The organism is Sporosarcina saromensis (genome assembly GCF_054901285.1).
In genome coordinates, this window is the sequence record NZ_CM142738.1 from 1 (window position 1) to 57,671 (window position 57,671).

Annotated in this window: 54 protein-coding genes; 11 read left to right on the forward strand and 43 right to left on the reverse strand. The window is 39.9% G+C overall.

What is annotated here, in order from left to right; translation table 11 throughout:
- Window positions 1–66: 66 nt before the first annotated feature.
- From tnpC to ACVHUV_RS00035, 7 genes are all read right to left on the reverse strand, one after another.
- On the reverse strand, window positions 67–1,251 hold the full coding sequence (gene tnpC / locus ACVHUV_RS00005; RefSeq protein WP_462086953.1) for an IS66 family transposase: 1,185 nt from the start codon (window positions 1,249–1,251) through the stop codon (window positions 67–69).
- On the reverse strand, window positions 1,241–1,639 hold the full coding sequence (locus tag ACVHUV_RS00010; protein WP_462085665.1) for an IS66 family transposase: 399 nt from the start codon (window positions 1,637–1,639) through the stop codon (window positions 1,241–1,243). Before ACVHUV_RS00010 ends, tnpC begins: the two co-directional genes overlap by 11 nt.
- A 39-nt stretch (window positions 1,640–1,678) precedes the next feature.
- Window positions 1,679–2,038: an IS66 family insertion sequence element accessory protein TnpB gene (tnpB, locus tag ACVHUV_RS00015; protein WP_317946914.1), complete on the reverse strand. Its 360-nt coding sequence runs from the start codon at window positions 2,036–2,038 to the stop codon at window positions 1,679–1,681.
- Window positions 2,028–2,363, reverse strand: coding sequence for an IS66 family insertion sequence element accessory protein TnpA (gene tnpA / locus ACVHUV_RS00020; protein WP_317946915.1), 336 nt, complete (start codon window positions 2,361–2,363; stop codon window positions 2,028–2,030). Before tnpA ends, tnpB begins: the two co-directional genes overlap by 11 nt.
- Window positions 2,364–2,523: 160 nt before the next feature.
- A complete protein-coding gene (locus ACVHUV_RS00025; RefSeq protein WP_462085666.1) occupies window positions 2,524–3,627 on the reverse strand; it encodes an NAD/NADP octopine/nopaline dehydrogenase family protein in 1,104 nt (367 codons plus the stop codon).
- A gap of 81 nt (window positions 3,628–3,708) precedes the next feature.
- Window positions 3,709–5,109 (reverse strand): YfcC family protein, encoded by a 1,401-nt coding sequence (locus ACVHUV_RS00030; RefSeq protein WP_462085667.1) that lies wholly within the window; start codon window positions 5,107–5,109, stop codon window positions 3,709–3,711.
- Window positions 5,110–5,241: 132 nt separating this feature from the next.
- Window positions 5,242–5,964, reverse strand: a complete 723-nt coding sequence (locus ACVHUV_RS00035; protein ID WP_317943237.1) for a GntR family transcriptional regulator — start codon at window positions 5,962–5,964, stop codon at window positions 5,242–5,244.
- Between the two features lie 298 nt (window positions 5,965–6,262).
- Between ACVHUV_RS00035 and ACVHUV_RS00040 the strand changes: the two genes are divergently transcribed.
- On the forward strand, window positions 6,263–7,024 hold the full coding sequence (locus tag ACVHUV_RS00040) for a DNA-binding protein (RefSeq protein ID WP_462085668.1): 762 nt from the start codon (window positions 6,263–6,265) through the stop codon (window positions 7,022–7,024).
- Window positions 7,025–7,294: 270 nt separating this feature from the next.
- On the opposite strand, the gene ACVHUV_RS00045 is transcribed toward ACVHUV_RS00040, so the two are convergent.
- The 12 genes from ACVHUV_RS00045 to ACVHUV_RS00100 all read right to left on the reverse strand — a co-directional run bounded on the left by ACVHUV_RS00045 (window position 7,295) and on the right by ACVHUV_RS00100 (window position 21,654).
- Window positions 7,295–8,728 carry an aspartate ammonia-lyase gene (locus ACVHUV_RS00045; protein WP_462085669.1) on the reverse strand — a complete coding sequence of 478 codons (1,434 nt, stop codon included), beginning with the start codon at window positions 8,726–8,728 and terminating at the stop codon, window positions 7,295–7,297.
- A complete protein-coding gene (locus ACVHUV_RS00050) occupies window positions 8,725–9,723 on the reverse strand; it encodes a M20/M25/M40 family metallo-hydrolase (RefSeq protein ID WP_462085670.1) in 999 nt (332 codons plus the stop codon). Before ACVHUV_RS00050 ends, ACVHUV_RS00045 begins: the two co-directional genes overlap by 4 nt.
- Window positions 9,684–10,106, reverse strand: a complete 423-nt coding sequence (locus ACVHUV_RS00055; protein WP_462085671.1) for a M20/M25/M40 family metallo-hydrolase — start codon at window positions 10,104–10,106, stop codon at window positions 9,684–9,686. Before ACVHUV_RS00055 ends, ACVHUV_RS00050 begins: the two co-directional genes overlap by 40 nt.
- Complete coding sequence (locus ACVHUV_RS00060; protein ID WP_462085672.1) at window positions 10,093–11,364, reverse strand: M20/M25/M40 family metallo-hydrolase; 1,272 nt, start codon at window positions 11,362–11,364, stop codon at window positions 10,093–10,095. Before ACVHUV_RS00060 ends, ACVHUV_RS00055 begins: the two co-directional genes overlap by 14 nt.
- On the reverse strand, window positions 11,361–13,175 hold the full coding sequence (locus ACVHUV_RS00065; protein ID WP_462085673.1) for a S9 family peptidase: 1,815 nt from the start codon (window positions 13,173–13,175) through the stop codon (window positions 11,361–11,363). The genes ACVHUV_RS00060 and ACVHUV_RS00065 overlap by 4 nt, the downstream gene beginning before the upstream one ends.
- A gap of 39 nt (window positions 13,176–13,214) precedes the next feature.
- Window positions 13,215–14,204, reverse strand: coding sequence for an ABC transporter ATP-binding protein (locus ACVHUV_RS00070; RefSeq protein WP_462085674.1), 990 nt, complete (start codon window positions 14,202–14,204; stop codon window positions 13,215–13,217).
- Window positions 14,191–15,210 carry an ABC transporter ATP-binding protein gene (locus tag ACVHUV_RS00075; RefSeq protein ID WP_462085675.1) on the reverse strand — a complete coding sequence of 340 codons (1,020 nt, stop codon included), beginning with the start codon at window positions 15,208–15,210 and terminating at the stop codon, window positions 14,191–14,193. The genes ACVHUV_RS00070 and ACVHUV_RS00075 overlap by 14 nt, the downstream gene beginning before the upstream one ends.
- 36 nt (window positions 15,211–15,246) lie before the next feature.
- Entirely contained in the window at window positions 15,247–16,152 is a 906-nt protein-coding gene (locus ACVHUV_RS00080; protein WP_462085676.1) for an ABC transporter permease, read from the reverse strand.
- 11 nt (window positions 16,153–16,163) lie between these two features.
- Window positions 16,164–17,114, reverse strand: a complete 951-nt coding sequence (locus ACVHUV_RS00085) for an ABC transporter permease (protein WP_462085677.1) — start codon at window positions 17,112–17,114, stop codon at window positions 16,164–16,166.
- Window positions 17,115–17,204: 90 nt separating this feature from the next.
- Window positions 17,205–18,767, reverse strand: a complete 1,563-nt coding sequence (locus ACVHUV_RS00090; protein ID WP_462085678.1) for an ABC transporter substrate-binding protein — start codon at window positions 18,765–18,767, stop codon at window positions 17,205–17,207.
- A 32-nt stretch (window positions 18,768–18,799) separates the two neighbouring features.
- Window positions 18,800–20,116, reverse strand: a complete 1,317-nt coding sequence (locus ACVHUV_RS00095; RefSeq protein ID WP_462085679.1) for a CapA family protein — start codon at window positions 20,114–20,116, stop codon at window positions 18,800–18,802.
- Window positions 20,117–20,352: 236 nt separating this feature from the next.
- Window positions 20,353–21,654 carry a hypothetical protein gene (locus ACVHUV_RS00100; protein ID WP_462085680.1) on the reverse strand — a complete coding sequence of 434 codons (1,302 nt, stop codon included), beginning with the start codon at window positions 21,652–21,654 and terminating at the stop codon, window positions 20,353–20,355.
- A gap of 506 nt (window positions 21,655–22,160) precedes the next feature.
- Here ACVHUV_RS00100 and ACVHUV_RS00105 point away from each other — a divergent pair.
- Entirely contained in the window at window positions 22,161–22,703 is a 543-nt protein-coding gene (locus tag ACVHUV_RS00105) for a hypothetical protein (RefSeq protein WP_462085681.1), read from the forward strand.
- A gap of 310 nt (window positions 22,704–23,013) precedes the next feature.
- Here ACVHUV_RS00105 and ACVHUV_RS00110 read toward each other — a convergent pair whose 3' ends face one another.
- Together ACVHUV_RS00110 and ACVHUV_RS00115 are read right to left on the reverse strand one after the other, a co-directional pair.
- The gene (locus tag ACVHUV_RS00110) at window positions 23,014–23,646 is read right to left on the reverse strand and encodes a hypothetical protein (RefSeq protein WP_462085682.1); all 633 of its coding nucleotides are present in this window, start codon (window positions 23,644–23,646) and stop codon (window positions 23,014–23,016) included.
- A gap of 513 nt (window positions 23,647–24,159) precedes the next feature.
- On the reverse strand, window positions 24,160–25,308 hold the full coding sequence (locus tag ACVHUV_RS00115; RefSeq protein ID WP_462085683.1) for a hypothetical protein: 1,149 nt from the start codon (window positions 25,306–25,308) through the stop codon (window positions 24,160–24,162).
- Window positions 25,309–25,907: 599 nt separating this feature from the next.
- Between ACVHUV_RS00115 and ACVHUV_RS00120 the strand changes: the two genes are divergently transcribed.
- The gene (locus tag ACVHUV_RS00120) at window positions 25,908–26,684 is read left to right on the forward strand and encodes a hypothetical protein (RefSeq protein WP_462085684.1); all 777 of its coding nucleotides are present in this window, start codon (window positions 25,908–25,910) and stop codon (window positions 26,682–26,684) included.
- Between the two features lie 587 nt (window positions 26,685–27,271).
- On the opposite strand, the gene ACVHUV_RS00125 is transcribed toward ACVHUV_RS00120, so the two are convergent.
- The 10 genes from ACVHUV_RS00125 to ACVHUV_RS00170 all read right to left on the reverse strand — a co-directional run bounded on the left by ACVHUV_RS00125 (window position 27,272) and on the right by ACVHUV_RS00170 (window position 36,236).
- Window positions 27,272–28,042, reverse strand: a complete 771-nt coding sequence (locus ACVHUV_RS00125; RefSeq protein WP_462085685.1) for a helix-turn-helix domain-containing protein — start codon at window positions 28,040–28,042, stop codon at window positions 27,272–27,274.
- Window positions 28,043–28,064: 22 nt separating this feature from the next.
- Window positions 28,065–28,880: a VOC family protein gene (locus ACVHUV_RS00130; protein WP_462085686.1), complete on the reverse strand. Its 816-nt coding sequence runs from the start codon at window positions 28,878–28,880 to the stop codon at window positions 28,065–28,067.
- Window positions 28,881–29,100: 220 nt separating this feature from the next.
- The gene (locus tag ACVHUV_RS00135) at window positions 29,101–29,520 is read right to left on the reverse strand and encodes a VOC family protein (RefSeq protein ID WP_371391468.1); all 420 of its coding nucleotides are present in this window, start codon (window positions 29,518–29,520) and stop codon (window positions 29,101–29,103) included.
- Window positions 29,521–29,557: 37 nt separating this feature from the next.
- Window positions 29,558–29,920: a VOC family protein gene (locus ACVHUV_RS00140; protein WP_462085687.1), complete on the reverse strand. Its 363-nt coding sequence runs from the start codon at window positions 29,918–29,920 to the stop codon at window positions 29,558–29,560.
- Window positions 29,921–29,976: 56 nt separating this feature from the next.
- A complete protein-coding gene (locus tag ACVHUV_RS00145) occupies window positions 29,977–30,627 on the reverse strand; it encodes an RNA polymerase sigma factor (RefSeq protein ID WP_462085688.1) in 651 nt (216 codons plus the stop codon).
- A gap of 371 nt (window positions 30,628–30,998) precedes the next feature.
- Entirely contained in the window at window positions 30,999–31,493 is a 495-nt protein-coding gene (locus ACVHUV_RS00150; RefSeq protein WP_462085689.1) for a sigma-70 family RNA polymerase sigma factor, read from the reverse strand.
- Window positions 31,494–31,891: 398 nt separating this feature from the next.
- Window positions 31,892–32,464, reverse strand: a complete 573-nt coding sequence (locus ACVHUV_RS00155; RefSeq protein ID WP_462085690.1) for a competence protein ComK — start codon at window positions 32,462–32,464, stop codon at window positions 31,892–31,894.
- 164 nt (window positions 32,465–32,628) lie between these two features.
- Window positions 32,629–33,669: a DNA sulfur modification protein DndB gene (locus ACVHUV_RS00160; protein WP_462085691.1), complete on the reverse strand. Its 1,041-nt coding sequence runs from the start codon at window positions 33,667–33,669 to the stop codon at window positions 32,629–32,631.
- Window positions 33,670–34,761: a DNA sulfur modification protein DndB gene (locus ACVHUV_RS00165; protein ID WP_462085692.1), complete on the reverse strand. Its 1,092-nt coding sequence runs from the start codon at window positions 34,759–34,761 to the stop codon at window positions 33,670–33,672. It abuts the gene before it with no gap.
- 440 nt (window positions 34,762–35,201) lie between these two features.
- Complete coding sequence (locus tag ACVHUV_RS00170) at window positions 35,202–36,236, reverse strand: S-layer homology domain-containing protein (protein ID WP_371391475.1); 1,035 nt, start codon at window positions 36,234–36,236, stop codon at window positions 35,202–35,204.
- Window positions 36,237–36,420: 184 nt separating this feature from the next.
- Between ACVHUV_RS00170 and ACVHUV_RS00175 the strand changes: the two genes are divergently transcribed.
- Window positions 36,421–37,230 (forward strand): hypothetical protein, encoded by an 810-nt coding sequence (locus ACVHUV_RS00175; protein ID WP_462085693.1) that lies wholly within the window; start codon window positions 36,421–36,423, stop codon window positions 37,228–37,230.
- 67 nt (window positions 37,231–37,297) lie between these two features.
- On the forward strand, window positions 37,298–37,849 hold the full coding sequence (locus tag ACVHUV_RS00180; RefSeq protein WP_462085694.1) for a DUF7686 domain-containing protein: 552 nt from the start codon (window positions 37,298–37,300) through the stop codon (window positions 37,847–37,849).
- Between the two features lie 377 nt (window positions 37,850–38,226).
- Here the strand turns inward: ACVHUV_RS00180 and ACVHUV_RS00185 are convergent, their stop codons facing one another.
- Both ACVHUV_RS00185 and ACVHUV_RS00190 read right to left on the reverse strand, forming a co-directional pair.
- Window positions 38,227–39,201: an Rpn family recombination-promoting nuclease/putative transposase gene (locus ACVHUV_RS00185; protein WP_462085695.1), complete on the reverse strand. Its 975-nt coding sequence runs from the start codon at window positions 39,199–39,201 to the stop codon at window positions 38,227–38,229.
- 179 nt (window positions 39,202–39,380) lie between these two features.
- Entirely contained in the window at window positions 39,381–39,668 is a 288-nt protein-coding gene (locus tag ACVHUV_RS00190) for a hypothetical protein (RefSeq protein WP_462085696.1), read from the reverse strand.
- Window positions 39,669–39,967: 299 nt separating this feature from the next.
- Between ACVHUV_RS00190 and ACVHUV_RS00195 the strand changes: the two genes are divergently transcribed.
- The 3 genes from ACVHUV_RS00195 (at window position 39,968) to ACVHUV_RS00205 (ending at window position 42,669) form a co-directional block, all read left to right on the forward strand.
- Window positions 39,968–40,750 carry a plasmid pRiA4b ORF-3 family protein gene (locus tag ACVHUV_RS00195; RefSeq protein ID WP_462085697.1) on the forward strand — a complete coding sequence of 261 codons (783 nt, stop codon included), beginning with the start codon at window positions 39,968–39,970 and terminating at the stop codon, window positions 40,748–40,750.
- A 352-nt stretch (window positions 40,751–41,102) separates the two neighbouring features.
- Entirely contained in the window at window positions 41,103–42,230 is a 1,128-nt protein-coding gene (locus tag ACVHUV_RS00200) for a hypothetical protein (RefSeq protein WP_462085698.1), read from the forward strand.
- 19 nt (window positions 42,231–42,249) lie between these two features.
- On the forward strand, window positions 42,250–42,669 hold the full coding sequence (locus ACVHUV_RS00205; RefSeq protein WP_462085699.1) for a hypothetical protein: 420 nt from the start codon (window positions 42,250–42,252) through the stop codon (window positions 42,667–42,669).
- Window positions 42,670–42,869: 200 nt separating this feature from the next.
- On the opposite strand, the gene ACVHUV_RS00210 is transcribed toward ACVHUV_RS00205, so the two are convergent.
- The 4 genes from ACVHUV_RS00210 to ACVHUV_RS00225 form a co-directional block, all read right to left on the reverse strand.
- On the reverse strand, window positions 42,870–43,991 hold the full coding sequence (locus tag ACVHUV_RS00210) for a Ger(x)C family spore germination protein (protein ID WP_462085700.1): 1,122 nt from the start codon (window positions 43,989–43,991) through the stop codon (window positions 42,870–42,872).
- A complete protein-coding gene (locus ACVHUV_RS00215) occupies window positions 43,988–45,100 on the reverse strand; it encodes a GerAB/ArcD/ProY family transporter (RefSeq protein WP_462085701.1) in 1,113 nt (370 codons plus the stop codon). The genes ACVHUV_RS00210 and ACVHUV_RS00215 overlap by 4 nt, the downstream gene beginning before the upstream one ends.
- Window positions 45,101–46,636 (reverse strand): spore germination protein, encoded by a 1,536-nt coding sequence (locus ACVHUV_RS00220; RefSeq protein ID WP_462085702.1) that lies wholly within the window; start codon window positions 46,634–46,636, stop codon window positions 45,101–45,103.
- Window positions 46,637–47,099: 463 nt separating this feature from the next.
- Window positions 47,100–47,630: a hypothetical protein gene (locus ACVHUV_RS00225; RefSeq protein WP_462085703.1), complete on the reverse strand. Its 531-nt coding sequence runs from the start codon at window positions 47,628–47,630 to the stop codon at window positions 47,100–47,102.
- Window positions 47,631–48,052: 422 nt separating this feature from the next.
- On the opposite strand from ACVHUV_RS00225, the gene ACVHUV_RS00230 reads away from it, so the two are divergent.
- Together ACVHUV_RS00230 and ACVHUV_RS00235 are read left to right on the forward strand one after the other, a co-directional pair.
- Window positions 48,053–48,412: a hypothetical protein gene (locus ACVHUV_RS00230; protein ID WP_462085704.1), complete on the forward strand. Its 360-nt coding sequence runs from the start codon at window positions 48,053–48,055 to the stop codon at window positions 48,410–48,412.
- Window positions 48,413–48,466: 54 nt separating this feature from the next.
- On the forward strand, window positions 48,467–48,847 hold the full coding sequence (locus tag ACVHUV_RS00235) for a winged helix DNA-binding protein (RefSeq protein ID WP_462085705.1): 381 nt from the start codon (window positions 48,467–48,469) through the stop codon (window positions 48,845–48,847).
- 223 nt (window positions 48,848–49,070) lie between these two features.
- Here ACVHUV_RS00235 and ACVHUV_RS00240 read toward each other — a convergent pair whose 3' ends face one another.
- Genes ACVHUV_RS00240 through ACVHUV_RS00265 form a run of 6 tightly spaced genes read right to left on the reverse strand, consistent with a single transcriptional unit; the run spans window position 49,071 to window position 56,003 of the window.
- Complete coding sequence (locus tag ACVHUV_RS00240) at window positions 49,071–50,471, reverse strand: M14 family zinc carboxypeptidase (RefSeq protein WP_462085706.1); 1,401 nt, start codon at window positions 50,469–50,471, stop codon at window positions 49,071–49,073.
- 32 nt (window positions 50,472–50,503) lie between these two features.
- Window positions 50,504–52,072, reverse strand: coding sequence for an ABC transporter substrate-binding protein (locus ACVHUV_RS00245; protein ID WP_462085707.1), 1,569 nt, complete (start codon window positions 52,070–52,072; stop codon window positions 50,504–50,506).
- Window positions 52,073–52,122: 50 nt separating this feature from the next.
- Complete coding sequence (locus ACVHUV_RS00250) at window positions 52,123–53,115, reverse strand: oligopeptide/dipeptide ABC transporter ATP-binding protein (RefSeq protein WP_462085708.1); 993 nt, start codon at window positions 53,113–53,115, stop codon at window positions 52,123–52,125.
- Window positions 53,116–54,132 (reverse strand): ABC transporter ATP-binding protein, encoded by a 1,017-nt coding sequence (locus tag ACVHUV_RS00255; protein ID WP_462085709.1) that lies wholly within the window; start codon window positions 54,130–54,132, stop codon window positions 53,116–53,118.
- Between the two features lies 1 nt (window position 54,133).
- Entirely contained in the window at window positions 54,134–55,024 is an 891-nt protein-coding gene (locus ACVHUV_RS00260; RefSeq protein WP_462085710.1) for an ABC transporter permease, read from the reverse strand.
- A 13-nt stretch (window positions 55,025–55,037) separates the two neighbouring features.
- Window positions 55,038–56,003, reverse strand: a complete 966-nt coding sequence (locus tag ACVHUV_RS00265; protein WP_462085711.1) for an ABC transporter permease — start codon at window positions 56,001–56,003, stop codon at window positions 55,038–55,040.
- Window positions 56,004–56,153: 150 nt separating this feature from the next.
- Between ACVHUV_RS00265 and ACVHUV_RS00270 the strand changes: the two genes are divergently transcribed.
- The gene (locus ACVHUV_RS00270; protein WP_462085712.1) at window positions 56,154–56,744 is read left to right on the forward strand and encodes a TetR/AcrR family transcriptional regulator; all 591 of its coding nucleotides are present in this window, start codon (window positions 56,154–56,156) and stop codon (window positions 56,742–56,744) included.
- The last annotated feature ends 927 nt before the right edge of the window (window positions 56,745–57,671 follow it).

Consider the following 57,671-nt stretch of genomic DNA (forward strand, 5'->3'; position numbering starts at 1 on the left):
TTTAAGCGTAAAGGGACTTGCACCTGTTTTTCCGGGTGCAGATCCTTTATTTTAGTAATGAATCCTTTAATTTGTAGATAGGTAACATTGCTCCGGCAGCTTTTTCGACCAAGGGAACAATTTTGCAAGCTCATTCACATTGTTCTTAACAATGTTAGGAAGCGTTTCATAGAGGTGAACTAGATAGGCTAAGACATTTAACTTATTCTCTTTCGCCGACTCCACGATACTATAAAGGATGGCAGTAGATTGAGCCCCTTTTGGAGTAATCGAGAATAGTGAGTTTTTCCGTCCTAATACAAATGGTCTGATTGATCTCTCTGCTCTATTGTTATCAATGTCGAGTATTCCATCTAAAAAAGGACGCAGTAACTTCTCTTTTTGATTGATTCCATATTTAATTGCTTTACCTAGTTGGCTTTTCGGTGTGACTATTGGTTGAATGGATTGAAGCCATGCGAAAAAAGCCTCTGCGAGTGGTAAACTTTCCTTGCGGCGCACCTTACGGCGCTTTGCGAAAGATTGAGAGGTGATTTTTCTTTCAATTTTATAAATCTCTCCAATTTTCATAAGTGCTAATTCTGAAAGAGTGGGCGCTTCTTTCTTGTTCTTTGGGGCAGCTTTTACAGCTTTATCAAAATAACGCCTTAAGTGTGCCCAACACCCTGAGAGACTAACGTTTTCCAACCCCTCATAGCCTGAATAGCCATCTGTATGAAGCGTTCCCTTAAAATTTTCCAAAAAGAGTTTTGGATTAGTAGCGCTTCGAGTTGATGAATATACATATATGGCACATGGAGGCCCAATCCTCCCAGTCCTGTATAACCAAATATATGACTTCGAAGAAGGCTGCTTACCCTCTTCGTACAAAACTTGTTGTGTTGACTCGTCTGCATGAAGTACTGGAAGCGATAAAATAAATTGATGCATCGCAGAGTAGAGCGGACGAAGTAGTTCCTCTGTAGAAAGGACTAACCAATTGGACATCGTCTGCCTAGATAGATGAACACCCAATTGGCGAAACTGTGCCTCCAACCTATGTAGTGGCGTGGCATACATATACCTTTGCGTCACCACATAAGCAATCGCTGAAGGTGATGCCATGCTTTTAGGAATGACAGCTTCTGGCATTGAAGCTCTTACAATTGGTGTATGAGTATTCTCTTTCTCGCATGTTCGACAAGAGAAAACGTCACGTTCGTGTTGGACAATCTCTGCGCGAGCAGGGATGATCTTGATTTCACGGCGGATTCTTTTTCATCACATGCATAGAATGACCGCAATCTGAACAGGCCTGCTCCTTTAAGGGCAGGCTGTGGTGAACGACTGTTACAGGTAGCTCATTGTTTAGGCTTTCCCGAACTTTTCGTTTCTTTTTTTTTTGATTGTAAGCTTTTGAAGTTCCTTGCACTGTCGTATTTTCCAGGGTAGAAGAATGTGATGTTTCCTCACCAAAAAGTGTCAATTGACCACTCGGAAACTTCTCACTTGAAGCTCCGAATTGGCGTTGCTTTTGTAATCGAAACATCTCTTCGTACCTAGCTATGATTGCTTTTAGACAGAGTAGTTCCTCTTCAAGAGCCGCAATCTTTGTATCCTGTTCAGTTAATTGGGGTGAGTGATCATTTAGGTTTCTCATATTATAAATATCGACATATTTACCATAATCTTTATGCGGTTAGACAACTTTTTTTACATTCATTTTCGGAAATACTCTTCCGTCTTCCAATGTTAACCCTTCAAGTAACCAAATTAATTGCCTAGGTGTAATTTGCATGGTCTCATCTTCTGGACCTTGCGGCCAGTTAAATGTACCGTTTTCGAGTCTTCGATAGTAGAGCCAAAAGCCATTATGATCCCAGTGAAGGATTTTTATTCGGTCCTGTTGGCGATTACAGAAAATAAAAAGGTTCGAAGAAAAAGGATCTAATTCAAAAGTTTCTTGTACACGAGCTGCTAGACCGTCCATTGAAAGACGCATGTCAGTTGAGCCGTGTGCGAGGAAAACACCTTTCACCCCCTCGAGATTAATTCGCATCTTTTAACACCTCCACAATCTCCAATAGAAGTGTTCGATCGAATCCCGGAGGGACCTCTATATATAAACCATTTACATGAACATTCATAGAAGAGGACGGCAACTCCATTGTAATAGCTGACCAAGTATTGGGTTTTCCAGTTCCATAAACTTCTTCTGGATAAAGTCTTCTTCTAGCGTTCACTAGTTGATAATAGGTGACTTCATCTTGCCCCCTGATCCATTCTGACATGGTCATACCGCTATCCTTCCACTGTTCAATAATCTCAATCCAGCGAGCATCTTTTTCATCATGTATCGCGGATGGATTCGCTAATTCTGACAATCTCAAACACCTCTCTGTTTCTAAAAGTTACTACCAGTATTGCATGGACAAACAAATAGAATAAGGTGTATTTCGATTAACGCTTACGCATAACTTCTAAAATCGCCGCATATTCCCGGCAAACGCAGCATAATCCAGGCGTTCGCCGCATAACCGACAACTAAATCCCCTTAGCCTTCCTCCCCGTCCGCACAAACTCCACAAACGCATCCTTCCCCATCCCTTCAAGCCCCAATGACGCCAACGTTCTCGCCTCCGCCATCAAGTCTTTTCCAAGCAACAACTGGCCCATTGCGACGACACTCTCCATATGCGTCGTTGGCAAGCCGAGCATTTTTCCAAGTTCAATAAACGGCACAAGCCCCATTGGAATATCTTCCGTCAAATAACGGGAGTCTAACGTCTTTTGTCCTTTAATGTCCTGGTACACTGGGTTTTTACTGACTGCATTTGCAAGTGTGTCTTCAAAAACATTGTATTCCACTTCCATTTGTTCACGGCACGACAACAAATTGAGTCCGAACATCCGCCCGATCGCCATGCGCTCTTCATCCATCTGTTCGACATATCGCCCAACGCTTGGCGTGAACCCATCGACGTAAAAGCGCCATTCATCCGCAGATTCGATTTTACCAGCATTGAAGATCGTCGTTGCCGGATGCAAAATAGGGTTCGTGTTATCAAAACTTGTAACGAGAACACTTTCGCATGGCTCAAATTGTGGGAAAGCCGTTTGTAACACTCCAACGACTCGTTCCGTTTCCGTCGCAGGCAGAATCGCAGTCAAAATCCGGTTCTTTAATCCAAACACTTGGGTCCTACCCGGTTCAATGATGCGACAGCCATACAATAACGTGTTCGTTTCCCCAAGCACGACATTCGCCGTACAGCCTTCATCTTCTAACGTCTTCAAAAACGCAAGCGAGCCGAATGTCGCGGCAGGATTCAAGATGACGATTTGTCCGTCCTTTAAATATGGCGCACATGCTTTTGCGACATTCACATGTGCAGTCGCAGGCACTGTGACAAAAATCACGTCAGCACCCGTCACCGCTTTTTCCATATCTGTTGTTGCACAAGTCACTTTTCCGAAACCGTTCAACGCATCCTCCAGATGAATGCCACCTTGCGCATTAATGCGATCTACCGTCTGTTCAAATATATCGTACAGCGTCACGTCAAATCCCATCATGCCCAGATGCCCTGCTGTTGTTTGACCGCCGTTTCCTCCACCAATAATCGTCCACTTTAACGTATTTTCCATAGCTGCTCACTCCTAGTTCGTCTATCCAATTAATTGTTTATAATATTATAATGTTTCATTCCATCAATAAACGCTTGCCTCTCAGTAAGGCCCCCAGTCAATCATGACTCCTACCGCTAAAATAATCATTGTCCAAATTGTCCATTTAAGCACAAGTGGACCAGCAAAGCGAAGCCACTTCCCAAACGGAACAGCTGCAATGCCAAGAGCCGCCATCAATACCGGGTGCGTCGGCGTAATCATATTCCAATAGCCATCCCCCGATTGGAAAGCTTGCACAGCAATTTGCCTGTTAATGCCGATAACGTCACTGATTGAAGACATAATCGGCATAACGACGGCCGCCTGACCTGTCGAAGAAGGGATAATGAAATTGATCAACCCTTGGGAAAGATACATGCCCCACGCCGCAAATACACTATGAAGACTACCGAGTGGAACCGACACAGCATAGACGAGCGTATCAATAATATGCCCCTCTTCCATGACGACAAGAATTGCTCGGGACAAACCGATGATCAGCGCAGCAGCCGTCATATCCGCAGCACCTTTCATGAATTCATCCGTGAACTGATTGAAACTCCCTTTAAATGCGATCATTCCGACAATTATCCCCATGAGTAACATGAGCGCAGAAATTTCTCCAAGATACCAGCCGTACTTCAACACACCAAACACAAGCGCAACAAGCGACAAACCGAGCACTGCCATAATCCACTTATGTTGCGACGTCATCTCAGTATTTTCCAAAACAAGTGCATCCGTTTCGATAGCTGCCTCGCCAACGAGCAACCCACTCTTCGGATCAGCCTTCACTTTTTTTGCATAGCGCAATGTGTGGTGAATCGCGATTACGAGTCCGCCAATCATCAGGACTGTCCGCAGGCCTATCCCTGAAAATAGCGGCAGTTCCGCAATCCCTTGCGCAATCCCAACGTTAAACGGATTGAGTGGCCCAGCGGAATAACCCGCATACACACCGACGACGACAATCGACACCGCAATAATCCGGTCATACCCCATCGCAATTGTTGCTGCTAACACAATCGCCACAAATGGCAACGTTTCTTCCGCCATACCGAATGTCGCCCCACCAATTGCAAACGCTGTCATTGCAATGATGATGAATAGCGATTCCCTTCCCTTCAATCGAGCGATCAATTTTGCCAGCGCTGCGTTAATGGCACCACTCTTCACAACAACGCCAAATACGCCTCCGACAATAAAAACAAACGCAATAATCTCAGCCGCACCAACAATCCCACCGAAAACCGAAGACAAAATGCCCCCGATTCCTACAGGCGTTTGCTCCGTGTAACGAAAACTATCCGCCACAATCAACTCTCGCCCAGTCTTTTCATCCATCACCCGGTCGTACTGCCCAGCCGGCACAATATACGTCAACAAACCAACGAGCACAATCATGAACATCAGCAACGCTGTTGTCGTCGGTGGCTTCAATTTCCATTTCGTTTTCTCCATATTCCCATCCTCCTCTATTTCCACTTTCACCTACATTGCAAATCGACCCCAAACCACTCCTTTGTCTAATTAAGTATAATGTTATAACTTTATATTATGTGGAAAAGCATGCAACTGCATGACTTCCACGACTTACACAAGTTCAATTTCCATATAATATTTCTCTTTGTCCTGTTTCATGACAAACTTCGAATACTCAACAGCTTCCCCAGTGTCGGCATATGTGATCCGCTCCCAAACGAAAAGCGGTGTATTCGGGCGGACACCAAGCAACTTCACTTCTTTTTCATTTGCCACGGCACCCGAAAAATAGTTCTTGGACCGTTTCAACGTAATCCCACAATCCATCTTCAACACATCATAGATAAATGCATCCTTATTAATGGAAAATTCATCACCTGGCCAGAGATTTTGCGGAATAAACGTATACTCAATCGATACCTTCTTCTCGTCTTCATAACCGAGCCGTTCCAAGTAGACAAATTCAGCATCCGCTTCTCTCCCAAGCTTTTTAGCAATGTTCGGATTCGTAACTCGGACACGACTCGCCAGCAAATCATGCATACTGCTTACTTGCTCATCCATCTTAATAAACTCGGATTTGTGGATATTCTTCTCAATATGCCTGCCCGTCACAAACGTTCCCTTGCCCCGTTGCCTCACAAGCATCCCCTTATCCACAAGGTTCATAATGGCCCGTTTCACCGTAATATTACTCACTTCAAGCTTCAAAGCAAGCTCCGTCTCCGTTGGAATCTGATAGCCCTCCTCCCAAACACCAGAGGAAATCCGATTTTCAAGCACCGCCTCCACCTGAGCATACAGCGGAACCGTCGCCATCTTATCAATCTTCAACAGCTTCACCTTCTATCCAGGTTATAATATTATAACTATTTGAATTATACGAGGTGTTTTTTGAGTTGTAAAGTGTTTTTTGAAAACGGTTGCAAGGGGACTCGCTGCGTCAAGGTACTTTCAAGATCCTTCTACTAAACGATATCTACTGAAAGAAAGGGACGATCTGATAAAACGTTTAAGTACTAATCGTATTGGCAATGAATAGAATAGATTAACGAAAACGCCAAATCGCAAATTAATTAAATTGACTTTTCGATAAATTTAAATTAGGATGGAGGTAAGGAGGATGATATGTATGAGCACAGCTCTATACGAAGAGACAAAAAATGCTATCTCAGAAGCCTACTGTAACCAAGATAAAACAAAAATTGAAAAAGAAACAAGTTTTATATTTAATCAATTATTTGTCACATTGCTTAGTAGCTTTACCGATCGTCTCATAGGCATCCATTTAAAACCGTTAGATTACAAAAATAACTACTTTTTAACAGCCAAGAACCGTGAAAATCTCTCTGATTGGTTAAATCGATTTCATTCAATGGATCTTCCTCTTACAAACTTGGAATTCGGAAAACTGAAAGTCGACTTTGAGGATTGGTATTACCAATTAGGTGGAGAAGAAATAGCATTCCTATATCGTGAAGATTATCTACTAAAACCCAAGCAAGCATCAAAACAATTAGGTATTTCGACTGTTACGTTAAATAAATATATAAAACACGGGTTAGAATGTGTAGATACAACAAGTCATCATAAAATCCCAAAACATGCAGTAGACATTTGGAAAGATCCTGTCTATTCAATAAAAACGCAAATGGTATTCCAAGCAAAGATACACCAAAAACAAACAACTCACGAACGAATCCAAGAAATTAATCAAGAATTGCTCGAGTTTCAAATTAAATTTAAGGCAATGAATTGTCTTGAAGCTTTCAAAAACATCAATATACATTCGTTAGATGACCCAAATCCCTATTATGAATGGCGAGATTTAGAAGAAGAGAAAGAAACACTAGTATCCAAATTAATTGAAGAAACGAAAGCTGGTGGCAAATAATATTGATACTGAAATCCTTCTTCCAGCAGATATACATGAAATTTTGAACAAGTATGGTTATACAAGAAAAAATTACAAACGTACCAACCACAAAATTCAGATTTAATGTAAATTAAATGAAATCAAACCTGCACATGCGCCGTAAAAACCAAAAAGATATTCAATGTAGAATCAAGGAAGCAAAACAAACAAGCCCACCCACTCCAACATTCCAACTTTAAGTAGTTGTATGTGTAGTGAATGGACTGAATTAGAATGTGAGAGAATCTATCAATGACTCTCTTTATCTCGCAGAACAGTCATTGGATAAGGATTTAACAGCTCATCTATCTCCTTTTCGGTGCCAATATGATAGTCAAGGCAAACTTCCTTAATTGATTTCTCTGCAAGAAATGCTTCTCTTGCAATTTGAGAGGCCATTTCATAGCCGATACTAGGAATAAGAGCGGTCAATGTGCCAATGCTATTTTCAACATGTTCTCTAAGTCGTCTTTCATTTACCGTAATATCCGCTAGACAGAAACGGCTGAATGCATTGATACCATTATTCATAATGCTGATTGACTGGATTAGATTATAGACGAGCACAGGTTCCATCACATTTAATTCAAATTGGCCCGCTTCAGATGCAAGACTGATTGTCTGATCATTGCCAATTACTTGGAATGCAATTTGGTTTATTACCTCCGCCATGACAGGATTCACTTTTCCTGGCATGATGGAAGATCCCGGTTGTCTCGCTGGGAGATTGATTTCCCCTAATCCAGTACGTGGGCCAGATGACATTAGACGCAGGTCATTTGCCATTTTGGACATGTTCAACATACAAATTTTCAATACAGATGAAATTTCGGTGTAGCTATCCGTATTTTGAGTTGCATCTACTAAGTGTTCTGCCGATTTAAGAGCAATTCCACTATTTTTACATAGTCGTTCAGTGACTACATTAATATACTGGACAGAAGCATTGAGCCCTGTTCCAACCGCTGTGGCGCCCATATTGATTTCCAGTAATTTCGTTTGTGCGGTCTGTATACGCTGGAAATCACGCTGAATCACCCTTTTATACGCTCCGAATTCTTGCCCTAACCGAATAGGAACTGCATCTTGCAGATGAGTCCGTCCCATCTTTACAAACGAGTCAAATGCAAGCTCCTTCTTTTGCAAGCCCTCAATCAACTCATGTAGGGTTGCAAGTAAATCTTCCAACAGCTTGTACACAGCCATCTTAACTGCGGTTGGAAAAGCGTCATTTGTGGATTGGGACATATTCACATGATTGTTTGGACTGATTTTGGTGTAATTGCCTTTTGGATATCCAAGCAATTCCAATGCACGATTGGCAATTACTTCATTAGCATTCATATTGATGGATGTGCCAGCACCTCCTTGAATGGGATCAACGATAAACTGGTCATCGAGCTTTCCTTCCATCACATCTCGGGCAGCTTCCGCAATCGCTTTGGCATTCTCAGCAGATAGACCATTCACTTCGCAATTCGCTTCAGCTGCAGACTTCTTCACAATCCCTAAAGCCCAAATTAATTTCGGATGTATACGCTCTTTAGTAATCGGGAAATTCTCAAGGGCACGAAGCGATTGGATGCCGTAGTAAGAATCTCCCGGTAGTATACGTTCTCCAAGGAAGTCACGTTCAAGTCGCCCTTCTACAGAAATTTGCATTCCAAGATGAGTAGTGATCATATAGATTCCTCCTGGGAATACTTATGGATTAACGCTACCAGAAATTTAATGCCATCCATGTAGTCATCTATATAAATACTCTCGTTCGGCGCATGGTTTTTTGAATCCGCATGACCTACCCCAAATCCTGCCGATGGTATTCCAAACTTTTGGCAAAATGAATACATCGGTCCAGTTCCTGCTTGGGACCGTAAAATTTTCGGGGGCTTGTTATAGAATTCAGTAGCGGTTTCTTTGATTTTATGCACTAACGGGTCATCCAAATTTGTTGTAGCTGCACGCGTTCCTTTTAAAGGAACAACTTCGATATCTGAAAAACCATGTTTGTCTAGATGTTCGCGAAGCAGTTCCAATATCTCATCGGGATCTTGTTCCGACACTAAACGGAAATCTAGCTTCGATTTCGCTACACTTGGCAGAACGGTTTTCGACCCTTCTCCTGTATAACCCGATTCAATACCACAAATTGTACATGTCGGCTGGAAAATAAGTTTCTCTTGTAACTCAAATCCTGTCAATCCATTGATATATTTAGAAATGCCAAGTTGCTTAAGATCTTCTTCCTCGTTATACTCCATATCCTCCGTCAGCTGTCGCTCAGCCGCTGTCAATGGCAGAACTTTATCATAGAAACCTTCAATTAGGATTTCGTCTTTCTCGTTCTTTAATGTTGACAGTGCCCATACTAATCTCCAAGCAGGATTTTCCACGATAGCAGCCCTTCCAGAATGCAAATCTGTATTCGCGCCGTGGGCATGTAATTCTACGTATAACATCCCTTTGCAACCAAGGCTTACTTGAAGGTTGCCATCTACGTCCTTAAAGCCGTTTTCCCATATATTCGCATCCGCTCGTATCAAATCAATATGTTCATCTGCAAAGGCTTCTAAATTTGGACTCCCAATTTCCTCCTCACCCTCTACAATGAATTTAATGTTGACTGGGAGCTCGCCTATCATTTTTTTATATGCGTCGATTGCACAAATTCTAGCCATAAGAGATCCTTATTATCAGCGACACCTCTGCAAAATATTTTGCCGTCTCGTATAGTCGGTGTAAAAGGTGGGCTCTCCCATTTCTCTATCGGATCCTCGGGTTGTACATCATAATGGTTGTAAAATGACAACGTTTTGGCACATTCAATAGAAGGCAGCTGTCCAAATACTACAGGGTTCCCTGGAGTTGGAATGACTTGAATTTCCGCGCCTATTTCCGAAAGGCGGTTTGAAACAGATTGAACTGCTTCAGGAATCCCCCTTGAATGCGCTGCAACACTTGGAATTTCACACAACTCACAGAGCCACTCCATATATTTGTCTTTGTTCTCATCTATATATTGAAATACTTGTTGCAGCTCTTTCTGTTTAGTTTGAACCATTGAGGGTCACCGCTTTCGCTGTTTTCTTCAGCGCTGGCTTCGCCACACCTGGACAGCCAAACAGTGCCAACACGGTCAACAACACTTTTTGAACACCCAAATAACCGTTTGTCGGATCATAGTATTCTTGAAGGGTATGGAATCCTCCAGCTTTTCCACCCCCTCCTAGTGTCACCGCAGGGATACCAAGATGAATTGGCACATTTGAATCCGTACTGGAAGCATCGTCAAGTATCGGCTCAAACCCTAGTACTCTTGTCGCTTCACAAGCCACTTGTACAATTTCTGCATCATCTGGCTGGCTGCCGGCTGGACGATCTCCCACCAATTTCACAGTCACTGTAATTTCATCTGTTTTACTTCTGAAGGCATTCTCTTCTTTTGCGGACTTTTGAAAGAGAGCGAGCACTTCCGCTTCAAGTCTTTGCAATTCCTCTTGTGAATTTGAACGCATATCTACAAGCATCGTCGCAGATTGGGCAATTGTATTGATGGAAGTGCCGCCACTAATCATTCCAATATTGTAGGTCGTTTTCGGATGTTCAGGTGTTATTAAATTGGAAATTTCTCCAATTGCCCTGCCGAGTGCATGAATCGGGCTTGGTGTTCCAAAACTCCCGAAGCTATGGCCCCCAGGTCCCGCGTACGTTACTTCATATCGCTTGCTTCCTGTTCCTAGATACGTAATGCGTTCCGGCTCCCCCGGTTCGATAGAGATGAAACCGTCGATATCGTCTCGAGAATCGAAAAGGTGCTTGACACCACGAAGGTCTCCCAAGCCTTCTTCACCAACTGTCGCTCCAATTACAAGATCGCCTTCTGTCTCTATTTGTGTTTCCTTCAATGTTTTGGCGATTGCTAAAACAACTGCGAGACCTCTGCCGTCGTCAGCGATGCCCGGAGCATACACTTTCCCGTCTTTCCAAGTCGCTTTTAAATCCGTTCCAGCTGGAAATACAGTGTCTAAATGAGCGCAAAGAACAAGTGTCGGTCCATTCCCTTTTCCTTTTCGAACACCGAACACATTCCCTACTTCATCAACACCCACATTCTCAATACCTAGTTTTTCAAGCTTTTCCTTGTACACCAGCCCTCTAGATGCTTCACAAAAGGTCGGCGCTTCAATTTCCGTCAATTCAATTTGTTCAGCAGTTGTCTCCTCGTGAATTTTCTCGATATAGGCAAGTGCCTCTTTAATTACTTCATCTTCAAACAATGCCATCATTGATTCATTTAGCCCTAATGAACTAGCACTCATTTCAAGCACTCCTTCTGTAGTGTTTTTCCTAAATGTTCGCTAAAGAACTTTACAGTTTCCGTATGCATCGTAATATGGTTTTCAATACGTTCCGTCTGATGACCTTCGTCTTCAAAGATAATCAGCTCAACTTCCCTTTTTCGAGATCTCAAATCTGCGACAAGTTGTTCCGCTTCACTAACAGGTACACGTGTATCATTTCTTCCGTGAAAAACAAGCAGAGGGGCTTTCATTTGATGTGTCAGATTCATAGGGGCTATTTCATCAAAGTATCTACTATACTCTTGTAAGGACCCATATTCACTTTCACGTAGGTATCTTCGCCACTCCCCGGTGTTCTGCAAGAATGTCTTTAAGTTTGATATCCCAACAATATTCACTCCTGCGGCCCAATCTTCTGGATAATGGGCTAATGACGCCAATACCATAAATCCTCCATAGCTGCGTCCCACAATTCCAATTTGACCTTTTTTAACATCGTGCTTAGCAATCAGTTCTTTCGTTAAGCTTGCTAGATCCGCAACTGCATCTAGGCGCTTATCTGCATCATCAAGTTTCAGATATGCTCGACCATAACCGCTACTCCCCCTAATATTCGGCGCTGCTACTGTAAAGCCACGATGGGTTAAATATTGAATAACAGGATTGTATTCAGCTTTCGTCTGTCCCTCTGGTCCACCATGCACATAGACAACTGCTGGTTTTCCTTCTCGATCATCTGACGAATAGAGAAAATAGGGGATCTCAAGATTGTCAAAGGATTGAAAGGTATGCAGTTCTGGCATTCTCCAGAGATGCCCAACTGACTTGGATACACCCATCTGCGTTAGCCTTTCTGCCTTGTTATTCGTAAAATTGTACGTCCATATATCCCCTGGTTCCACCGGTGTTTTTAATGTAAATAAAACAGTATCTTTGGATGACCAAGTCATCGTACTGATCACACCACTTGGCAATCCTTCTGCCAGAAAACAATTCTTCGACCCTAAATGGTAGAACCCAAGTTTTGAAATTCCGTTCTCGTTTAGGCAGAATGACAACAACTTGCCATTTGGCGATAATGCAATTTCGTCAATGTCCCACTTATCCCAATGAAGTAGCTTTTCAAGCTCCGACGGCCGACTAAGCGAGAACTTACTAATATACATCGTATCTTCTTCAAGGTCTGATAGCAGATAGCCTTCCATACTATTTGGTTGCATGATAGGCGATGCATAACGTGCACGTTTCCTATAATCACCGAGCTGCCGGACCTCACCTGTTTCACTATTGACGATATGAATAGTGCTATCAATATTTGTCTCTTTCACGTCCAAAAAAATTTCACGTTCATTCACCCAGCTGAGTGGTACACAGTTCTTATCGGATGAATAAACTTGTTTAGTTTCCCCAGTATCCACATCAATCACAAATACATCAAAAGCGCCAGGATTTCGACGGTTACTTGAATAGCAGATATTCCTACCATCCATAGACCAGCCACCACAATAATGGAAGTGATTTGCTGAAACAACTAGCGGCTTCACTGTATTTCCAGCTTGATCCACCAAATATAATTGTTGCTTCTCATTTCCTCCACTATCCATACCAATGACCATTCGAGTACCATTAGGGGAATGAAACACACTTTGTACTCTGTCGCTTGTAGTCACTAATTGATATGAATAACCTTTTCTATCCATCTTCCATACTTGTGGAAAACCCGTTTTCTTTGTAATAAATGTGAACTCTTCAGTTCCAGGTATGACCTTTGCGTCATATGCAGAATCAACTGTAAGGAAATCCAACAACTCTTTTTCATCATGATTCACTTTTATTCTCCTCCCCTTCTCCCTTTCCATTCCAATCGCTTAGTATAAATGGCATGCAACGGAATGGCCCGGCTCCATTTCTTTGCTTTCCGGTACATTTTTCTTGCATACATCCATAGCAAATGGACATCTTGTGTGGAATACACAACCCGTTGGTGGATTGAGTGGCGAGGGTATCTCCCCTTTTAATGTAATTCGTTCTCTTTTGATCCGTGGATTCGGAATGGGAACTGCTGATAAAAGTGCTTTCGTATACGGATGCAATGGATTTTGAATCAGGCTATCGGTAGGTGCAACCTCTACCATGTTCCCTAAATACATAACACCGATTCTGTCGGAGATATGGCGCACTACACTAATATCATGTGCAACGAATAAGTAGGTTAAGTTAAATTCGCCTTGCATCCTCCGGAGAAGATTAATAATTTGTGATTGGATAGAAACGTCAAGAGCAGAAACTGGTTCATCACAAATAATAAGTTTAGGGTTAGCAATTAATGCCCGTGCAAGCCCAATCCGTTGCCTCTGTCCACCAGAAAACTCATGTGGGAACCGATAAAATTGATCCGGCAGCAAACCGACCTTTTGCATAATGTCCATTACGCGGTCTGTGTGTTCACTTCTTTTTCCGATGGAATGAATAATAAGTGGTTCCGCCAAAATATTTCCGATCCTCTTTCGGGGATTCAAAGAAGAATAGGGATCTTGAAAAACCATCTGAATTTCTTCTCTTGTTTTACGAAGATTTTTACTCGATTGGTCAAATATATTGTCTCCGCGAAAAATCGCCTTTCCGCTAGTAGGTTCTAACAATCTCATCAACGTACGGCCAGTTGTACTTTTTCCACATCCCGATTCACCGACCAGCCCGAATGTTTCACCTTCATATAGTTGAAAACTAACATCGTTGACCGCTTTCACGGATGGGCGTTCACGATTGAATGCATTAAAAGAACCTTTAACAGGAAAATGCTTTGTCAGTCCCTGCACGTCGAGTAGTACTTCAGGTTCATTTTTAAGTTGTTGCATAGACTTGCTCCCCTTCCTGTTCAGCAATCTTTTCGGCGTGCCAGCAGCGAACTTTTTGCCCCTTATTAATTCCGCGTAAATCGGGAGCTTGAGTCCAACATTGCTCATCAGCGAATTGGCATCTCGGAGCAAAACGACAACCTTGTGGAACGTTATCTAACGATGGAACCGTACCTGAGATCACATGAAGTTCCTCTTCACGATCGCTATCCATATGAGGAATGGATTTAATCAGGCCTTTCGTGTAAGGATGCAACGGATTTTCAAAAAGGTTATGGATATCCGCTTCTTCCACGATTTGTCCCAAATACATGACAACCACTCTGTCACAAAGCTCTGCAACAACGCCTAGGTCATGGGTGATAAAAATAACGCCCATTTCAAAACGCTTATTGATATCCTCAATTAAGTCTAATATTTGGGACTGAATCGTAACATCCAATGCAGTCGTCGGTTCATCCGCTATAAGCAGTCTAGGTTTACACGCTAAGGACATAGCAATCATCACTCGTTGTCTCATACCACCCGACAATTGGTGAGGATAGTCATGAACCCTTTTCTCTGGCGATGGAATTCCCGTAAGACGAAGCATTTCTACCGCCCTCTCCATTGCCTCTTCCTTTGAAACTTTTTCATGCAACATTAAGGTTTCTGCAATTTGGAAGCCGATGGTCAATACTGGATTCAAAGAGCTGAGAGGGTCCTGAAAGATCATAGATATTTCATTTCCACGCGCCTGTCTCATTTGTGCTTTCGTTAACTTAAGTAAATCAATTTCCTCTTTGAAGATAATTTCACCTTCATACGAAACCAAAAACTTTTCATCAAATAAACGCAGGATGCTTTGAGACGTGACACTTTTCCCACATCCCGACTCTCCGACGATTCCAAGGATTTCTCCTTTATCTACATGAAAGGACACATCATCCACTGCTGTTACCCTTCCTGTCTCCGTATTAAAATGTGTTCGAAGATGTTTAACTTCTAATAACTTACTAAGATTCATGACAAGCCCTCCTCTTCATTGAACAATTGCTGTCTATCATTTGGTCGTATGTGGATCGATATAATCTCTAATTCCATCCCCTAATAGGTTGAGACCAAGAACAGAACAGACGATTAAGATTCCAGGAAATACCGTCATCCACCATGCGTTAAAAATTACTACTTTACCATCATGCAAGATATTTCCCCAACTCGGATCTGGCGCAGGTATGCCCGCTCCAAGGAAGCTTAATGCCGCTTCAGTTATGATTGCATCCGCAAAAATGAAGGAAGCTTGCACAACTAGAGGCGCAATTGTGTTAGGTGCAATATGCAAAACAATAATTCGCCATGTTTTGGCCCCTTGTGCTCGAATTGCCTCAATATACGTCTCTTCTCTGACAACAATGGCGGCTGAGCGTACAACACGCGCCACATTCGGAACGAAAACAATTGTAAGAGCGATAATTACATTTTCTATTTTAGGACCAAGCGCAGCCACGAGAGCAATCGCCAGGAGGACACCTGGAATTGCCATCAATCCATCACAAATACGCATTAACAAGTTGTCAAGTGAGCGGTAATAGCTCGCGAGTAAACCAACAACCATCCCAAGTACACAAGAAAGAAAAGCAACTGACAAACCAACACTTAACGAAACCCTTGCACCATATGCCATCCTCGTAAGCAAGTCTCGGCCGAAGTTGTCAGTCCCTAACAGGTAGTCACCGCCTGGAGCTTTTAGCCTGTCAACAACAATCATTTCATAAGGATTGTATGGTACAAAAAGTGGTCCTAAAAGAGCAAATAACGTAAGAAAAATCATCGTGCTGCCACCTATCACAATTCCCCGGTTGCGCATTATACGCCGCAGCAACAGTTGCCTCTGTTGTTTTTTCAAACGCTTTTTCGCCTGCTTAAAATCATCTTGGATCGTACTATTTTCTTCCTGAACAACCTGCATGTTCATCCCTCCTATTTCTTACTTAATCTCACTCGGGGATCTACGACGCCGTAAAGTAAATCAACAATTAAGTTGATGAATACATACGTGCAAGTAACGAAAAGAACGACTCCCTGAATAACTGCATAATCCCTTCGCTCAACTGAGTTAATGATCAACTGTCCAATGCCTGGAATATTGAATATCGTCTCTGTTACAACTGCGCCTGCGATTAGAGAGCCAAATGTTTGGCCAATGACTGTTAGAATCGGAAGAAATGCATTCCGCAGTGTATGCCGCATAATTAGCAGAAACTCACCAACCCCTTTTGAGCGGGCCGTCTTTATGTAGTTCATATTCAACACTTCCAAAAGGCTTGACCGTGTCATTCTAGCAATCAGCGCAGCGTGCATGGAGCCAAGAGCGATAGACGGCAGAATCAGATACTTGATATGTTCAAATAGCCCGTCTCCAATAGGGCGGTACCCTGCAACTGGAAGCCATTGTAACTTTACGCCAAACAGTAGAATTAGAAACAGGCCTAATAGAAAGCTAGGAACACTCATTCCAATTAAGGAAAAGCCCATTACTGTTCGATCTGTATTCGTTCCCCGACGTGTTGCTGCCAATATCCCAATAGGTATGGAGATTAGCAAAGAAATGATACCAGCTAAGATTGCAACAGAAATGGTTGGTGTAAGATGGCTGAGGATTGATTGCATCACTGGTTCTTTCATAAAATAAGAAGTTCCCAAATCCCCTTGGACTGCATCAGTAATCCAGTTAAAATATTGTTCCGGTAATGGCTTGTCAAGTCCAAGTTGCGCTCTGAGTTGTGTAATATCTTCATCTGTCGCTTCCTCCCCTAGTAGCATTGCAGCAGGGTCACCAGGTGTGATATGAATAATCATGAAAATAACGATTGAAACAATAAACAACACAGGGATTAATGATAATATTCGTTTAAAGAAATACGTCTTCATTGGAAATTCCTCCTTCACTAACAGCCGAATCGTGAAATCATGGTATGGAAGACGGTTCATACTTGCGAGAAGTATAAACCGTCCTAATTGTTACTTTTTCTTTACTTCCCATAGAAGAGCATTATTAAAGACGATTAGATCATCCAGTTGGTCTGTCGCTGTGATGACAGATGCATAATGGCCGAAGAGTGTGTGAGGCACATAATCATCCCACATATATTGTTGCAATTCGCTCCAATTAGACAGTGCTGCTTCTTTTGAATCAGCTTGACGTATGTCACCTAGTAGCTCAGTTACCTTTGCATCATCTGTCCATCCTGGGAAGGTTGGGTTTACTACTAACAATTGGGAAGGCGTAGTAACATAGCCCGTACCAAGGATCATCATGTCCCAATTCTCAGGATTAGATCGCTTTTCTTGCAAAGTTGGCCAGTCATAAATCTCAAGCTTCGCATTGACACCCATCTTAGACAGTTGTTCTTTTAAAACGACGGACGCATTGTATTGGTGATCATAATCTCCTGTAGAGTAAAGGATGACTTCCTCATTGTTATAGCCTGCATCCTTTAACATTTGCTTCGCTTTCTCTGGATCATTTACACTATAGGCATCTTTTCCAGCGTCAGTAGCCCAGTCGATATTATCGGGACTGATATACCCTGGATCCAACCTAAATAATTGTTCGCTTCCCACTGCTGCCAACATAACAGCATGTGCATCTATTCCAGCATTAATAGCCCTGCGCATTTCTGGATTTGTCATAATACCTGATTTCTTGTTATACGCAACGTTAATAGTTCCGTTATCAAAGGAGGCAAACGTCTGTAACTGCTTCATTGCCTTTAATTGTTCATAGTTATCAAATGGCATATTGAGAGCTATATCATATTCTCCCGTTTGGACACCAGCCATCCGTGTGGAGGAATCTGTAACAATATGGAATTCTACACCATCTACATATACCGTTTTGCGTCCAGTTAGGCCGTCCGGTTCCCCTTCAGCTTCTTGGTATTCCTCAAACTTTTCCAATTTAATAAACTGGTCTTGTTTCCATTCCACGAATTTGAAAGGACCTGTTCCGATATACTCAGATACGCCGTCTTCACTTGCATTAGCAAGAATCTCCGCTGGCATGATTCCTGGAAATTGTCCTCTTCCCGCCATGATGTCAAGTACATCAGACGCTGCTTCCTGTAATTTTAATTCGACAGTATGCTCATCTTTCTTTTCAAAAGATGCACCCGCCAACAAAAGCTTCGCACGTGAAGATTTTTCTAACCATCTATTCATTGAAGCAACTACATCATCTGCCGTCATGTCATTCCCATTATGGAACTTCACACCTTGACGTAATTTGAATGTATAGATTAAGCCATCATCACTTTTGTCCACCGACTCCGCCAACATAGGAACCGCTTGCTGTTTACTATTTTGTGCAATAAGTGTCTCATAAATATTTGTAGCAACATTGATGGCATCTGAAGATGTCGTCAAATGGATATCGAGTGTTGGTGGCTGTGCGCTGATCGCAACTTTTAATACTCCACCCTTTCCTGAACCTGTCTCTGCTGCATCCTTTTTATCGTCATTGCTACATCCAACGAGCAATACAATAAATGAAAACATGAGTGCAATCCAACTACCTTTTTTCATATTCTTTCCTCCATCACATTATTTTTGAGTACTCATACTTGCACAGCCATTGATGATTGCAAAGACACTTCTCCAACTCCGTCAACAATTGCTATTTCAGTTCCATACGGTTTGGACAAGATTGATAGCCTCTCTAGAATTTTTGCATTGTCAGTTAGCATAGGCCAACCACGCTGGAACCTCTTCTTTCCAAAACCAAGCTCGACAGGATATAGTTTAAGATCAGTCAATTCTCCATTTTTCATTTTCCAGATGGGTAATACCGTCTCCCAAATAAGAGGGTTAACGCCAAAACCTATTGTATTCTCCTTGCTTCTCGCATCTAACCCATCCGCAACAGTATGGTGATGTGCCAAGCCATATGTCTGGTAAAAATCTTGTGGAAGATGTGTCACTGTATCATTTTGGAAAATAAAGTTGCCTAAGCTATAAAAAATGGGTCTATTCTTATACACTTCAATGCCCCTAAGAATATGTGGTCCATGACCAACAATCATATGAGCACCTTCATCAATACATCTTCTAGCGAATGTCTCGATAAATTTAGCTGGCTTCTCCTTGTCCTCTCCCTCCATTTCATGTGCATGGATACTAACAAAAACATAATCTGCTTGGCGTTTCGCTTCATGAATTGATCGAATTGTACGTTCTAAATCTTGAAGTAGCGGATAGGTAACTTTACCGGGTCTATCCGACACCTTGAACAAATGCCCTCCAAAAGAGTATATTCCATCGGTTCTCTCTGACTTAAAGCCTTCTTTAACGCTTAAATTATGTGTGGCATTGATCGCTGTGGAACATGCAATTGTCTGCAAGAGCGAGAGTTGTTCTCTCGTTACATGATGGATTGTTTCATAACGTAATGGGTTAACACCTGGCCTTCCCACCATATCCGGACGCTGTTCCCCTGCCGCCCCACTTTCATGAAACGTTGATGTAAGCGCTATCAACGCTATGCGCGCTTGTCCGATTTCCAAATATCTCGGCTCTGAAGCACTGGCAAGGTTTCCTCCAGCACCTCCATGAACGAATTCCTGGTCATTCAAATGCCTCTCAGTTGCAAGAAGCCCCGGAATTGAATAATCAAGCGTATGATTATTTGCCCAAGCAATTAAGTTAAAGCCATATCTTTTAATGTCCTGTAAAACTGCCGGTACTGCTTTCGCCCACGTTCCCCCACTTACTGCTGCTGGTATTCCCTCATCCCGATGAATCGTTACCTCCAAATTTGTAAAACAGACATCTGCACTTTTAATGAGTGCAGAAAGATCATTTACCCCCGCATGATCTTTCGGTAGTCGTCTAGTAATGAATGAATCTCCCGTTGCAGTGAAAATGACTTCTTCCAAACTTCTTCCCCCTTTTCCGTTTGAAAATCTTGTCGTTGAATAGGCAATTCTACATTAGAGGATATGAAAACCAATTAGATATTGAATGGTAAATGTTATTAACGGAAATATCCTTTAATGTTCCGTTAATAATAATTCGTTATTAATTATTTGTCAATACAATCTATTAAATATATTAAAATAATGCGAACTATATAGACTTTTTAGCCTAATAGCTCGCATTACTTTTAACTTATTTAGTTTGACTCAACAAATCCTAAACGATATACCTTCCTAGGTCTCCCTCTTTGACCTGATTGTTCTTCTCCCGTAATCTCTACTACTCCGACGGCTTCGAGCTCACTTAGAATCCGACGGGCATTACGTTCTGTGCTATTGATCCAAGTTGCCAGTTCATTTGAAGTGATTTCCGTTTTTTTATAATGCAACGCCATCGAATGAATCCGATTAAATGCAGCAGGACTAATGTTTGCCTTTTCAAGCTGCTCTCCCCATTCGTCATAGCTTGACCGCCTGTCATAAATAATTTTAGAATTTTTTTCCTCTATTTCAGAAACTTTTTTGTTTTCATCGACTGTTATGACCCACCCGGTATCCTTGCTTCGAGCATACTGAATAGCTAGTCTAGAATTCTGCTCAGCTTCCAAAGACGTTATACCATAACCGATGCCAATTTTTATTTTAAATTTACTACGAATACCAACTTGATTGACCAAAGTAAAAAGGGCATCATTTTGTACTTGTAACTCAACCTCTCCTCTAGTTGTATAGATAAAATATCTGCTATCACCGATTTCCACGAAAGAACCATTAACACTTTCAGCATATTGAAGTAATAATCGCTTCAATTCAAGTTCACGGTACTTAACCCGGTAAGAAAACTGTTCATCGATAGAAGAAGGCAATACTTCAATACCAGTTATAGCAATTTGCGCTTTCCGATACCATTGCGATACACCTCGTTGCTTTAAGTATTGAATGATTAAGCGGATGGAGGTCTCATCAGCTGATACACGATAGCAAGGAATCCCCTTTTCTTTAAGAATATTGTAAACGTTCTTTATACATGTAACAGCTACTTCCACTTTCCCAGCTCTATAAAGATTCACATGAAAGTCTACGATTTGTTCCACCGGTAAATACCCTGAATAAGGAAACGTATATAGCTCCATTGATGTCAATGCTTTTTCTAGTTCACTTTCGGTCTCTTTAATCGTATCCAAGCTAATACTTTTAAAGAGCCGTTGCTCTTGCAGTTGCGCCTGCAACAATGTTTTGTAAACGCTGTTACTATTCAGTTGTGCATAACTTCCTTCTTCGGGTTTAATAACGCCACGGTTGACAGCAAGAAAGTAAGGGGATTGTCCCGCAAAAAACCACTGATCTACTAGCGAACGATTTTCAGGAATGATATCGATCACCTCTTCAATTGTTTCGTACGGAAAAGGGAGCATACTGATTTCAGTAAACTCTTTTACCACTCTTTCAATTATCTCCATTGAGTCATAAGCCCCAACAACACCTAGCCGAATTTTCACCTCAAAAACCTCCTGCCACATTGTCTCCCGTTACGTTCGCATAAGAAACATAAGTAATTCAGTTTATCACTATCCCACTATTCTTTCAAATCAGTTGATTTTAGTGATTTTCCCACTAACACTAACGTAGTAGCTTTCTATATATCTAAAAGATTTACACTGGTTTTCTCCCGTCATCGGTACCCGCGCAGGAAACAATCACGTTAACTCACCCAATTCGAATGAATATACAATTAATCATTCAAAACACCCCAACTACAACTTTCAGCATTCATTTATATACAATTGTAGTGAATTGACTGAAATCACTCACGCAAAGGCACTCAAAAAATAAAAAAGCATGTTTCCAGGACAATCATCATATCTATTAACCATAGGAATATGGTGGCTGTGCTAAACATTTACGTGCATTCAACTACTTAAATGTGACATTCGTGATGTAACGTGAATTGCCATGCCACAGGTACCAATTTCTATCGTATGAATATGAATGGAGCTGATGATAGTTGGAAACACCGAACAAGAAAAATTCAACTAGTGGGGATCAATCAATTGGAGTGCAATTGGAGTTTGCTGTACTTGCCGTAATAGCAAGTCATCCGAAAGCCCATTGTAACGAAGGTGTGCGGTTAGATGACATTCTTCCACTGTTAGAAGGTATTAAAGAGAATTGGGAAAATCGAAAAGACGGGGGAAGAAAATTTAAAGAAACTGTAGCTTGGACCTTATCAAACCTATACGAAGAAAATTCTATCGGTAAAGTGCCTGAGAGTAGAAATTTCTTGTGGATTGCTCGTTCCGAACCCGCATTACTTGAGAGAGTGACTAAGTTAAATGATTGTTTAGCGCTTGATTTGGAATTCGGATTTGATGGGCTAGCCTACAAAAGGGAAGAAAAAATTGCTCAAATCCTCAATCATACAGCTGACATTGAAGTCTTAAGCAAAAGCCGAGACGGTAATGGTGAGTTAAAAGAGCGCATTATTTTAACTACCGAATTCACGACGCTATTGGCTAAACTAGCGGTTGAACATAACATTTACGAGTAACTGAATATTTTTGACGGTGCCTGTTGCAAGAGACTTTCACGGTACTTCACTCGGCACAAGCACTCGCCTTTTAAACAAGCATATATCTAGCGCCCCCTTAACAGGTGGCGCTATTGTTGTCAGTGTCTGTGACGGTGCCGTGTCAATAAAATTAATGATAATTCAAGCAATTTATATGGACTTGTAAGAAAAAATTACATACCTATCAACTACAGCATTTAGATTTTATGTATATGCAAGTGTAGTAAATTGACTGAATCTAACCATACACAGGTACCAATTTTAAACATTCCAACCGTTAGTTTGTATGTTATCGCCTACTGAACATACTTATGAACGCCATTGTCTTTGCTGAATTAGCTTCGTGATAAGTAGCCTCTTGAATCTGTTGAATAGTGTTTAACTGATTTATGTACTGTTGGTTTTGACGATCTTGTTCAAATAAATTTATACATTCTTTAAGCGTATCAGCTCGTTTATTTAAAAGATAAGTCTCGAAAGAATTGATTGCAAATGGATAACAATAGTTCATCGGCATACCACTATCCTGAAGAAACCCAATTAACTCCTCTTCTTGAATTAATATTTCTCTTATTCTAACGGAATGAAGATCACTTTTCTTTTTAAGTTGAATATCTATTATTTTATCTTCAATAAATAAATATAATTTATAGGTTGCGTAGAATAAGCCAGGGACTACAAAAATTGATAGCAATAGTCCTAATACCTCAAAAGTCATAAATACTAGACTTAAAAGTAACCCAACAGGCATTGAGATAATATAGAAGATAAAAAACCCGAAAATAAATTTTAATAATTTAGGAATTTTTCTAACGTCAACATATGGTGTGTTGTACTTCCTAAACTCCTCTCGAATGCTGAGTAATTGCAATGATGGTTCTTTCACCTTCATTAATAAGGTCTTCAGTTCAAAATCAGTCAAATTTATCCCCCTCTAGAAATGAGTTATTTATGTATATAGTATCACAACTACTCAAGCGGTCATAGAACAAAATATCTATAATTTCCATTATTGTTTTCTCGCTATTTAATCCATTAACACTATTAAACGTATAACTAAATTAGATTATATAGTCCTAACTAAACACTCTTTATTAAATTTCCACGATATACAAAGTTACCAGGATCATTTTTGTTTTGACGGTGCCTGTGTCAGAAACATTCATGTTAATTCAACCAATTTGTATAGATATCCAAGAAAAAATTACAAACCTTACAAACACAATATTTTAATTTTATGTATATACAATTGTAGTGAATTATCTGAATCCAACCACACACAGGCAACTGGCACTAAGTTGATTGAAATGGCATAGTATCATAGCTATTTGAATCGATTTCAGGAAAAGACTCATCCGTCCAAATTGAGTCTTTATAGGATTTCCCTTTATGTGCAACCCTTTTTAAAAGCTCCAAACAGGCATATAAACAATGACTAAAAACCTTCCGCCTCATCAAAATCATTTGATTGATTAATACTCATCTCTACAATGTTACTTTCAGGATTTTCCGTATCTGTGGCTAACGTAATCGTGAGATCTCCCAAATGATAGGTCCAAACATAATAAGGGCCATCCATTTCCATTATTCCTCCATCATCTGGAAAGCCAAGCACCTTTTCGTAATCTCGTATATTTTTCTTAATTGACGGTGAAATAACGATTGCGACGATTTCATCCGTGCTATCGTTGCTGCAGAAGAAGAAATCTTCAATTTGTGCGCAAATACCGCCCAGGTAATAATCCTCAAGTGTAATAGAATCTTGATAACGCGCTTTTGCTTCCTCATAGTTTTCAGCGATTTTTACGGGATAGGATGTAATTGCGTTGTTCCCTATCAATTCCATGAAAGGCTCTTTATACAAGTCAGAGGTGTTGTACATATACAAACGTTTTGTATCACTGACGAGCCAATTTCGCCCACTTGGCCTAAAGGCGTATGCCTTCCCTTGATCGCTAAATCGTAAGGAATTTGATGCATTGTCAATGCTAATCTCTGTATCGCCATCTGCAAAATGGCTTGCAGTTCGTATGACTTTGTTGTCTTCGCTTGATAAACGATATAAGTCGATCTTATACCACACCCTACCAGCGCCGGGAATAAGTTTCTTGACAGCAAGTGCCTCCTGGCTATCGTCAAAGAGTAGCTTACCTACGGCTTCCAATTTCACTAGATTGTCGGCTGTTACGTCAACTTGTTGCTCTACGCTCCATTCCCTTTTTTCAATATCAAAGTGGCCGATAATGAAACCAAAAAATGTATCGACATGGCTATTCCCTTGCCCTTTCACCTCATAAAGTAGCACGACTTCTGGAATTCCATCTCCTTTAAAATCCACAAGTAGTGGCTGCTCATACTCAGCATCTTTAATCATCTCTAAGCCACTCATATTACTCTCTTGATAGAACGCAAGCCATTCTTCATCAGTTTTCGGCAACTCAATGACTGGTTCAGTTTTTTCCAACTCAGCTTCATCGTTTTTCTCTTTCCTATCTCCGTCATCTGTCTGATGCGATTGATTTGCATTGCATGCAAAAAGAAGCAGTGAACAAACGCCTATTAAAACAAATCCAAGTTTTTTCAATAAAATTTCCTCCAAAATTAAATTCGTTCGACTTATCATGAAAATAAGTAGATGCAAATAAATATTTTGTACTGTAATCGATAGGTACTGTGAATGACAATCGAATACCTTTACTAGCAGCTGACTAGCAAATTTCTCTAGTAACAAATCTTATTGCTCCTAGAGAAAATACGCTCTACTTCTAACTATCGGTAAAAATCATTATTATTCAAGCATTTACGAATAATTGTACCTATGTAATGAAATAAGCATTTTGTTGCATATCAAGAAATGTCTGCAGGTACATCGACAATATTTGAAATAATGCTTGTTTGTTTGTTACGTCTTCCAAGATTTACGGTATAACGTATAGCCTTACACAATAAGCTAAATACAAAATACACAGGAAAACTGGGGGAAGGTCAAATGTCTTTTTATCAAAATATTTTTCATTACTATCGGGGACAGACCAGGAAGGAATCAGAAGAGACGAAGATGTTGCAAATTGAAAATAATGCGACGAAAGCGTTCTTAAATGTACTGCAACATTCAGCTCCAAGGTTAACTACCAACTTTCTACAATGGATGAACGTTCATGCTACTGAGGATCTTTTGAGTATATGTATCAGCTTTCAAGTGAACTTCACCGCAAGACTCCCCAAGCAATTGTCGTTGGCATTGCTGAAACGAAAAAGGTCATGAATCAACCTCAAGACAAAAAGTATTATATTCCGGATGGAGCGATACTCTCGAACGAAGCGTCCATTTTACTGGAGACAAAGATTGGACTTGGATCATACTTGGAATTCAACCAGCTGGAGGGACATAAACAAAGGTTTGCGGTTAACCAAATCGTCAACGAAACAATCCTGCTAACATGGGAAGAAATTAGACAATATTTTAGAGAACAGCATGCGTTTTTTAAGAATATGAATGATCAAGTAACGTGTTTTTTGCTCGAACAATTTGAGGAGTTTTGTGTCATTAACTGTATTGGAGGAGAAAAAACAACGCAATATTTCTTCTTGCAATTTGAAAAAATAAAAGCACAACAGATGGCAAGAAAAATCCATCAGTATATATGGTGCGAGGCAGGCTATAACGATGTGGAAGATGCGGGGACAAAAGATAGAATTGGTTATAAACGTACTGGTAAAAACAAATTTGCGACCTTATCAGTAACACGGCAAAGGCACCTCATTCTCCATATTGGAAACAAAGCGCAACAGTTGGGGCTGAGTAATCAAGTGGAAATAGATCAAGTCTTAGGAAGGCAGTTTGTCAGACCTCCTCATGACGATGAACGCTATCCTCATGAAACCTATGTAAGATTGGAATGGGTTGATGACTTCGAACAAATTAGACCCTTCATTGACTTAGCTTATAAGTCAAAGTGAATGCACATGGGCGCACTTTGTGTTCATCCATTGTAGCAACTTGTCAGCCGGGAGAATTCTTCAGTATGCTCGTGATTTAACTGAATTCATCATGACACAGGCACCCGTTTTCAACGCACAGGTGCCTTTCTCAGTTTTATAACTAGCATACAGTTTCTCGACTTCTTTATACGCAAGGATGTTTCGGTCAATCTTTGTAGTAAAGTGAGCGGTCCTTACCATGGAATTGCGTAGGATTGTCGATTTAAGCGGGTGATTTTTTAAGCCAAGCCTTGCAAGCGCTCCGATATTACGTTCTGCCTCCATCACTAATTCAAGAATTTCATAAATCGAACTCTGCTTTGTTCGATTGGCTCACCGCCCGCCCCGCGGAACGCGCCCGACTGAAGCGCAAATCAACTGTATTGGGCTTTTTCTATTCAAGTCCCCGAAAAAAGCTTAAAACAGGAATGCTCCTCTACCATTTATAATAACTACATATTTCTACAAATAAATATTCCTGCCACTTTAATCATATTGCTCCTTTATTCAAAAATATAAAAAATGGGTGTTGAACTTTTCAGAGCAACACTCCATTATTTGAAGAGTCAAGAAGGATTTAAAAGTGGTATCATGTACCTAAAAGTACTTTCATCTGGTGACTCAAACTTTTCTAACTTTACACCTTTTGTTCTAAAACCAAATCGGTGCACTAGCCTCATAAAATTAAAACACATAAAGGGATCGTACACATTACACTCCATTGTAGCGTAAAGCGTTGGCTCTAGTTGCTCTATATACATATTACCCGCCTTGTCACACAAGTTGGATGGATACTCTTTATTCAGGATGAATCCAACCTCGCCAACCATTGAATTCCCTTTAGATTTTAATGTCCTTATAAAAATGCCTGGTCTAACTCCTAGTCCCAATTTTTTAATCTTCTCTAATTCTGAGGTCATCACAGACTGAAAAGGGTTTATTTCTCTTGGCACTTCATGCCTAAACCATATGAAAAGTACGGGGTCGTCCCATTTAACTAAATTGATATGTTGCTCTTTAGCAGTCACACCACTTAAATATTGTTTTGCGATTTTTAGAGTAGATATCTTTGAATCTACCTCATGGTTCCAATTTGAAATTAATCGTTCCTTCTCTTTCTCGCTTGAATACATATACTGGTAAATGTCTTCAATGCTAATACCAGACAAACGAAGTGAATGAATAATCAATGCGTGTGATACTTGATCGTCTGTATAGATCCTGTAGCCGTTCTCTAAACGTTGTTTGGGTTCTAACAATTTTTTTTGATCATAGAAACGAAGAGTACTTGGTGGCAGGCCAGTTCGCTCAGAAAATTCATTGATTTTCATACCCATTTCTCTCCACTCCCTTTTGCTGTTATGCAGGATAAGACCAAACATTTATGCGGTTTCCATCTAAATCAAAGAAATGAAAACCCGCCCAGCCATTATGGGGATTACCAGCAACTTCGGATGGATTCAAACCATTTTTCTTAAGTTGGTTGTAGGTTTCATGAAATAACTCTGGTCTAACGTCAAAGTAATTCCGAACAGAAGGGTTTGCTTTTTCGAAATTTATACCTTCAATCTTTTCCAACCATATATTGTCGTAAAACACTTGAGACAGCTGCATCCAATCATATGCATCCTCTACTTGTAAGTGGGCATAATTGTCATTTTGTTTTACTACTTCAACCCCAAGATTCTCACGATACCAAGCGACAGCTTTATTGATATCTTTTACACCTATTCTTACATTAACATCGCCAAAACCTGTTACTCTAGCTTCAGGGAATTGCCCTTCCAAAGATCTATTGTGTACCGCTGTAATCCTTGCGTTATCAAAAGAATGGATATCAAAACTAACTTGTCCAGTAGGTAAGGTAACCATATTTGAAATCTTGATTCCCTCCTTTTCAAAATAGGAAAGGGCATCCTCAAGATTCGTCACTTCAAATCCTACTCTTGTATGTCCTTCAAAATCACCTTCAGATTTAAAATGTTCAAATTCCCCTTCAAAGGACTTCAATGTCACCACACCTAATCTAGGCATTTTGAGGAAAGCCTTTTTTCCGACAGGTGTAACAACACTGTCTAAACAAGTCCATCCCATATGCTTGGTATACCATTCAATCCCCTCTTCAAATTTGTCCCAAGATACCATGATAAATCCGCCGTCCCAACGGAAAGTCATCTGCTCCATCCCCTTTTTGTTAATAGTTTTGGTATGTTCTACCAAATTCATTCTAAAGGTTCGAGTTAGTCGAAGGTCAAGTACAATTTCACATGTTTTTTAAAATAGGTAAATACTATTGATTGAAACCCCAATTTATTCAATTGCCTTCTCTATAGTGAAACAATTCAGCAAGAAGAGCGTTAATTCGATAGGAATTAACGCTCTAACACCAATTTTCTTATTGATTTATTCCACGCAGTTCCTTAAAGGATGGACTTAGTTCGCTCCATACGTCAAACAAATTTCCATCTAAATCATAAAAAACAAAATTGTTCCCAGCATGTCCACGGTCTTCAATTACACCGACACGGACTCCCTGTGCTTCAAGGGCATTATAGAATTCGATTAAACGTTTAAATCCATCCACTTCGAAAGTCATTGTAAAATGTTCCTTCCCGTGGACATCTGAAAATCTCGCAATCTCTCCTGAACTAGCTCTTACAAGGAAGAAGCTCTGATCTGCAAAATCTAAAATTGCCTTATCTTCATTTCGAAAATTTTCAACTGCACCAAGTTTTTCTTGATACCATTTTGACGACTTTTCAGGATCTGATACAGGTAAGTATGTAGTCCCTACTCTGTGAATAAATGTACTCATTATATACACCCCTAGATTAAGTTCTTTAAAATTCCTCTTAGAAAGTTACAATGCCCAAACCATTTCCATCAAGATCGTACAGATCAAAAAAGCGCATACCGTCTCCTCCGTGAATTTCGCTTACTCTGTAATTATGTTTGGATAAATAATTATGGTATCCGTCAACATCATCACAATAAAAGTTGAATGCAATGTGATTCCGTTCAGGCATTTTCTCAACTTTATAAAGGGTTAAAGCTGTTTTAGTCCCCCCGTCATCGCTAAAACGAAAACCTACATATTGTCCATCGTTGCTTCGGTAGACCACTTTAAAGGGGAAAGTGTTCAAATACCAATTTTCCGAACTTTCCAGATTGGTAACAGGAACAAATACAGCATCTATCCTTTTAACCGATTTCATTAAATCACCTCCTACTTAAATAACGGATGAAAAACAAAAAAAGATACGGCCACTCTTTAAATTTTTTCTTTAACCCAAAAACGGTTATTATCCGGGTCTAACAATTCAAATATAAAATGGTCATCTGATTTATTGATCTTTATTCCTCTGGAAACTAAAAGATGGTATGTAGATACAACACATTTGAAATCATTTCGTTTCAGACCATTCAACATTCGATTCAGAAGGTTTAGAGAAGGTTCTTCATTGGTCCGTTGCGAATTTTCTAAGTTTTGTAGATTATTTCTTCCTCTACTAATCGCTGCCTTTACTCCACCTAGAGTCATGTCCAGCATCTTTGCAATCTCATTTGACGTAAACCCAAAATATTCTTTAAGCAATAGAGTAGCAGCTTGTTTAAACGGTAAAAGAGAAATTAAAATTTCAACGGATTCTAACAGACTATAATCAACAGTACCCAACTCAACTTCGTTGTTAATTCCTATGATTTCACGCTTTGTTTTCCTAATTGTGTCGTACCACTGATTCGTTGCAGTCTTAAAAATATATCCTTTAGGATTTGGATGTACAGAAAGACTCGATTGATTAGTCAATAGTTTTAATAAAGTATCCTGGAATAGGTCTTCTCCATCCCAAGGTGTACCCGCTAACATATAGCAGTACTTTTTAAGTTCAGGTAAAAATGGTTCGAAATTATATTCTGTCATTAATTTAATGCTCCTTCTTCAAAAAGGGCGAAACCCATTCAAGGTAAATTAATCTGTCCAAATCAATACTCCCCCTTTTAACAATTATAACCGTTTATTACCAATTTAAAAATAAGATTTGGCTATAAAATTTGTGACGGTGCCTGTGCCAGAAACATTCATGTTAATTCAACTAATTCGAATGATTATGCAAGAAAAAATTACAAACCTATCCACTACTACATTTTGATTTTATGTATATGCAATTGTAGTGAATTGACTGAATTTAACCTTACACAGGCACCAAAAAAATTCAACCTTACACAGGCACCAAAAAAGCAGAACCCTGGACCATTCCCAAGCTTCTGCCCCTTTCTCATACTCCACGTTCCTTATTCAGACCCTCCCTCCATCACCCCACGCATTTTCTCCAACAACCGTTGCCGCCTCTTCTTCACACCTGCTACAGAAATGCCTAATCGTTTGGCACAATTCGCCTGTGTATCCCGCTCAACAAACAACCAGTTCAGCAACTGCTTCTCTTCCTCGGTCAGCTGCTCAACAGCCTGGCTTAGACGATCAACCCACCTTTCTTCTTCAGATACTCCCTCTTCAATCCAAAACGTCAGCTTTTCATTTTCCGCCGGCATGAATCGCTCCTCCGATCGATTTTCCTTCATCATCTCATCCATCATTGCGCCACGAATGGACCGGTAGGCGTAAGGTGTGAAATTCCCCTTCTCCTTATCAAACTTTCGCCACGCCTGCCACAGTGCCACCCTCCCCGTTTGCCTGTATTGTTCATGTTCACGATAAATGTTCAATTGCCGGATATTCGCGGTAATCATTGGCTCATATTGTGCCAACACGTCTTCAAAATTCAACACTTGCTTGACCTTTCCAATCGTGCACGATTCAACTATTCCTAGGTGGCTTCATCATAAGGTGCATTTGAAAGGAAAACCAATTCCAGTTTGGAGCAGTTACGCTAGTAGGAATAGGTGAACGGCTCGTGCATACTACACGTTTGGTCGCACAATAGAACTTGAATCCAAGTATTTTCTTTGTGTCGCGGCCTATTCATTCGTCCCACTCTTTACATACACATTTCTATAGAACAGCATTGTACGCAGCTTTACTTTTTACGACTCGTTTCGTTCGTAGAAATTCTCCAAAACAAGGTTCATCAAGATTCCCACTCCAACTACAGCAAAAAAAGAGACGCCACGTAATCAATCATCGTGGCGTCTCTTCGTTCTTCAAATTTTTATCAAACCGCTTGGCTTTAACGATTCATGTATTCCTCCGATTCTACTTGTTGGAAAGTATAGTTCAACTGTCCGCTATGTTTACTGACTTCGTATGTTGTACGTTGTTCACGTATTTGTTCCGTTGCTCTAGCAGTCCGTGTTTCAATCTCATAACGAAGTGTGCATGTACGTTGAATCTTCTCATCTAGCGATTTCTTGCTAATAGGAACAATGATAAAGCTTCCCCCGCTCAGCCATACCTGTGTCTCTGTTTTATCGATCGCCTCGTAACTAATTATGTTGTGTAAGGCAAGCCATATACAAACGGGCTTTGCTGGAGAGATGACCGGAAACCAATAGTGTCCAAGTGTCTCATTCACCATAATCGGCATTTTTTTAATTTTGCCAAGTATCGATTGGGCACCATCTCTTGCTCCACGCAAGCTGGCGCCATAGTATAGTAGCGTTGCGTTCAAGATTTCTTCCTGCTTTTCCTCTACCAACAACATACCATTCCTGGTGAGCACTTTTGTAAACTGTCTTCCGTTCCTAAATTCCGGTATTAATGCTAGCGCATCTTCATCTAAACGATACTTCTTCAGCTCCATATACGTCTCATCCCCCAATTTCTAATTTTGTTTCTTACTTTTTTGAAGTGAAAAGAGTATACTAACCAATAGGTTGGTTTTCTCCAATCTACTTCTCAGGTGAGATCTTCATGTCTGCCCGACAAACTCTCACCTGGGATGTCTTACGTTATAAATTCCCCAACTCACTCACCCCCTTTGTGCTGCAGCCAATCAATCAAAGCCCTTCGATTGCTATTGCTAGGATCTAAGTAAAAATATGCTTCTCTACCTTTGAAGTCTCCCTCAAAACGCGTCCAAACGTCTTGGTCCCTCTCCCAATTGATCGCTGATAGATTCCGCATTCGACGCTGCACCGTCTTCATTTGATCTTCGAATGCTAGCTCTCCAATGGAATCGACTGCATAACTTGCAACTGCATAGAGTAATGGAAAGTTCGCAAGCATCGATTCATGGAAGTTTCCAATCGTCTTTACCGGGTACAGCATGAACAATTCCTCCAACCAACTGTTGACAAGTTCAATATAGTTTTCCTCTTTACTAATACTATCCACATCTCTTTTCGTCTTTTGTCCGGTTTCAATTTCCTCTATGAACAGTTCAACAATTCTCCGAAGTTGAGCGAGTGACATCAGGTTTTTGTTTGCTGGACGCATAACTGCATTCTTTTCTTGTTCCACACCAGCTTCTTTTAATTGTCCATTCGCGTTCAATAAGCTGTTTGTGACGACGTTAATCTGATCCCTGGAGTCATACGCAATCCGTTTGGACAACCCAACTTTCTTCCCCTTCCGATTATGATCAATGTACAATTGGTTGACTTCCTCGATTGACAACCCTTCAAATATCTGAAAGGGTACTTCAATTTTATCGAGCACTTGACGCAGATTAATTGCCTCGCTATATTCCACGTCGTTGACACTGGACATCCCTTTCAGAATATACGTCTCTAGTTGTAAAAATGCTTTCAGTCGATGGTTTCCGTCAATTACCACAAGTCGCGACGGCTTCCCTTCAAGCTCACCTTCCTGACAACTCGCAACCAAAGGAGGCAAGTAAATATCACCTGTTGCATAATTCTCGGTAATGTACGAACGCAATTTCCGTACATTTTCTTTCCTTGTCGTCCGAGTTTCAAGCCGCCCCTCATTTTCCATCTCCAACAGTTCAGGGATTGAATACGTGAACAGTGCTTGTTTTGCATTGAAAACGCTTTCGATTATCACTTAATTGGCCTCCTCGCTATCAATTGTAGTGATCAAGCTAAGTGCTGTTCTTTTGACAGCTGTAACGCCAGAATGTCCTGTTATCCGCTTTCCTTCAGCATCATACATATGGGCAAATAGCGGGTCGTCGTGCTTCCAGGAACAAATCTTTTTTAAACAATCAAGCTTCCGAAGGGCTTCAGTATAGTCCTTCTTCTCTTGCCTCACATAATGAAAGACCGTAAATGCAAGTGCTATTTGGATGCCACTAATTCCTGAGACGTATTTCTTCCGATTAGCTGCTTGCTTCGGAAAAATCTGTTGCAACTTCTTAAAAAACTGAATTGCTATTTCTTCCATGTCGTTTTCTCGCTCCGGGAGGATTAAATCACCAGACATAATGGTCAACTTCCCTTCAAAAAGCGCGACAAGGCATTTTCGCATAATGGTCAAAGAAGTGAGTGCAGGATTGCCGAGCATGAGACGGGATAGTTCCAGTTCAATTTCCATCACATCTTTCAATTGTTCCGCCACATTCCGGGTCAATCCAATGTATTCATCACGCTGATCATACTTCATGACGATGCCCTGATGGATTTCCCGCCGCTCTGAATTCAAATCCGAGAACATTTGCCTCTCTTCTTTTTGAGATAAATCCAAATAAATTTGAAGCGCGACCGGATAGTTTTCTATTTGCTTGAGCTGCCTTGCAGTTCTTTCTGCCTCTTTGTACTTGCCCATTTCCTCCAGTTTGATCTTGCTATTCTCCAGTACATTCACAGCAGCAGCCATAGCCGAACACCTGTGCTGTCCATCTGAGATATACAAAGTCGTACCTGGCTCAAGTTCAAATTCTCCATTTACCTCTCGTAGCATCCCCCTTGCAGAGAAGATGAACGGTGAAAAATAGAAGTATTCATTCGTATCGAGACTTCGTAGGATGAAATCACGAATTTCAGCTCGACGCCTCGGGTCTAATTTCCGTTGCACTTCATGGTCTACTTGGAATATAGCACGCAATGTCCCAAATCGCAGTTGTGTCACCAGAATTTCTTTTTCAAACTGTCTATAGATGGTTCCCTTAAATCTAACAGTAGTTCCTGCTATCGTCATTTTTTTCCACCAACCCCCGTTATTTCAAACTGACTCTATCATACCTACTAATTCTAGGCTTGTCTATTAAATTCAGTTTTTTCCGAACTTTAATCTGTTTACTTGTAGATCTTGTACCCGGTGGATCTTGGTTCTTTACTGTTAATAAAGGAAATACTATATTAGTAAGTTTATAAAAATCTGTCATTTCACAAGGTACTTCAAGTACGTTTACCAACCCTCGCCCCAAAAGTTCTCTTCGAGTAAGTGAGGAGCTTACAAACCAATAAAAAGGCCTCCCGCAGAAGCAGAAGGCCTTACACAACTTTAACTAGCTACTTAATTGTATACACAATCATACTTGAATTCTTGACGGTACTTGCACCAGAAACTTTCACGTTAATTTAGTAAAATCGAGTGGATATGCATGAAAACAACCTGGCACAGGCACCTATTCTCCGTTAGAACGGAACAATATCACGGTAAATTAGCTGTACAGCTGTATGGGTTTTATCTTTTTTGAGAGAGAGCAATACCGAATATGTCCCCTTATTCCAGTATGTAGCAACACTTGTCTCTTTAATGGGTTGTACGATATCTGGAGTTCCTAATTCTTTTTCTGCCCTACCATGAATAATTGCATGTAAATACATCATTTCATTCCAAGACAGGTTGTATTTCTTTCCTGGATCGAGATCATACACAATCGAGGTTAATTTCCCGTCAATAAAGGAATACGTCAGGTGGGCATTATACTTAAATTTTTCTACTTCATAAATCAGTGAAGTTTTGTTTCCATCAACCACTTTGTTAAGCAATTTTGCAGTTTCAGCTTTTTCAACCTGACTTGGACTCATCGTAAAGTTAATGCCGGGAATTACATAGGTGCCTATTCCAATGTCGGGATATTTTTGCATGGCCCTTGCAATAAATGCCGAAATCTGACCTCTTGTTAATGGATCATTTGGACGAAAAGTCTTATCAGAATAACCGGTTGTAATGTTTGCCTTTACAATTTTTTTAATCGCTGAGTAAGAAGCGGTCTTAGGGTTAACATCTTTAAATTCCAAAGGTGACTCTACACTTAGCTTGAATGCTCTTGCAATGAAAATAGCCATTTGCCCTCTCGTTACAGCTTCATTAGGTCTAAATGTTCCATCTGAATACCCTTGAATGATTCCTGACTGAACAGCAGAATTGATATACCCGGAGAACTCGGAACTTTTTGGGACGTCTTTAAAAGGTGTAGTAACCTTGTCCCCGTTCAATCCTAATGCTCTTGAAATCATAACTGCTACTTCTACGCGGTTAACATGTTCATTTACACCAAAGGGTCCCGATGAGGAAATAACGCCTTTAGTCAATAAAAAACTAATTTCTTTTGAAAAAACGTGATTTGCAGGAACGTCATTAAAGACATTTGCCGCTGCTTGTTTATTGCCGAACATCGGAAACACCAAGAACATTACGAGTAACGCAATCATTAATTTCTTCAAGTCTTATCTCCTACTTTCTCTAGTACTACTATAATAGTACATTATAGACAAGAAAAAGGATAGATTGGAAAAACTAAGTATCTAATTATTTTGACGATACGTTTGCAAGAAACATTAAAATTTTCCCAACCATGTATCCCTTTTGACCATACCCCTCTATATAGAGAGTAAAGGGGGTATTCACATGACACACTACTTAGCGCAATACACGAAATTCGATTCGATTGAAGAAATGGATGCGGCGGCTGAACGGCATATGAAGCGCAACTGGGACGAGCTGACGAAATCGGATCGGCAAGTGTTCGATAGCATCCGTCGTTATTCGGTCAAATATGGCGCAGCACACTTAAAGCACGGCACGATCGAGGACGCAATCGGCAAATCGAACACAACGGTTAGGCGGGCGATTCGTAAACTGACAGCGCTCGGCATCATCGAAAAAGTGCCCTTCATCCGCCCTGTGATGAGCGGGCTTGGCGCAAATATTTACATCATTTTGCCGTTTGATGACCAGGGGGGAATGAACGACCGGGACACAGTGGACAAACCGCATGACTGCAAGGAAAACGAGGAACTTTCGACAGATGAAGCCCTTCTTCCTAAATCTTCTTTAACCCATAAAGTTCTTAAGAACACGTCTCTGCTCGAACCGTCTACGTTATCCACAAGTCTGTTCAGTAGAATGAAAGAATTGCTTTCAAACACAATCGGAGACACGAAACTAGCCCGTGAATTTTTCGGCATCCACAAATCCGTATCAACGCGTATGTTGAAATTTGACATCTATCAGCATGACCACAAGATTTTCGAGGAGCTGGCCTACCGTGCACTCATGATTACCGTCATGGCCACGAAGAAAAAAGCGATCCGTAACTTGCCCGGCTATTTCAAAGGCGTGCTGAATCAGTTGGTGGAGGAAAAGTATTTTGAGGAGATGTTTATGCTGTTTGATAAACCAGTTGTGTATGACTTGCCGATGAATGTACGGGGATGAAGGATTTTTGACGGTCTCTTAACAAACGCTTTGTGCTAAAATGAAACTAAAAAACGGAGTGACTTGAATGAAATGTACAATTTGTGGAAACAGCCCGTCGTGCGTACAGTTTAATGGGCAGCCATTTTGTATGGATTGCTATAATGCTATGATGGCGAAGGAGTTTGGAGTGGACCTTCCAACGCTACCTAAAACATTTTCGATGGACGATGTGAATGGGGTTCAACGTATTTTCGAAGTTGAACGCCAAGTCATGAGCACCGCAATTGTCTTAACAGCTCGCGAACGATGGGAGCACGGCTATGAATTTGCAGTGGATGGAGAGCTACAGGCCGATCAACATGCATTGTTCGACCGACTCAAAGAAAAGACCAAACATGGCCTGTCGGAGACTTATGTAGAAACCGTTCAGTTTCCAAACGGCAGGCCATACACTTCTGTCAAAGGCAATCAGTTGAAAGGCGTGCTTTCGTATCATGAAACCGACAGCGAAGGACCGCTCGTTATCATTGACGGCAAACCCTTTACATGGATTGAAGTCGGTCATCTTTTGCAAGCATTTGAAGGCTTTCAAGTGAAGATTGATATGAAGGATATAACGGATGCGTGGGACGAATGAAGTCATTAGGTATTCGATTAAGACAATTTGTATGGATATGCAATCAAAATATACAAACACCTCAACTACAACATTCAATTATTATGAATTTTAGTTTGTAGCCGATTAACTGAATTTAACCTTACACTGGTACCCCAAAAATAATTCTTTAGGTTCGCAAAAAAGTCCCGAATTAAAATTACAACAAACTTATCCAATTGAGCGGAGTGAAAAAGATGTAGGCATTCTTAATTGTCGGGGAAGCGTTTTCCTTATTGTATAGCTCCATTAGCTCCGTCTCCTCTCGAATGATCGGCCGTATGAAAAAAGCCAGGTTCTAGAACAAATTCAAGTTCTAAAACAACCTGGCTCTCCTAGACTACACAAGGATACAACTTTCACTGCAACATTTCCCTCATTTTCTCAATTTCCTCTTTTTCCAAGTGCGTCACTTCTGCTATTAAATCCGTTGGCATTCTCTTTCTTAACATTTCAACGACCACTTTTTTCACGCCTTGTTTCAAGCCTTGTTCCAAGCCCTGCTGAACACCCTTTTCCCATTCCAGATCAAAGGCATTCTTAATTGTCGGGGAAGCGTTTTCTTTATTGTATAGCTCCATTAGCTCCGTCTCCTCTCGAATGATTGGCCGAATTTCGTTTGATAGCTGTTTCGTATAGGCTTCTGGCAATTGTAACAAGTAGTCGATAAAATGAAAAACGGCTTGCACGGCGGTGCGGGAGTACTTTTGATTTTTGATCAGCTCACGCATCAGCTTACTTTTGAACAGATAGCGTTGATGGGCTTCATCTTTTGTCTGATGTAAAACTTTTGCGGCTAATACAATCTTACTAAAAATATTCTCGGAATGTTCCAATTCATCATTAGAATATGCTTCCGTTTGGTAATTTCGATAGGAATAGTTCAACTCAGTCCCTAAATAATTGTACGCAAAACGTGTTGGAATGGTATTTTTGTAAGGTGATGTGTGAACAGCGATGGCAACAATCTTTTCTTGATAGCGATCGTAGATGCGATAGAAGTAGCGGAACATTCGTTCAGGAAAGTCAGATTCATTCTTGCTTTGTACTTCGATATGGATAAGAATCCATTGGTCTTGACCATTTTTCAGTCGGACTTTCGCCAATCGATCTGCAAATCGCCGACCTTTTTTCTCGTCTGCAATCTCCTGAAACAGTTCCTTGTCCAAAAAATCAGTGTGCTGTTGAAAGTCAATCTGTGCGTGTAATTCCGGTGAAAAAAACAATACAAAATCCTCGAATAAGTCACCAAGTACTTTCTTCCATAAACCATCTTGATCCGACGAGCCGCCGTCATAAGTCACTACTTCTTCTCTGACCCATGCCACCGCCATTTTTAACACACCCCCATCTGTATTGGACAGTGCCTATGCCAGAAACATTCATGTTAATCCCATCAATTCGTATGAATATGCACTCAATAAAAACAAACACACCAACTACAGCGAATGAGTTTTATGTATATGCTATTGTAGGGAATTAACTGAATTTAACCATGCACAGGCACTCGGTTTTAAGTAAGCGACTGACGCGAGAATTGTTTTGCGTGAATCATTTTCCATGCGAAGTTATCCACCCGAGCATGTCGTGGCACGTATTTGTAATGCACTTCTTGAATGCTCTCGTCACGGCCATGTGCAACTAAATCGGAAGTGATGTAAACAACCCCTTCGTACTTATTCATCTGCGTTCTCTTTTCATTTGTTACAACCGTAATCAGATCTGTCGCTTGTGCACGTAGATTTTCAATCAACGTTTCCGTTTCTGGATAATCTCCCCAAATAATCGCATTCGTGTACATTTCCATATCCCCTTTGATGTTTATTTGCATTCTCATCCCATTATACCACTACTAAAGTAAAATGGAACTATATTGTATAATTTTTTAGAATAAAATAAAAATTATAGTCTACTCTTGCGGATTTCTATGTCACAACTTCACCAAATACGTTTTAGGAACATGTAATTATAGCGAATGAACTGCATTCATCCATGCACTTGATTTTTATATTCCGCCACGCTTGCCCCAGTTCCCGCTCCAATTCGAACTCCCCACTGCACTCTATTTCATGCTAAACTAACAAAAAAGGAGGCCGTTCAATGATAAACGAACTTGTACGCGCGATGCTGATAACCATTCAAAATTCAAATGAGTATAAACTCTTCTCTGCGGAAGACAAAAAAAGGATGAAAGAAATCATGGACTTCGTCGGCGGAGATGAAGTGGACATCATGCTTGAAGGGATGATGGATATGGATGCACCTAACCAGCATTATCAGCTGAAAGTGGCACTGAAGGGAGCCAAACCGCCAATCTGGAGGCGCATTATCATTCCAGGCTATTACACATTTGAGGAACTCCATTTTGTGATCCAAGAGGCGATGGGGTGGGAAGATTATCATCTATACAGCTTTGAATGCGGCGATCTCATCATCGATTCGCAACCGGAGGAAGATGATCCCTTTGGCGGACTTATCGCCATGAGGCCTAAACTGGATGCGACCGATACTATGGTAGCGGAGCTTTTATTGAAAGAAGGCGATAAATGTCACTATACGTATGACTTCGGAGATAATTGGGAGCATACCGTCGCACTCGAGAAAATCCTTCCGTCGGATGTAGAACGCCAATTGCCGGTCTGCCTAATGGGGAAAAGAGCCTGCCCTCCCGAAGATTGTGGCGGCATCCACGGGTACAAATCAATGCTTGCCACATTGGAAGGACCTGATACGGATGAAAAAGCACATCTGCTAGAATGGCTTGGTACAGAAAAGTTCGATCCTGAAGCATTTGACATCGACATGGTGAATACCGAGCTACGTCGACTTGGATCCGAATTAGAAGAGAATTTGCAAGAAGATATGAAAGGCTTCTTGCTTTAATGATTTTTTGTCGGTGCCTGTGCCGCAAACATTAAAAAGGGAAATAGTACGCTATTTTCAGACGCAGAAAAAACGCCTTGAACGCTGATATAACAACGTTTAGGCGTTTTTAAGTGTCAAAGATCATGACCGTGCATGTGCCATAAACATTCACGTTAATTCAACCAGTTCGTATGGATATACATGAAATCATGTAAAACACATCACCTACAACATTCTGAATTTATGTATATGCAATTGTAGTGAATTGACTGAATACAACCTTGCACAGGCACCCTATTTACTATCCCCTAGGTCGAAAGAAACATGGTAATATAGAACTGAATACGAAGTACGGCCCGGGGGAAGAAGTGTGAGTTTAGAAGAACTAAGAAAAAAGAGGACGGCGTTAAGTAAGGATACTGACATCACATTAAATAACATCACTACAATTGCTGAAGAATCTAATCGAGTGGCATGTGTGGCGAATCAAGCAGATAAACATTTGCGAGAATTAACGTTTGAATTTGAGCATCAAACCGGGTTAAATGGTCTAGACTTAAAATTTTTGTTCTTTGCTACTGCCCTTCAATGTGCTAGACAATATTTGTTGACTCCATTTCAAGAACGTTTAAATGACAAAGATGCAGCAAAAAAAGTGAAGAGCAATCATCCGAAAGAAACGAGTAATCGGATGCATCAATGGTACTGGCCAACTATTGAAGAAATCCAATCAAATCCTGTCCCATATGATGCGATCTATGGTTCAAAAGATTTTAATTTAGGCTTTAGCGGGCATAACCATCGCCATAAAACACTTGGGCATGATCCTTTGCTTGGATGGATTTTTGGTCTTTCCAATATTGTAACCAGCACACTTACTACATGGGATTTTCAATCGTTTCATGTTAAAACTGGCCTAACAGCTAATGCACATCGACGGGATAAAATTAGCAATAGAGCAGATACCTTGAAAGTCCTATCCTATACCAAAGATCGCTTTCTTGAAGATGGGGTAGAAGGAAAAAAAGCTTTAGAAATTGCTTTATTTAAACATGCTAGCCACTTAAAATCTGATCAGTATTCAACTGCAGGGTTACCGATACCAGCTATTAGTACTTTTTCCCCTCAGTTATCACAAAAACTAGCTGAATATGGGATAGATATGGGCAACGTCGCAACAGTAGGTAAACAAACGTCCCTGTCGATTTTGATTAACACTTTGATTGCCACTATACATGGCTTGTATTATGACCCAACCAAGTATTCGTCGTGGTCACAATACGAAGTAAAAACAAGGAAAATACTAAGCTATTCGAATCTAATTGCTTCTAGTAGCAACCTCATCTATGTAGGGCTAAGTAGAGATGTTAAAAAACTAGATATTGGTGGTCTTGCCGTCACATTTTACCGATTGATCTCTGATATTGACTTTATCCAACAAGTGAAAGATGAGTTTGTATTTGGCGGCTTCAACGAACTTATTCGAGGGAAAATCTAACATTTAGGAGTGAGCTACTGTGGGTTTTAAACGATTTATGAAGAAAAATTTTGTTCCATTTTATAATACAAGAGACATGATAGATAAGGTCCAGACATACGGTTTGGTTGATGGCATTAAAGAAAAAATACGTGAAGACTTTTTAGAAGATACCCCTGTAACTAGCCATATATATAATGCTGGCAAACATGAAGGCAAGATAGATGGTTATAAAAAAGCCTCTAGAGAATATGAGGAAAAGTTGCTCGCTCAAGCAAATGCTTTTCTTAACCAAAAGGAAATATTTGAAGGGCATAAGCAAGAATATGAACAACTTCTTCAAGAATACGAAAACTATATTGATGAAATGAATGCAAAAGAGCATCTAACTAGTGAAGAACAAGATAACCTTTTACAAATCATTAGCATGGAACGAAAATTAACAAAGTTGGTAGTGTAGCGATTCCCTTTGGAGGCTGCATATTGTGACGGTGCCTGTGCAAGAAACATTCATGTACATTCAGACAATTTGTATGGAAATGCAATAAAAAACCCAAAACACATCAACTACAACATTTCAAGTTCATCTATATACAATTGTAGTGAATTAACTGAATTCAACCATGCACAGGCACCCGATGTAATGGTGTCACGCGTTGGCTACTCAAAGACTCCGCTTCGGGTAATGGTGAAGTCGATATCAACGTTAACTTCCATGTTTTTGTACATTTCTTTCCACTTCTCTTCTGTCAGATTTGATTGGCGCACCGAGCTTCTGTAAAACCCACCAAACCCATAAATATCCGAACCGATTTCTTGCGTGTATGCTATGATTCTTACCATTTCATTTTCCAATGCCTTACTAATTGCTTCTTCAAGTAGCTCTACTTTTTTAGGATCTCCTACGTTAATATCATTCTTTATTTCCATAATCCTTGCTTGCATTGAAACGTGAAAATCGAATTCAGGATGATGTTTATCGACTAGCTTCTTCTTATTGCGCGTTTTAATTGGGTCAATTACGATACTAATTTCGTCTGTAGAATCCTTTAGTAAAGATGAAGGTAAATCATCACCTTTAATTTTGATTTCGGCTTTTCCGGCGTGAATAGGATCACGACCTAACTTTACGTAAAAACTATCTCCTACAGGAAGCTTACCGATCATTTTTCCTTTGTTAAATAGGGCGATTCCTGTAATAGCTATTAACTCTTTATCCCTATTGATAATAGGCATTGTAATATCCCTGCCCACTGTATAATAATCAAAAGATACTTCATGAAGAGTGGACGAAACTAACTGCTCATTATCAATGTTTTGTTTCAGCAGTTTATAAATATGCTCTCCAATATCAAGGATATCAGGATAATTGAATTCGAGGATTGGCTTCGCCTCGCCGTCAACAACTGTTAAAAAGATTCCATCGCTTATCGTTGAATTTCTTAACATCGTTTCAAGGTAATGACCAATGCCTTCTTTTGCAAGTTCATCTCCAAATAAGACTCCTCTTACTTGGCCAGACGTTAATTTCTCAGCTGTTCTGTAATTGATTCTTGAACGTGTGCCTTCGATCGTTTCGTTTTCAGCAGATATGACGGTTACCTCGCTTTCCAAATTTGTTCCCACTTGACGAACAATAGCTGTAATTTCAATTTCCTCTTCTTTTCCTTTATCATAGCCAATTAGCGTCGTTACCCCTACCCGCTCTAGAAGCTTCTCTTCTGCACAACCCGTTAACATCACGCTATGAACTAGTAGGAAAACCAACAAGAATTTCTTCATTTTTTTTGCGCCTTTCGTGTAACTCCTTTATTTTTTATACTCGCAATGATATATAAGACAATCGGGTACACAAAAATGATGTAAATTGCAATTCGACCTAAGTATTCGTTAAACCAATTTATTTGATTTCGTGTTGTTAACAAAAAGCTTGCAGTGAAGATGAGGAATGCATAGAGCCATGCAAACCTTTTTATACTGATGTTGACGATACGTATTGTTCCTCGGTAGGCAGCCCATAAAAACAGACAGAGATTCGGAAGGATAATTAACATCCAAAAACAAATCGCAATATACTCCATACGTTCCACAAACGGGAATTTAACAATACTGAATAACGTCAACGTTGCCCAAATCACTTTAGCCAATTGTTCGCCACTAAAATAAGTGAGCGTCACCAACATGACACCGACGTAAATAATCGTTGTTACAAGCAAACTTAAATGAAGTGGCTTTTTCACATGTTCTTTTTCCTTAATGAATGGATAAATGACATAAAGAATTTCAAATCCAATAACCGTAAAAGTCATGGATTGAACGCCTTTTAATAAGTCGCCTATATTAGCCTCTAACACAGGAAGAAGGTTTCGTGGTTCAATATACTTCAATGGAAAACCAAGCAACGGAAGAAAGAGAATCGAAAATACAAAACTAAAGAAAGAGATACCTACTATGACCCGCAAACCACCTGTAACTGCATAAATGACAATTAGTAAAATTGAAGCCACTAAAAACCACGTACTCAAGCTCGGAAAGACCCACGATTGGACGACCTCCGTATAATTCCTCAAAACGGCAAAGAAACTCATGGTAATGAACAAAATATAAAGGATATTTATGAAGTTCCCTATCCATTTGCCGTAGACGTCCTGATGAATGCCATATAAATCATTTGAATCGTATAATTGTAATGTTTTCAGCATGAAGATCGCGATGATATGTGTTGCAATCCCTGCAAGCACGACAGAAATCCACGCATCATGTTTCGCATCCTGATAAATAACCCGCTGGAAACCTTGTATGCCAACGCCAATTTGTGCCGATTGAATAATAAAAAAAAGCATGAAAGCATTGAACGTCTCACTTGGATGTATGTGAAGGTGCGTTCTCACTTATGTCACCTTCTTTTCATGTTTCTCTGGATTGATCGGCTCCGACTTATATTTCACTTTCTCCTTCGGTCTTGTATTTGTTGGTCTTCTATTTGTAAAAGGCAAAGGAAGTCTAACTAGACTATCGCTCCAATCAAACAGTCTAGGAGGATAAATTGGTGCGGTGTATGGACTACCCAAGCTTGATTGACGGATTAGATGGATGAGAATGAAACAAAATCCTAACATGATGCCAAAAAAGCCCCAAAATCCAGCTAATAATATTAATGGAAATCGTATGACTCGAATCACATTCCCCATCGTAAAACTTGGCGTTGTGAAGGATGCCAATGCCGCCAAAGCGACAATAATAATTAAAATATTGCTCGTAAACCCTGCGTCAACAGCTGCAGTTCCAATGACGATACCTCCAACAATACCAATCGTCTGACCAACCTTTGCAGGTAATCGAACCCCTGCTTCCCTCAGCAGCTCAATAATGAGTTCAATTAGCAATGCTTCAAAAAGAGGCGGAAATGGAACCAAAGCTCTTGATTCACTTAATGGAACTAATAGCGTTTGTGGAATGACTTCATAATGATATGTTAATGCTGCCACATAGATCGGCGTCAGAAAAACCGATAGAACTACCGCGCCAAATCGTAATAATCGAACAAAAGAAGCAATGGTCCACCGCAGATTTTGATCTTCCTGACTTTGAAAGAACTCGAGGAATGAATAGGGACACGCGAGGACAAGTGAGCTACCATCCACGACGACCGCTATTTTCCCAAGCAACAATTCCGCACTAATCTTGTCGGGTCTTTCGGTCATTAACATTTGTGGAAAGATCGATAAGGAGTTATCACTAATTAACTGAACAAGGATTGAACTATCCAATATCGAATCTACCTCTAGGTCGGTAATCCGTTGTCGCAACGTATTTACCATTTCATCGGAAGCAATGCCATTCATGTATAACATTGCAACGGATGTATTCGATTGCGTGCCCACTGTCAAATTTTCACTGTACAAGTTCGGATTTTTAATATACCTTCGAATTAAGGAAACGTTCGTTGACAAGCTCTCATTGAATGCAACTTGCGCACCGATCACTTGCGATTCATTGTCCGGAGCTGAGACTTGCCGTCCTTCAGTTGTCGGAACCGCCGCTAAACCAATCTCTGCATACCCTTCAACATGAATTAGGACAGTCCCCTCCATGATCGCCTGCACAGCGTCCCCGATGTTCCGAGTGAATTTCACTTGCGGGATGGATAAGGTCGATGGTAACTCTTTTGGTGATTCAATTGGCTGTTTCAGTAGTTCCTGAATAATGTGGCTATTATTCGTTACGGTATCCACTAAGTTTGTTAGATAGATGAGCGTAAGGTTCGGCGGGATTGATTTTACGACCAAATCTGATGTGTTGTGAACAGCACCACTCACTGTCCGAACAAAATCAGCTGCTACAGAGGGCACCATTTCCTCTGTATCTCCATTATGAAGAGGTTTCTGTTTTTGATTGGAAGATGATTTGTCATTTCTTTTAAACATTACACTCACCCCCTCGGCAATCTTTGCTAACAGAATTGACGTCCACTAGGCGATTTAAACATTTTCTTTGACGTTCGGAACAGTCCCATACAAAAAACACCAACCTTTAACGTTGAACGTTAGGTTGGTGTTTTTGAGTAGGTGACTGTCCGTTGTGCATATATGACACTACCGCACCAATGATGAAAAACAGCGCTCCTAGGAAAACAGAAGTCTCTGTCTGAACGGTGCCTGTGCCAGAAACATTCACGTACATTCAGCCAATTTGTATGAATATGCATTAAAAAAATACAAGCACAGCAACTACAACAACAACTGAGTTTTATACATACTCAATTGTAATGAATTAACTGAATTCAATAATACACAGGCACCCGACATTCAATGCAACCTTGCACAGACACCCGGTTTAAATCGATTCATGCATCTTTTCACTTATTATGCCAAGCACTGAATTTCCATTCTAACAACTCCACACGCTTTTAAAGTATTCCGATAAAACTCCTACGCCTTGGAATTTATCTTCTAGAACACATTGAAGTTTTTGGAATTCAGCTTCAAGAGATTTTCCTTCCGGAGTGGAATAAGAAGCTAGGTAAGTATATTTATAAATCTGTTCATTAGGATTAAGTTCATATGCACTTTTCAACATTGAATTACCCTTTTCGATCCAAAGCTCATAATCGCCAAAGTAATAGGGGAAGAGTGAAATCATATAACCAAAACACCACAAGAATTCTTCATTGTTCATAAAATTAGTTAATCCAAAATTCGTAACCTGACGTAATACAGTTTCTAGTTCTTCAAAATTTATATAAATACCTTCAAGCGAAACTTCTTCTGTTAGAACATACCAACAAAAGAACCCAAGGCGAATAGCAGTTTTCAATTCATGGGGATTCTGGTTCCAGTTTTTCAACAAGAGTGCTTTCGCTTCATTCCATTCACCCTTTTTTTCATACAAATCAACTTCAGCCCACTGCCAATTAATCATAGTAGGTACGCCCCCTAACTTGAATTTTCATTTCTATTTCTAAATTATTTACTTTTATTTCCCACTATGCCGCCTATCGCTCCAACAAAATAGCATGTAATCAATCTTCGCGTTAATAAAAGCCTTTGCTTTTGAGTCGTAAGCACCCACTATACCTAGTCAATTTCTCACCTCAAGAAACATAAGAAATTCAGTTTATCACTATGCCACTATTCTTTCAAATCAGTGCTGGATTGCCTCAACTGCCACTCACATAGCGCGAGTGAAGATGCCTGTACCAAAGAGAATGAAAAACAATCTTGTGCAGGTACCATTTGTACAGCATTTATTAAAATATTTCCACCCCCCCTGTATCCTTTTCCCTCACCCGCATCTATATAAAGAGTGAAAGGGCTGTTCACAATGGAAAGGGGAAGATGAAAATGAATCAAGGTTGGATTAACATGCAGGGATCACTGATTGACAAGCCGGTGTGGAGAGAGACAACAAACGAAGAGAAAACGACGTTTATCACATTGCTAGTGTGTGTGAATGATCGCGAAGAAGAAGGGGTTTGGAAAAATGAAACGATGACCGTTAAACCGGGACAGCTGCTCACAACTTTAGGAGCATTTGCTAGACAGGTCCACTACTCAATGACAAGTGAGAAGGTCAAGGTTGCTTTAGAAACACTCGCTCGCTTAGACGTTTTGAAGTATGAAATACATGGACAAGACTTGCTCATTACAGCTTTGGAGTGGAACCGGTTTGACGGTGGCGAAGCATCGAGGAGACAACGCTAAGCTTATAGGTCTTCTACAAGTATGGTAAATCTAAAAATACGAGGAGTGTGCATGATGAAAAACAAGTATTATGGACATTTTAAGTTCGAGAGTCATAGGGAGTTAATGAAAGCATCCTTCTATCATCGAAATTACCACGAGGCGGTTTTGTCGAAAGAAGACCTCGACGTAATTGAATGGATTGTGATGCACAATTTAGGATATTGTACAGGAAATATGAGGGAGCAACTGCATTCACTATTCAAGTTGTCTTACGCCACGATCGATCGTTCACTTGAAAAACTGATCACGCTCGGCATTATTGAACGGATTGAAACAGAACGTGACGGTACATCGATTACGCTCTATCCGTTGCTGCCTTTCAATCAAGAGGTTGACAATGACTGGGCACCAGAAAAAGGCAAAACATATTTCATCATCGATGCGGTCCCTTAATGGTACAGAAAATCGTGTAATGGAGTAGACATCTTTTTTTGTCGGTGCCTGTGCCAGAACACTAGCGCTGCACCCGGTTTAATAGAGATCAGCAAACACCTGGTACTCAATTTTAATTCATCTGTAAGCCATCATCACAAATAAGGACATATGAAAGCACCTCCTTCAATTGTAATAGGAGGTGCCACATATTGATTTATTCATGTATTACTTAAAGCTTAACTCATTTAGCAACTATATTTTTTTGTAAATGATCAGCCAATAAAAGACCACATTCTAGTTGGATTGCAACAAGTTTTTGAATAGGGACGACTTGATAATTAATCTCTTTCTCCAATTTATCACTTAGCGCTTTTAGTTGTGATAGGGAGTTCTGAAAAGCTTTTTCCAAAACTGTTCTTCTCTCTTCATTTTCTTCGGGACTCTCTTTTAGCTTTGTCAATTCTGTTTCGCTCAATCTTACTAACAGCCCATAAGATAACATTTTGTAAAATTTAGAGACAAGCAAGTTGTCGAATTCCTCGGCGACAGTAGCTTTTTTAGAGTACTTAGGATCCGTTAGCACCATTTCTCTTGTTGCAGCATTGCTTTCTTTATTATCCGTGAATGCTTCCAATGCCAGCCTAAATGGGTTGTTCTGGTTAGTATATTGCTTTATTTCTTCAATAGTTTGCACAATGAACTTGTCGGATTCCTCCGAGAATTCCACACTGCCTAAGATAGCTTCTTTTCTACTAATAGCAGATTCTGATAAGTCTTTTATTCTTTCATCGTAAAAATAGGGTAACTCTGTCAACAAGGTGAAGCTTTCGTACTTTTCCATAGCATAATCCGCACTACATGTACCGACATTGAGATGTTCAGCAGGGTTTTTTACACCGTATTTTTCCAAATAATCATAGTTTTGTCGAATTCCTAAACTTTGATAGATTGCTGGGGAATAAGCTTCGCAGAATGGTGCTTCAGGCTCCCCTAAACTTAGTGGTACACCATGGGTAACCGCTGATTCACGCAATTCGTCATACAGTTCACTTACTTCATGGGTGATGTACCAATACGCACCGCCAAACCCTGCGTTATGCAACGAATAAATAAATTCCGGTTTAATCTTGTCAATCAATTCCTTCATTGCAATTGTTTCAGGTATAGAGTTATTAAATTTCAGTTGTTTGTACTCAATAGGGAATGTCCAGTCCACTTGTTGATGCCCAGCTGGTCTGAAAAAGTTCCTTGCATAATTGTATAAAGTAAACGGCCCCTTAAACCAACCTTCATTTAATTTTGTTCCATCTGCGTCCCAAGCTTTAATAATATACCAAGTATAATCAAGTTCACTTCTCAATTGCTCGTTCGAAGCCAATTCACGAGAAAAGTATTCTAACATCATAGCACCAATCGGCTCATTAGGATGAGGAAGTCCAAACATTAGGGCATTTTTTGATCCTTCCCCTATTTTCAAGCAATATAATGGATGGTTCTCTCGAGTTCGCCCAATCTCAAAGATATCTACAACGTCAGGATATTCTTCAGCTAATTTATGACTGTTTGCATCCATTTCATCTACAGTTAAAAACTCCTCATAATTCGGTATATTACGGATAACCTCTTCAAATATTTTGTTCATAATTACCTCCATTAAGCTTTTTATTTGTTATATTATTTAAATTCTGTAAAGGTATATTCTCCCCATCCCCATTTACCTGCACCGTCAATCGGTAAATTAACGACTGAGCTACTATTTGCATCATAACCTGCATAAGCTACAATCGGAATGAAAGGCAATTCTTCAGCTAATATAGCTTGAGCTTCCTTGTAATATTGTGCTCTCATTTTTTGGTCACCAGTAGAGCCTGCCTTTTTCGTCAATTCATCAAATTTAGCATTACTATACTCTCCGTAGTTGCTACCTACGCCAGTGCCATATCTTTTTGCAAGAGCAGCAGGATCCGGCCCCATAAATCCGCCTTGAAGCTCCATTACAAAGTTTCGATCAATCGTCACCTTTTGGTTCCATGCATTAAATTCACTAACTTTGATATCAATGCCAATTCCCGCTTTAGCCAATGTCGCTTTCATAAGGTTGGCCATATCAGGATAACCTCCACCTTCAAATACTTCTAAGGAAAGTCCTGAAATATAAAATCCGTTTTCGTCTTTTTCATATCCTGCATCAATAAGAATTTGCTCTGCCTTTTTAATATTGAATTCAGGAGATGTCTCTTTTGTATTCGCAGCCCAGTCAATTAAAGAAGGATACATGCTGTATTCTGGTTTCTGAACGCCGGCATATACTTTATTGGATATTTCTTCTTTATCAATAGCTGTTGCAATTGCCTTCCTAACATTCACGTCTGCCACTTCTTCTTTCGTCAGGTTGAAGATAATTCTTGCAGGTGAAGGATATTCATTTAGTTCCAAACGAATCTTATCGTTGCTCTTCAACTGATCCACACTTGCAGTAGGAACATTATCAAACACATCTATTTCACCATTTACTAAAGCTTGAATAGCTGTTTGCTCATCCGGGATAACGGTAAATACTAATTTATCAATCTTCGGCGCACCATCATGATAGTCTTTATTCGGCAACAATGTAATATTTACGCCTTGCTTAAATTCTCCAAACTTGAATGGACCCGAACCGATAGGCTCCTTTGATGCAACATTCTCATCCCATGCAATACCCGTATTAAAAACATGTTCAGGTAGAATGAATGTTGCATACCAGCCAAGATCTGCAATAAATGATACATCCGGTGATTTCATATTGAACACAACAGTATGGTCATCTGGCGTTTCAATCGAATCAACTATCTCCAATCTTGAATTGAAATAATAGGTTTTATTTTCCTTGATTGTATCGAATGTGTATTTAACATCTTCACTTGTGACTGGCTCTCCGTCATGCCATTTGGCATTTTCCTTCAAGTTGAACGTAATTGACAAACCATCTTCACTTACTGTCCACTCTTTCGCTAAATCAGGAATAACTTGTTTTGAAGCGTCCAATTTTACAAGTCGGTTGAATAAATTTTGGACAATCGGATAGGCGTTATCATCAGCTGTAGTATCCGGATTAAATGACATTGGATCACCTGTCGTTCTTACAATAAGAACTTTTCCACCTTCTCCCCCTGATTCAGATGCGCCTGAATTTGAACAGCCCGCAACAAAAATAGCGATTAATAGACTGAAAATCACCGCGAGGAATATTCTTTGTTTCATAGTGCCAACACCTTTCCCTTTTCTAATTTTTTGTTACTCAAAAATATATATTATACTTCTGAACAACTGACCAAATGTCCCGCTTCTAACTCGACAGTTTCTGGATATTGTTTGAAACAATTTTCAGTGGCTTTAAAACAGCGTGGGGCAAAATAGCAACCTGGTCCCGGATTTACAGGAGTTGGCGGCTCACCTTTTACTTTAATTATTTTCCTTACGTCTTCAGGGTCTATGGAAGCTGTATTTGAAATCAATGCTTGTGTATATGGATGTTGGGGATTATTAATAATCGTATCGCTATTGCCATATTCAATAATCTTACCTAAATACATGACTGCGATTTTATCTGAAATATATCTAGTAAGGGCAATATCATGACTGATGAAAACGACAGTTGCATCACTTTCTCGACTTAACGTTATTAGCATATTAATTATTTCAGCTCTTACGGAAACGTCTAACATCGAAACAGGCTCATCCGCGATGATAAATTGGGGATCAAAAAGCATGGAGCGCAAAATAGAAATCCTTTGCAATTGACCTCCAGATAATTCATGTGGATATCTCTTCATGATTTCTTCCGCTGGTTTCAGCCCTCCTGACTCCAATACCTCGATGCACCTTTCTTTTCTTTCCTCATCGTTTTTTCCAATCCCATGTAGTTTCAATGGCCTTGTTAATATTTTTTCTATCGTATCTCGTGGAGTGAAAGTATCAAATGGATTTTGAAAGACGATTTGGACTGTTCTTCTGAACTTCCGTTGGTCTTCCTTAATAAGTTTTTTTGTTGACTCTCCATTTATGAACACATCGCCTTCAGTCGGATTTTCCAACCTTGCCAATGCTCTCCCCAAAGTCGATTTACCACAGCCACTTTCACCTATTACGCCTAAAATCTCCCCTTTCGCCAATTCAAGCGATATATTATCCACAGCTTTAACCCACGATTTTTCACCCTTAAACATTTGGGTCAATGTTTTACTTTTTTGCGGATACCACATGGAGATTTTATCAATTTTCACATACGGGTTTTTCTGCACCATTTATCCGTTCACCTCCACCATATTTTCGTTTTCCTTTGTCTCTTCACCTCTGGTTGAATTTGGGTACAAATGACACCAAACTCTATTTTCCATTGACATGTGCACTTCACTCGGCTTGCTCTTTAGACATTTCTCCATTGCATACTGGCACCTTGAAGCAAAGATACACCCTTCATATCTTTCGGAAAGGTCAGGCAAGGTACCTTTTATTCCTTTTAACTTCTCCTTTTTTCCACTCAAGGATGGATATGATGCTAGTAACCCCTCGGTATATGGATGTTTTGGATTTCTTAAAATATCCTTCACATACCCAACTTCCATTAACTCCCCGGCATACAAAACAGCTATCTTATTACAAGTCGCTGCGACTACAGAAATATCATGTGTAATCATAATTCTTGTTACATCCAATGTCTGCTCCATCCTAACAATTTCTTCAAGAATTTGACCTTGGGTAACGACATCAAGGGCCGTCGTAGCTTCATCCATTATTAAAAGTTTTGGATTATGAATTAGGCTGATGGCAATAGAAACCCTTTGCAACATTCCCCCTGATAACTCATGCGGATACATCTTATATACTCTTTCAGATAGATTTACTAATTTTAGTAGAGCTTGTATACGTTCGAATATTTCCTCCTTGCTCGCCTTTGGTTTATGCACCCGGTAAATATCTTCAATTTGTTCACCTATACGATGAACGGGGCTGAGTGCATTCATCGATTTTTGGAAGACAACGGATAATTCCTTCCATCGAATATTTTTTAATTCTTTTTCGCTCGCATGGACCAAATCTGTATCTGCGAAATAGGAATTCCCGGTAACTTCACTACTCTTTTCTGGCAATAAGCGTAATAACGCCATAGCCAATGTTGATTTTCCAGATCCTGATTCACCAACTACACCTAGCGAATCACCTTTATTAATTGACAAGTTGACGTCTTTCACTGCATAAACTTTTTTAGTTTTATTCTTATACGTAACATTAAAATTCTTAAGCTCCAGGACTCTATCCACTTTAAGCATCCTTTCTGTTTTTATGCTTTGGATCCAAAACATGATTCAAACCATCACCTAATAAATAAAAGACCGTCACTGTGAAAACAATTGCTACCCCAGCAAAAGTTGAAATCCACCATGCTGACGTCAAATACTGTTTCCCCATAAAAATCATCTGTCCCCAGCTAATTACATTCGGATCACCAAGCCCTAAAAAGCTTAAGCCAGCTTCAGTTAAAATAGCATTCGACATGCCAATCGTCGTATTCGCCAAAACAGGGAATATACCAATTGGAATGATATATTTGAACAAGATTTGTATATTGGTTTCTCCCATTGCAATTGCGCTTTTCACATACGTTCTTTCTCTTATGGATAACGCCTGAGCCCTTATCAATTTTGCATTACTCGGCCAAGTGGTAAGACCGATAACAATCATGACATTTGTAATACTGCTGTCAAAAAGAGCGATTATTAATAAAATAAGGAAGAATGTTGGAACCATCATAAAAGCATTAATGCATTCAGTAATGATTAAATCGATTTTCCCTCCGAAATACCCAGCAATTCCACCTATTAATATTCCAACAACAGCAGAAATTAGTGCAGAACCGACTGCTATTAAGAGCGATGTTCGTACCCCATGTAAAATCATGCTAAATATGTCTTGTCCAAGATGATTCGTTCCTAGAATATGTTGTTTTTCACCTATTCTATTTAATATATCCGGACCAAAAAAATAAGGGTCAAATGGGGCAATCAACGAAGCAAATACAGCGACAAATACTAACAAAGTCAGCCCTGTCAATCCAAGCTTCAACTCCGTATCTCCTTTTATTTTCAACAAGGTATTATTTAGCTTTTTGTTCTCTTTCTTTCCTACAAACAAACCCTTCTTTGACATCACCATGATTACACCCCCTTTATTTAAATCTAATTCGCGGATCCAATGTTGCGTATATAATATCCACAATCACCATTACAAGAGCAACTGATACAGACATGATCAAGTAGATTCCCATCAATGTTGGATAATCCCTTTGGTTAATCGCAGTAAGCATTAAATCCCCTGTTCCAGGCCATGCAAATACTATTTCTATTAAAGCGACTCCAGTAATTAAATATCCCATCGATATACCGAATATTGTAATAGTAGGTAATATCGCATTTCTAAGCACATACTTATTAAAAATTTTTCTTTCACTCATACCGGTTGCTTTTAATGTAACGATAAAATCCTCATTCATCGTTTGCATTATTGATGACTTTGCAATCCTAAAATAAATCGGGATTTCTACAAGGACCAAAGTACTGACCGGCAGAATCATATGTTTCAGTACATCCAAATAATAGTCCATACCAGTTAACGTCGTTCTTGAACTTATCATTCCATAGGAGGGCAACAAACCAAACAAAGAAGAAAAAACGATAATCAGGATGAGGCCTAACCAAAATGCTGGCATCGAGTTGAATATATAAGATATTCCAGAAAAGAATACATCAATTTTTGAACCTTCGTGTTTAGCAGCATACATACCCATAAATGTTCCAATAACAACTGCTAATAATGCAGCAGTGAGCACTAATATTAGTGTTGGTCCCAGTCTTTCTGCAATCATGGTCAAAACATCTTTATTGTAAATAATAGATAGTCCAAAATCTCCAGTTAATGCGTTTTTCAAATAGATAAAGTACTGGAATATCATCGGTTGATCAAAACCATACTTTGCTTCTAGCGCAGCCCTTAAAAGTGGATCGTCATTTTCTTTCCCCATGATTGTAGAAATTGGGCTTCCTGGGGATAAACGAATAATAATGAAATTTATTGTAAATACCACAAGAACCGTTAATACGCCCATAAATACTCTTTTTGTAATGTACTTTTTCATTGTACCTCCACCTCTTATAGTATTTTTACTGTCATTATGAACCTGTTCATATTATAATTAGAATCATACCAATCAAAATTTTCTATGTCAATACTATTTTTAGAATCTTTGGTATTATAATTTATATCAGTAATTTTGGAGGAAAAGAATATGCCAAAGCAAACTTATTACAATCTATCAGATGAAAAAAAGGAGAGGATTCTTAAAGCAACCTACGACATATTTATTAATAATACGTATGAGGACGTACATATTAGAGAAATCGCAAAAAAATCAAATATCTCTATCGGAAGCTTTTATCAATATTTTTATGATAAAGAAGATTTATATTTGCATTTTTTCACAGAAGTAGAGATTAAATACATGAAGAAATCAAAAGAAATTAACCAAGAACTTCTATTTAGTGAAAGGACGGTACCGATAGAGGATGTTTGTAACGAGGAAGAGGTAAAGTTTAATCAAACTTGGTATGACGTCCCTATGTATGTAATGCAGAAGTTTTATTTTGGTGAATATAGTAAAAAACTCAATTCGTTCGCAATAGAGGAATTACTAGAATATAAAAATTCCGATAAATTAAAGGAGGAATTAGATTTAGATTTTGTTTTTTATTTATATACAACCTCAATGTTTAACATTCACAATTATTTTAGAGAAAATAATATAACTGATTTTGAGGAGAGGCAAAGAGTTAAAGAGAATTACTATAGAAATATATTTTTGAAAGGAATTTTAAAATAGCATTACTTATGTAGATTCACCAAAACATCCTATCACTTAGAAAGCAAATTCTAAGTGATAGGTTCAATTAAGAACAGTATTAGGTTCACTCCTCCTAAGCACCGCGGTAATTGAAAAAAAATCCTCGGAACTGTATTGCTACATAAAATTAGATCAACTGACGACTACACACATTCAGCAACTAACAAACTATTAGACACCAACCCCAAGCAGTTGAACGTACACAAAGTCACCTACACCTAGATATGTTCCAAGCAAGAGGAGTATATATTTCGGCATCATACATATTTGTGGTGTACAGCATAGTCCCCCTACGAAAAAGTAAGAACAAGCCGCAGAAAACCTGAGGATTCTTTCTTATTTTATTGGTTTTGTTTCAGATATTATCTTCCATTCCATGAAGACGCTCACTTTTTTGTATTTTTATAAGTAGCACAATGGCATTTGGCTTTCTCACTTTTTATCGCTTGTTCCGCCATACTCTTCAATTGAAAATTGGAAAGACCGACAGGATCTCCCTAGTTGCTACAAAAAATCAATGTCTGACGTGCCAAGGTCTATGACTCCGAAGGAGTCTTCACGGTCTTGCCATATCGTCCGTGAAGATGTTGCTTTCTGTGTGTGCAATCACATCAGCCTCCTTGATTGGCGTTTCGAAGCTAAATCCCTTCAACCTATTGGCTTCCGGTACGCCATCTAACTGTCTACGCTTGAAGATGATGGTTACCCAGCACCCTCCAAGACGCGGTACGAGTTAATGACTAGTTCTTCCTTGGCGGGGTTCCCACCCGCTATATGTCGCAACCTATGCTCGATCGCTCTGCACAGGCCCCGATTTAAAAATCTATAAATTTATTTTCGCCCCTATGTATCCTTTTCGCTAACCCGCATCTATATAAAGAGTGAAAGGGCTGTTCAAAATGGAAA

What these genes read in the sequence shown, in the direction of transcription:
- ACVHUV_RS00010 (WP_462085665.1), bottom strand. Translation starts at nt 1,639, where the DNA reads ATGAGAAACCTAAATGATCACTCACCCCAATTAACTGAACAGGATACA.
- tnpB (WP_317946914.1), bottom strand. Translation starts at nt 2,038, where the DNA reads ATGCGAATTAATCTCGAGGGGGTGAAAGGTGTTTTCCTCGCACACGGC.
- ACVHUV_RS00025 (WP_462085666.1), bottom strand. Translation starts at nt 3,627, where the DNA reads ATGGAAAATACGTTAAAGTGGACGATTATTGGTGGAGGAAACGGCGGT.
- ACVHUV_RS00030 (WP_462085667.1), bottom strand. Translation starts at nt 5,109, where the DNA reads ATGGAGAAAACGAAATGGAAATTGAAGCCACCGACGACAACAGCGTTG.
- ACVHUV_RS00040 (WP_462085668.1), top strand. Translation starts at nt 6,263, where the DNA reads ATGAGCACAGCTCTATACGAAGAGACAAAAAATGCTATCTCAGAAGCC.
- ACVHUV_RS00045 (WP_462085669.1), bottom strand. Translation starts at nt 8,728, where the DNA reads ATGATCACTACTCATCTTGGAATGCAAATTTCTGTAGAAGGGCGACTT.
- ACVHUV_RS00050 (WP_462085670.1), bottom strand. Translation starts at nt 9,723, where the DNA reads ATGGCTAGAATTTGTGCAATCGACGCATATAAAAAAATGATAGGCGAG.
- ACVHUV_RS00055 (WP_462085671.1), bottom strand. Translation starts at nt 10,106, where the DNA reads ATGGTTCAAACTAAACAGAAAGAGCTGCAACAAGTATTTCAATATATA.
- ACVHUV_RS00060 (WP_462085672.1), bottom strand. Translation starts at nt 11,364, where the DNA reads ATGAGTGCTAGTTCATTAGGGCTAAATGAATCAATGATGGCATTGTTT.
- ACVHUV_RS00070 (WP_462085674.1), bottom strand. Translation starts at nt 14,204, where the DNA reads ATGCAACAACTTAAAAATGAACCTGAAGTACTACTCGACGTGCAGGGA.
- ACVHUV_RS00075 (WP_462085675.1), bottom strand. Translation starts at nt 15,210, where the DNA reads ATGAATCTTAGTAAGTTATTAGAAGTTAAACATCTTCGAACACATTTT.
- ACVHUV_RS00080 (WP_462085676.1), bottom strand. Translation starts at nt 16,152, where the DNA reads ATGCAGGTTGTTCAGGAAGAAAATAGTACGATCCAAGATGATTTTAAG.
- ACVHUV_RS00085 (WP_462085677.1), bottom strand. Translation starts at nt 17,114, where the DNA reads ATGAAGACGTATTTCTTTAAACGAATATTATCATTAATCCCTGTGTTG.
- ACVHUV_RS00090 (WP_462085678.1), bottom strand. Translation starts at nt 18,767, where the DNA reads ATGAAAAAAGGTAGTTGGATTGCACTCATGTTTTCATTTATTGTATTG.
- ACVHUV_RS00120 (WP_462085684.1), top strand. Translation starts at nt 25,908, where the DNA reads ATGTATCAGCTTTCAAGTGAACTTCACCGCAAGACTCCCCAAGCAATT.
- ACVHUV_RS00125 (WP_462085685.1), bottom strand. Translation starts at nt 28,042, where the DNA reads ATGGGTATGAAAATCAATGAATTTTCTGAGCGAACTGGCCTGCCACCA.
- ACVHUV_RS00130 (WP_462085686.1), bottom strand. Translation starts at nt 28,880, where the DNA reads ATGACTTTCCGTTGGGACGGCGGATTTATCATGGTATCTTGGGACAAA.
- ACVHUV_RS00135 (WP_371391468.1), bottom strand. Translation starts at nt 29,520, where the DNA reads ATGAGTACATTTATTCACAGAGTAGGGACTACATACTTACCTGTATCA.
- ACVHUV_RS00140 (WP_462085687.1), bottom strand. Translation starts at nt 29,920, where the DNA reads ATGAAATCGGTTAAAAGGATAGATGCTGTATTTGTTCCTGTTACCAAT.
- ACVHUV_RS00145 (WP_462085688.1), bottom strand. Translation starts at nt 30,627, where the DNA reads ATGACAGAATATAATTTCGAACCATTTTTACCTGAACTTAAAAAGTAC.
- ACVHUV_RS00155 (WP_462085690.1), bottom strand. Translation starts at nt 32,464, where the DNA reads ATGGAGCTGAAGAAGTATCGTTTAGATGAAGATGCGCTAGCATTAATA.
- ACVHUV_RS00165 (WP_462085692.1), bottom strand. Translation starts at nt 34,761, where the DNA reads ATGACGATAGCAGGAACTACTGTTAGATTTAAGGGAACCATCTATAGA.
- ACVHUV_RS00175 (WP_462085693.1), top strand. Translation starts at nt 36,421, where the DNA reads ATGACACACTACTTAGCGCAATACACGAAATTCGATTCGATTGAAGAA.
- ACVHUV_RS00180 (WP_462085694.1), top strand. Translation starts at nt 37,298, where the DNA reads ATGAAATGTACAATTTGTGGAAACAGCCCGTCGTGCGTACAGTTTAAT.
- ACVHUV_RS00185 (WP_462085695.1), bottom strand. Translation starts at nt 39,201, where the DNA reads ATGGCGGTGGCATGGGTCAGAGAAGAAGTAGTGACTTATGACGGCGGC.
- ACVHUV_RS00190 (WP_462085696.1), bottom strand. Translation starts at nt 39,668, where the DNA reads ATGTACACGAATGCGATTATTTGGGGAGATTATCCAGAAACGGAAACG.
- ACVHUV_RS00195 (WP_462085697.1), top strand. Translation starts at nt 39,968, where the DNA reads ATGATAAACGAACTTGTACGCGCGATGCTGATAACCATTCAAAATTCA.
- ACVHUV_RS00210 (WP_462085700.1), bottom strand. Translation starts at nt 43,991, where the DNA reads ATGAAGAAATTCTTGTTGGTTTTCCTACTAGTTCATAGCGTGATGTTA.
- ACVHUV_RS00220 (WP_462085702.1), bottom strand. Translation starts at nt 46,636, where the DNA reads ATGTTTAAAAGAAATGACAAATCATCTTCCAATCAAAAACAGAAACCT.
- ACVHUV_RS00225 (WP_462085703.1), bottom strand. Translation starts at nt 47,630, where the DNA reads ATGATTAATTGGCAGTGGGCTGAAGTTGATTTGTATGAAAAAAAGGGT.
- ACVHUV_RS00230 (WP_462085704.1), top strand. Translation starts at nt 48,053, where the DNA reads ATGAATCAAGGTTGGATTAACATGCAGGGATCACTGATTGACAAGCCG.
- ACVHUV_RS00235 (WP_462085705.1), top strand. Translation starts at nt 48,467, where the DNA reads ATGAAAAACAAGTATTATGGACATTTTAAGTTCGAGAGTCATAGGGAG.
- ACVHUV_RS00240 (WP_462085706.1), bottom strand. Translation starts at nt 50,471, where the DNA reads ATGAACAAAATATTTGAAGAGGTTATCCGTAATATACCGAATTATGAG.
- ACVHUV_RS00245 (WP_462085707.1), bottom strand. Translation starts at nt 52,072, where the DNA reads ATGAAACAAAGAATATTCCTCGCGGTGATTTTCAGTCTATTAATCGCT.
- ACVHUV_RS00250 (WP_462085708.1), bottom strand. Translation starts at nt 53,115, where the DNA reads ATGGTGCAGAAAAACCCGTATGTGAAAATTGATAAAATCTCCATGTGG.
- ACVHUV_RS00260 (WP_462085710.1), bottom strand. Translation starts at nt 55,024, where the DNA reads ATGGTGATGTCAAAGAAGGGTTTGTTTGTAGGAAAGAAAGAGAACAAA.
- ACVHUV_RS00265 (WP_462085711.1), bottom strand. Translation starts at nt 56,003, where the DNA reads ATGAAAAAGTACATTACAAAAAGAGTATTTATGGGCGTATTAACGGTT.
- ACVHUV_RS00270 (WP_462085712.1), top strand. Translation starts at nt 56,154, where the DNA reads ATGCCAAAGCAAACTTATTACAATCTATCAGATGAAAAAAAGGAGAGG.